Origin of the sequence: Virgisporangium ochraceum, assembly GCF_016863655.1 — a bacterium.
Taxonomy (GTDB): domain Bacteria; phylum Actinomycetota; class Actinomycetes; order Mycobacteriales; family Micromonosporaceae; genus Virgisporangium; species Virgisporangium ochraceum.
On record NZ_BOPH01000102.1, the window covers coordinates 1 to 55,250 of the forward strand.

The following is a 55,250-nucleotide window of genomic DNA, read 5'->3' on the forward strand; positions in this document are numbered from 1 at the left end:
TGGGTCGGCGGCGGGTACGAACGCCGCTGGAACTCCACCGTCGCCCAGGCCCGGCGCACCGCCGCCCTCGGGGGCACGTTCGTGCTCCTCAACCACGACCTGTGGGGTGCCGACGGCGCGTCGATCAGCCGGTTCCCGGGCGACAACGGCAACTGGACCGACTACGACAACTACCTGACGCGGCTGTTCTCCGACGTCCGGGCGGCCGGGCTGACCGTCGAGTGGGACATCTGGAACGAGCCCAACATCACCCTGTTCTGGAACCGGCCGCAGTCGCAGTACTTCGAGCTGTGGCGGCGTACCTACCAGCGGATCCGGGCCGAGTTCCCCAACCAGCTCATCGTGGGTCCGAGCTGCGCGTGCGTTCCGTCGACCGGCTACGCGTGGTGGAACCAGTACCTGGACTACGTCAAGGCCAACAACGTCGTGCCGGACATCGTGAGCTGGCACTCGCTGCCGGGTGACCCGGTCGCCAACGTCGCGGCGGCCAACAGCACGCTCGACGCGAGGGGCATCGCGCACCCGCGCCCGTACCAGATCAACGAGTACGGGTCGACGAGTGAGCAGAACCCGGGCGACGGGTCCTGGTACATCGCCCGCCTGGAGCGGGCCGGCGCCGACGGGCTGCGCGCCAACTGGGCCGGCGGCCAGAACCTCCACAACGACCTCGCCAACCTGCTGACCCGCAACCCGGCCGGGCAGTACCTGCCGAAGGGCGAGTGGTGGGTGTACCGGTTCTACGCCTCACAGACCGGCGAGCGGACGGCCGTCACGCCGAGCACCTCCTACGACGCCCACGCCACGAAGACCACCGGCTCCGCCAGGGTTCTCGTGGCCGGCGGCGGGACCACCGGCAACGTCGCGGTCGCCCTTCAGCGGCTGGACACCACCTCCGGGATCGTGCAGAACAACCAGGTCCGGGTCGTCGTGCAGCGCATCCCGTACAACAACGGGGGAGCGGTACAGGGACCGGTGACCGTGCGGAACTCGGTGGTCACCCTGTCCGGAAACGCCACCACGGTGAACGTGCCGCACACGACCGCCGACGACGCCTACACGATCACCCTGCTCCCCCCGTCGGACGGCGGGTTCCAGTCCGTCGCGGTCGCCCAGCACTCCCAGCTGTGCCTGGACAACACCAACCTCGGCACCAACGACGGCAACCGGCAGCAGCAGTTGCGCTGTGAGGGCGGCGACCAGCAGCTGTGGAACTTCCGCCCGGTCGCCGGCGTGGCCGACGCGTACACGGTGGTGAACCAGCAGAGCGGCAAGTGCCTCGACGTCAACGCGGCGTCCACCGCCGACGGTGCCGCCGTGCAGCAGTGGACGTGCAACGGTCAGCAGAACCAGCAGTTCGTCCTGCGGAGGGTGACGTACTCGGGCAACGACTCCCACGACCACCAGCTCGTCGCCCGGCACAGCGGCAAGTGCGTCGACGTGTCCACGGTGTCGACCGCGCAGGGGGCTCCGATCCACCAGTGGACGTGCAACCCGGTCGGCCAGGGCAGCCCGCTCAACCAGACCTGGCGGCTCCTGGGTCGCTGAGCCGCCGTGGACCCCGCGTACGCCGGCGCGGGTGTCGGGGCCGGTCGACCGACCGGCCCCGACGCGGCCCGTTCCGCCGGCGGGGCCTCAGCGTGACGACGCGGGTACCGGACCGGTGGTGGCCCGCAGGGACACCGGCGGGGCGTGCAGCACGTGCCGCGCCGGGGCGGTCGGGGTGGCCAGCCGCTCCAGCAGCAGCTCGACCGCCGCCGCGCCCATGTCGTGCGTCGGCACGTCCGCGGCCGTCATCGGCGGCCGGAAGTCCTCCGCCCAGTGGCGGGCCGCGACCCCGGTGACGGAGAAGTCGCGCGGCACGACGACGCCGGCGCGCTCCAGGGCGCGCTGGACTCCGGGCAGGGCCGCCTCGTTCACCGTGACCAGGGCGGTGATCCCCGGGTGCCGCTCCCGCAGCCGCTCCATGCACTCCTCGCCGGCCGGGGCGTTGTCGGCGCAGCACACGTCGGTCCCGTGGAGCCCGCGCCGGTCGACGGCTTCGGCGAAGCCCCGCAGCGCCCGGTGTCCCGGGCCGTACCCGGCCGCGACCAGCTCGGCGGACCGGTTCATCAGCGCGATCCTCCGGTGCCCGAGGTCGGCGAGATGATCGACGCAGCGGGCCACCAGCTCGGTGTAGGCGACGTCCACCCACCACGTGTCCTCCGGGTGGCGGGTCCGGCCGATCGTGACGAACGGAACGCCGACCTGCTGGAGCCGGGTGACCCGGTGGTCCTCCATCAGGATCTCCATCAGGATCACGCCGTCGGCCCGGCGCCCGGTGGCGATCCGCTCGAACGAGCGGTCGTGGTCGCCGCCGGACGGCGAGAGCAGGACGTCGTAGTCGGCCCGCGCCGCCGCCTCGACCACACTGGCGACGAACCCGAGCTGCATGTCCGTCAGCCGCTGGCTGGCCGGGGGGATGACCAGGCCGATCGTGCGGGTCCGGCCCTCCTTCAACGCCTGGGCGCTGGCGTTGGGCCGGTACCCGAGCTCGTCGATGACCGACTGGATCCGCCGTCGGGTCTGCTCGGAGACCGGTCGCCGGCCGGAGATCACGTACGACACGGTGCTGCGGGACACGCCCGCCCGACGGGCGATCTCTCCGATGTTCAACCGAGCTCCTCCGTCGTCCGGGCCGCGCGGCGGTCGTGGCGACGGTACCGCAGATGGTCGACATCGGCGTCGAACCGATTCGTCGTCCAGGTGCCGGTCGTCGACCGTACGGCCGGCGCGGCGCTTGACCGGGTGGGCCAACCGCTCTACGGTTCGGTGTCGAATCGATTCGCGACCGCCGGGCGGTGGCCGGCGCACGCCTCCAGTGCCCCGGAAAGTGAGAGCCACAGGATGACCGCGCCCTCCCGCCTGACGTTCTCCGTGCAGGACATCCCGTTCAGCCGGGCGGGCTCGTGGTTCGGGATCTCCCCGGTCGTGGCCGAGAAGACATACGCGGACGACCTGCACCTGGTGTCGCACCAGACGGGTCTGCACCCGGTCCTGCGCCTGGTGCCGCGGGACGGCGCCGGCACCGCCGCGACCACGGTGACCGCCACGCCGGCGGCGCTCTCGTGGACCGGCGCCGACGGGTGCGCCGAGGTGGCGTACGAGACGACCGACACCGTCCGGCTGCGCGGGCGCGGCCTCGGCATGGCCGTCTCGGCGGCCGCGTCGACGCTGACCCCCTTCGACGGCACGTACCTGTACCGCGACCCGGTCGACGGCGCCTACGTGTTCACCCACTACGGCACCGGCCGCCGCTACCGCGTGACGGTCCTGTCCGGCGAGGTCGACGCCACCGGCCTCGAGGCGCTGGGCACCGCCGAACGGGTGGTCGTCGTCGCCGGCACCCGACCGTGGGAGCTGGCCGTCGAGGAGTACGACGGTGCCCGCCCGCCCTACCGCGCCGACCTCCCGTTCGACCGGGTCGTCCAGGCCGTCGCCGACGAGTTCGACGCGTTCGTCGACGCTGTCGCACCCTGGCGGACGGCCGGCACCAGCGCGGCCGGGCTCGCCGCGTACGTGCTGTGGTCGGCCACCGTCGCGCCGGCCGGCTTCCTGCGCCGGCCGGCCGTGCTGATGTCGAAGCACTGGATGGACAAGGTGTGGAGCTGGGACCACTGCTTCAACGCGCTGGCCCTCGCCGACGGCCGGCCCGACCTGGCGTGGCACCAGTTCCGGCTCGTCTTCGACCACCAGGACCCGGCCGGCGCGGTCCCGGACTCCATCACCCACTCGGAGGTGCTCTACAACTTCGTCAAGCCGCCCGTTCACGGCTGGGCACTGCGCCGGCTGCGCCGGCAGCTGCCCGCCGTCGACACCGACGAGCTGCGGACGACCTACACCTCCCTGGCCCGGTGGACCGGGTTCTGGCTGTCCCACCGTCGGGCCCCCGGCGAGGTCCTGCCGCACTACACCCACGGCAACGACAGCGGCTGGGACAACGCGACGACGTTCGACGCGCACCGCGTCGTGCAGTCCGCCGACCTCGCCGCGTTCCTCGTCCTCCAGCTGCGCGAACTGGCCGACCTCGCCACGGCACTGGGCCTCGCCGACGAGGCGTCGCACTGGACGGTGACGGCCGACCGGGTACGGGCGGCGATGCTGGAGACGCTGTGGACCGGTGACCGCTTCGCCGCCCGCCGACCGGGCACCACGACGACCTGGACGGGGGAGAGCCTCCTGGACTGCATGGCGATCGCGCTCGGCGACGAGCTGCCGCCGGCGGTCAGCGACGCGCTGGCCGCACGGATCCGGACCCACCTCACCGCCTTCGGCCCGGCGACCCAGCACCCCGACTCCCCGCGGTACGAGCCTGACGGCTACTGGCGCGGGCCCATCTGGGCCCCGTCGACCCTCCTCGTCGAGGACGGCCTGCGCCGGGCCGGTCACGTCCGGCTCGCCGACGACATCAGCGACCGTTTCCGGGCCTTGTGCGAACGGTCCGGGTTCGCCGAGAACTTCGACGCCCTCACCGGTGCCGGCCTCCGCGACCGGGCGTACACGTGGACCGCGAGCGTCTACCTGGTCCTGGCCGCCGATCACGTCCGGCGCTCGGCTACCGACGTCCCCTGACGATGGACCAGCCGGCGCAGGCGCAGCCGATCAGGACGGGATAGACCGCGCAGCGCTCGACCAGGCCGATCAGGCCGGCCGACGTGCCGGCGACGGACAGGAAGCCGACCAGCGACACGAGGCCGAAGACGCCGAGCACCACCATGGCCCGGCCGGTGGTCGCGGCGATCGCGGCCTGCCGGTGTGCGCGCCCGAGAACGACGACCAGCACGTTGCCGCCGACGATGGACGCCAGGGCGCCGATGGAGTGCAGGTCGACGGCGCCGCTGTCGGGCGTCTCGCCGGACCCGGGGTGCAGCGCCAGCAGGACCCCGCCGACGGCCACCACGAACCCCAGCGCGCGCACGGCCCAGCCGCGCGGGCCGCGCAGGTTGGCGAGCAGCGCGGTGCCGGCGAACAGGGTGATCCCGAACAGGAGGAACCCGGTGTTCATGACCCAGGCCAGCGGCGAGTACATGACCTGCCCGAACCCCTCCGTGGGCCCGTGTACCCCGAGGTTGCTGATGTAGTGGTACGTGTAGCTGTAGGGCGGATCCGTCCAGGCCGCCGCGGCGATGAACTCGGCGACGACGAAGACCAGCCCGCCGAGGATGAGCGCGATGCCGGCCGTGGCGCGTTGCCCGCGCCGGGAGTCCACCTGGACGAGCGTCTCGGTCATGGGTCCTTCTCTCCCGGCGTCGCCGCCGTGTTGACAACTGGTGTCGCATCAATACTGTACCGACACCAGTTTTAGAGTCAATACATGTAGAGAGCCGGTCCAGTAGGCTGTGCTCATGGGTGAGGCGCAGGTGACCGGACGGCGGGAGCGCAAGAAGGCGGCGACCCGGGCGGCGATCGTGCGGGCCGCCCACGAGCTGTTCCTCGAGCGGGGGTTCGACGCGGTGAGCGTCCGCGAGATCGCCGACCGCGCCGACGTGTCGCCGACCACCGTCTTCACGCACTTCCCGCACAAGGAGGCGCTCGCGTTCGGCGACGAGGACGTGCGGCACGAGCGGCTCGTCGCGGCGGTGACCGACCGGCCGCCGGGCACCTCGATCTCGGCCGCGCTGAAGGCGCACTACCTCGCGGAGCTCGCCGCGCTCGGGTCCGAGCCCGAACGGTCGCTCCTCGCCCTGATGGAACAGACACCTGCCCTCGCCGAGTACGCCGAACGCATGTGGTTCCGCCACGAGGATGCCCTGATCTCGGCGATCACCGCGGAGTTCGGGCTCACCGGGCCGAGCGACGAGATCCGCTTCTACGTCCGCTTCGCCCTGCAGATCCAGCTCGGCGCGGCCCGCAGCGCCGACCCGGAGCCGACGATCGACGCCGGGTTCCGGCTCCTCGACGACGGCTGGCTGCGCTACCAGCGCCGGTTCGGCTAGGCCTTGTCCCGCCCGTCGGCCGGGACGCGGTCCCTCAGCTGGCGGCGTGAGGTGATCCCGAGCTTGCGGAAGATGTTGCGCAGGTGCGCGTCGACGGTGCGCGGACTGATGAACAGGCGGGTGGCGACCTCGGCGGAGGTCGCACCGGTGGCGACGAGCCGGGCGATCGACAGCTCCTGCATGGTCAGCCGGTCGAAGGCCCGCACGGCGTGGACGTGGACCTGTTCGCCCGCCGCGCGCAGTTCGGTGGCGGCGCGCTCCGCGAAGGCCTCCAGCCCGGCGTCGGCCAACAGGTCGTGGGCGGTGCGCAGGTGCCGTCGGCAGTCGCGCTCGGCCCGGTGCGTTCGGCCAGGTGCGTGAGTACCCGCCCGGCCGTGCGCCGGTCGCGGCAGCGCACCGCGGCCTCGACGAGCTCGGGCAGCGCCATCCCGGACAGGAACAGGTCGTCGAGGTCGACCGCGGCACGGGCCGCGGCCAGCGCCGCCGGTAGTCGGCGACGCTGTTGTGGAACACGGCCGCCGCCCAGTGGACGTTGGTGACCAGCTGTCCCGCGCCGCGGGCCGTGGCTACGGCGGTGGCGGTGGCGAACAGGCCGACCGCCTCGTCGCGCCGCCCCCGGACCGCGGCCAGGTGCAGCCGCGGGTACAGCATCGGCGGCCACCCCACCGCGTCGGCGATGGCCACCTCCTCGGCGATCGCGGCCATCGCGCGCGGGACGTCACCGACGACCGCCGCGTGCGAGGCGGACTGCGCGAGACCGAGGCGCAGCAGCATCGGCGATCCCGACTCGCGGCCGGCCGTCAGCAGCCAGCCGACGATCGCGGCGTGGGCGTGGATGTCCCACAGCTCCGAGGCGATCATCACCGCGAGGGCCGGCCGATGTGTCCACAGTGGACTTCCGGTGCCGTCCAGGGCCCGGCGCAGCAGCGGGGCCGCGGCGCGGTGCCCGTCGGTGGTGAGCGCCGCCAGCGCGTCCAGCACGTCGTGGTCACGGTCCTGTGTGGACGGTGTGAGCTCCGCCGAGCGCGCGGCGTCGAGCACCCGGTCCATCACCCCGGTCGACCGGCCGACGGCGAGGCTCATCTCCAACGCGTCGAGCAGGCACTCCCGCGACGCGCGCGGATCGGTCGCCGCCAGCCGCCGCGCGGCCCGCAGCATGTGCGCCGGACCGTCGCCGTCGTGGTGGCGCACGAACGCGATCCGGCCCCGGAGCTGGTCGACGCGGGGGTCCACTGTGGACCCGCCGACCGTCGTCAGCAGCGCCTCGGCCTCGTCGGTGTGCCCGGACTCGATGTGGGCGCCGACGGCGGCCAGGGTGCGCCGGGCACGCTGACGCGGGTCCCTGGTCAGCGCCGCCGCGCGTTCGACGAACGCCGCCGCGGCGACCACGCCAGCGCGGGCCCGGGCGCGGGACGCCATCCGCTCCAGCTCGTCGGCGAGGGCGTCGTCGGGTGCGGTGGCGGCCTGCGCGCGGTGCCAGGCCCGCCGGTCGGGATCGGCGACGGGATCGGTGACCTCGGCCAGCGCGCGGTGGGCCCGTCGGCGCTCCTCCCCGGACGCGGCGCGGTAGACGGCCGACCGGGCGAGCGGGTGGCAGAAGCGGATGCGGGTGCCGGTCGTGACGAGCCCGGCGGTCTCCGCGGTCTCCACAGCGTCGACGGGGACGCCCAGCGTCCGCGCTGCCGGCCACAGCAGCCCGGGATCGCCGGTGGGATCGGCGCTCGCGATCGTGAGCAGCAGGCGGGTACCGGGCGCGAGCGTCGACAGCCGGTCCCGGTACTCGCGCTCGATGCGGCCCGGCACCGACCCGGTGGCCGGTGCGGCGAACCCGCCGGCCGCGGGCAGTTCCCGCAGTGCCAACGGGTTGCCGCGCGCCTCGGCGACGAGCCGGTCCCGCACCTGCCCGTCGAGGGTCGCCCGGCCGCGCGCGGTGAGCAGGGCGCTCGCCGTCGAGCTGCCCGAACGCGACCCGCAGCGCGGTGCGGTACCCGTCGGGGATCCCGTCGAGGTGGTGCAGCACCGGCGCGCAGAGGTGGTGCAGCGCGGCGAACGGCGCCCGGGTCTCGAACTGCGACCCGGAGGCGTCGACCACCGCGAACCCGTGTGCGCTGCGCGGGCGTGGGCGAGCAGCGAGCTCTTGCCGATGCCCGCCTCCCCGCGCAGGACCAGGATGCCACCACGCCCGGCGGCCAGCAGGTCCGAGATCCGTCCGATCTCGGCCCGCCGACCGATGAGGTCCCCGGACGTGGCAGCGACGGTCCGCATACCGCCGAAGGGTACGCGGAGCCGGGCGTCACCCGGCCGTGGCCGGGCGCTAGATGATCGGGAGCTCCGCCATACCGATACGTCGATGATCGTGAGCGGGTGGGAGGCTATGAACATCAACAAGCGTTTGTGATGTTCGTAGCCTCCCACCCATCGGCATCGGTTGATGGCCGATGGTCCCGTGCGGGTCGCGGAACAGCCATCAAACAGGCAAAACGCCCAGTCATCCCGTGCCAGGCCTTGGAATCAATCATCTAGGTGTACCAGCCGCGGCAGAGCACGTAGGCGACGGCGGTCGCGACCACGACGGTGCCGTCGATGATGACGTGCTGTACCGCGGTGGGCTTGTCGATGACCGCGAGCGCGAACACCGTGATCGCGATCTTGTGGACGAACAGCATCTCCCACATGCCGCGCTGCTGCCGCGGTGCCCAGGCGAGCATGCCCCACAGGCCGGCGAACACGAGGTAGGCGAAGGTCCGCCAGGCCTGCGTGATCAGGTCGTCGTCGGACGCGTCGGCGATCAGCTGGATGCCCTGCGCGAACGCGCCCAGGGTGGCGATCGCGCAGACGGCCAGCAGCGTGCGTCCGATCCGGTCGGCGGTGGGGGAGACGTCGACGTGAGGTGACACGGGCGTCCTTTCTCCGTTGTCCGTGACGAGGTCGGCTCGACCATCGCCGGCCACGGAGGTCGGCCGCATCGGCGAAAACTACGTAGATCGCCCGGCTCCGTCAGCCGAGGCGGTCCAGCTTCCGGCGGGCACCGGTGCCGGGCCGGGGCGTCAGGACCACGACGCGGAGGTCGGTGTTCAGCGTGGTCAGGACATCGGCGTCCAGCGGGATGTCGCCCACCCGCGGATGCACGGCGGTCTTGTGGGCGCTGTCGTGCTCGGCCACCGCGCGCAGCGCCCAGAGGCGGCGGAACCGGTCGTTCCCGGCCAGGCGGGAGACCAGCGCCGCCACGTCGGGGTCGTGGGGATAGCGGACGCTGGTGGCGCGCAGGTCGGCCACGAGGGACTGCTCGAAGTACGCGCGCTCGGCGTCGGTCTGGCGGACGCGGGGGTTGCGGGACTCGAACTGGACGAGCAGGGCGTTGCGGTCGTCGGCGGGCACGCCGTCGGGGTCGCCGAAGACGGCCGCGAACAGCCCGTTCCAGTGCAGCAGCCGCCACAGGGCGTCGTAGACGGCCACCGGGTTGGCGCCGAGGTGGTCGACGACGCGTCGCAGGCTTCCGGGGACCAGGCGGGGGATCCGGTCCGGCCCCGTGGCGAAGCCGGCAAGGCGCATCAGGTGCGCCTCCTCGTCGTCGGACAGCCGCAACGCGCGGGCCAGGGAGGCGCAGACCTGCGCCGACGGCGTCGCGGCGCGACCTTGTTCGAGGCGCGCCACGTACTCGGTGGAGATGCCGGCGAGCATCGCGAGCTCGCCCCGGCGCAGCCCGGCGACGCGACGGGGGGACGCGTCCGCGAGGCCGACGGCGGCCGGGTCCACCCGGTCGCGCCACGTGCGCAGCGTCGCTCCGAGCTCGTTCACTACCACAGAATCCGCCTCCGGTCGGTCGTGCAGGGTGGTACCCGTTGTACGCGGAAGATCCGTGCCTTCCACGGCGTCGTCACGCCGTCCATGATGGCGATCATGAGCAGAGTGACCAGGATGAATCACATCGGGGTGCCGGTCAGCGATCTGGCGCGGTCGGTGGCGTGGTACGCGGACGTCCTGGGCATCGTGCCCAACGGCGTGACGATCTCGGCCACGAACCCGGCGATCGGCGCGGTCGTGGAGCTCGAGAACCCGTCGATGCGGGCCTCGTTCGCGCTGGCCGGTGACAACGTTCTCCTGGAGCTCATCCAGTACGACAACCCGCGGCCGGAGCCCTTCGCCGGTCGCAACTGCGACGTCGGGGTCATGCACCTGTGTTTCGAGGTCGACGACCTCGACGCGGCACACCGTGAGCTGGTGCGGCGGGGGGTGCACGTCAACGCGGACCCGGTCGTGCTGCGCGACGGCGAGGGTGTCGAGGCCGGTGCGCTGGCCGGAACGAAGATCCTGTACCTGCGCGACCCCGACGGGATCCAGCTGGAGCTGTTCGAGCTTCCCGACCGGCCGGCCTGATCGGCGGCGCCCCGGTCGTTCTCCAGGTTTCGGTCGTCCTCGAGATGTCAGTCGTCCTCGAGGTCGAGATGGCGCAGGTCGTCGGCGGTCAGGGACAGGTCGACGGCGGCGACCGCGTCGTCCAGCTCGCCGAGCGTGAGCGGACCGGTCAGGGCGAAGACGTGCGCCGGCTGGCTGAGGACGTAGGCGAGGGAGATCTGCGCCATGGGTACGCCCCGCCGCGTCGCCATCGCCCGGACCCGCTCCAGCCGACGGATGTTGCCGGCGTTGAACCAGACCCGCGCCGGGTCGGTGTCCGGGGGCACGGCGCCGTCGGCGGGTGAGTGCCGGCCGGTGAAGAAGCCGCTGGCCTGGCTGGACCAGGCGAACAACGCGAGACCGCTGGTCGCGTACCAGCGGCGGGTGGGCGGGTCGGTGGCGGTCAGGCAGCCGGGCCAGGGCGGTTCGTTCCAGTGCCCGAGGGAGAACTGCGGGCTGCCGGCCGCGAACCCGACCAGGCCGTGCCGCTCGGCGTAGGCGTTCGCCTCGGCGAGGCGGCGCGGTGACCAGTTCGAGCCGCCGAAGGCCCGCACCTGCCCGGCGCGCAGGTGCTCGTTGAGCCGCTCGACGAACCGCCCGACGGGGACGTCCGGGTTGTCGCGGTGCATCAGGTAGAGGTCGACGTGGTCGGTTCCCAGGCGCCGCAGGGACCCGTCCAGCTCCGTGCTGACGAGGTCCGGCGTGCACTCGGTGGTGCACGCTCCCTTGCCGATGAGGACGATGTCGTCCCGGTTGCCCCGCTCGGCCATCCACGCGCCGACCGTGCGTTCGGCGGCGCCGTTCCCGTAGATGGCGGCGGTGTCCACGCAGTTGCCGCCCGCGTCGCGGTAGCGGTCGAGGAGCGGGAACCAGTGCGCCGACCGGTCGGGACCGAACGCCATCGAACCGAGGACCAGCCGCGAGACCGGCGTGTCCAACCCTGCGACGGGCGCGTACCTCACGACACCTCCGGGCTGCGCCGCTCGATGAGGACGACGTCGCGCCAGCGCCCGTGGTGGCGGCCCACCCGTTCGCGGGTGCCGACGACGCGGAACCCGGCCTTCCGGTGCAGCGCGAGGCTGATCGTGTTCTCGGGGAAGATGCCGGACTGGATGGTCCAGATGCCGGCCGCCTCGGTGGAGGCGACCAACGCGTCCAGCAGCCGCCGGGCGAGGCCGCGGCCGCGTGCCCCCGGATCGACGTAGACGGAGTGCTCGACCACCCCGGCGTACACCGGGCGGGTGGAGACCGACGACACGGCGACCCACCCCACCACCGCGCCGCTGTCGTCGACGGCCACGTGGCGGTGGCCGGGGCGCCGCGCCGCGTCGAACGCCGGCCAGCCGGGTGCGGTGGTCTCGAAGCTGGCGTGGCCGGTGTCAAGGCCGGCCTGGTAGATCCGCAGCACCGCCCCGGCGTCGCCGGCCTCCATCGGTCGGATCAGCATCCGCGGTTCACCAGGTCGCCCATCGAGCCCCTTCGTCGTCGATCACCGATCGGCGTCGACAACGTACCCCACCCCGGCGTTCGAGCGGTCCGGTCAGCGGTCGGTCAGCGGTGCGCGTCCGTCGGGAGCCGGGTGTCGCGCACGACGGCGACCGGGCACCGCGACGTGTGGATGAGGGCCTGGCTGGTGGAGCCGAGCAGCAGTCCGGCCACCGGACCCCGTCCGCGGGAGCCGACGACCGCGAGCGCCGCGCCGGACGTCTCGGCGGCCACCAGCACGTCCGGCGGGCCCTGCAGCAGCCGCTCCTCCACCGCGACGTCGGGGAAGACCGCACGCCACGGCGCGATCGTGTCGGTCACCGAGCGCCAAGCCGCCAGGGCGACGTCCCGCGCGGCGACGTCGACGGTGGGCACCGCCGCCGACCGCGGGCCGGCGCCGGTGGCGACCAGCGGGATCTGCCACGCGTGCACGGCGACGAGGGCGCAGCCGCGCCGGGAGGCCTCGAGGAACGCGAACCGCAGGGCCGGTTCGCAGCCGTCGGAGTCGTCGACGGCCACGACCACGGGCCCGGCCGGCGCCGCGTCCCCGCGGACCACCACCACCGGGCTGTGCGCCGCGGCGACGACCCGCGCGGCGACCGAGTCGAACAGCGTGACCCACCGGTTGCGGTCGTTGGATCCGACGACGACCAGAGCGGCGTCCGACGACGCGTCGACGAGCGCCGCCACCGGCGTGTCCGACGCGGTGCGCACGGAGACCGCACACCGCGGCGCGACCCGGGCCGCCTCGGCGCGCGCGGCCGCGAGCAGCCGGTCCCCGGACGGGCGCGGCCGGTGCAGGCCGACGGTGGCCACCCCGAACGGCCCCGGGATCACCGTGGTCATCGAGCCCGCGGTGTCCGCGACCGTCGTGGCGTGGACGAGCCGCACCGGGAAGCCGGCCGCGTCCGCGTACCGGGCGGCCCAGCGGACCGCGTCCAGCGCGCCCGGGGAGTCGTCGACGCCGACGACGACGGGCCGGCCCACCACGTCGGCGTTCATCGCTGCCCGCCATGGTTCTCGTCCGCTCTGCGCATGCGTTCACGGTCGCCGCGCAGTGTGACGGTTCCTGCCGGCGTCATATGACACCCTCATGACGATCGGACCGGCACGCGGCCGGACCGTTCGGCGCGGGGCCGCCGGTGCGGGCATGATGCGAAGGGTGGCAGGCGTACTGGTGATCGAGGACGACGACCGGATCCGGTTGTCGTTGGTGCTGGCCCTGGAGGACGAGGGCTACGCGGCACGCGGCGCGGAGAGCGCCGAGGAGGGCCTGACGGCACAACGGTCCGAGCCCGCCGACGTGGTGCTGGTCGACCTGATGCTCCCGGGGATGGACGGGTTCGAGTGCATCCGGGAGCTGCGGCGCGACGCCGACCTGCCGATCGTGGTCGTCAGCGCCCGCGACGACACCCACGACATCGTGGCGGCGCTGGAGGCGGGTGCCGACGACTACCTGGTCAAGCCGGTCGCGGTGAAGGAGCTGACGGCGCGGCTGCGGGCGCTGCGACGGCGGGCGAGAACCTCGGCGCGGTCGGGTACGGCGTCCGGCCCGACGTCGGTGGTCTTCGGGGACCTGGAGATCGTGCCCGCCGGTGGCGAGGTGCGGCTGCGCGGGGAGCCGGTGGCGTTGACGCACACCGAGTTCCGGTTGCTGTGCGAGCTGGCGAACCATCCGGGTCAGGTGATGTCGCGGCAGCAGCTGCTGCAACGGGTGTGGGAGTACGACTTCGGCGACGAGCGGCTCGTCGACGTCCACGTCGGACGGTTGCGGCAGAAGATCGAGGACGACTCGCGGGCGCCGCGTCACCTGGTGACCGTCCGCGGCATGGGCTACAAGCTCCAGCGGTGACTCACGCCGGTGCGAGCAGGTCCGCGTAGGTGAGCGCCGCCATCGGCTGCGCCGACAGCGAGCCGTCCGGGCGCGGAACCTCCAGCGGCTGGTCTCCGCGGACGAACGCGACCCCGCTGACGTCGGTGCGGGCGGTCAACGTGCAGACGATCTGCCCGAACGCGAGGATCTCGTCGGTGCGGCCGGTGGCGGGAGGGTCGTCGCCGAGGTCGACGAGGGCGATCGCGCCGGAGCGGCGCACGCCGCGGACGGTCGCCGTTCCCGTCAGCGCGCTGGTGAGGTCGGCGGCCGCCTCCGACGACGTCGGGCCGGCGAGCAGCGTCCGGGTCAACGCGTCCAGCGGCGTCGCGGGCCCGATCCAGCGGACGACGGGCACCAGCCGGCCGCGCCGGACGAAGTAGAACGGCTGCGCGACCGACCCGGCCGGCGACGGCGACACCTCGACCACCGGTCCCGTCCCGGGGACGGTGCCGGACGCCGGTAGCGGCCGCGCCTCGTCCTCGGCCGGGACGCCGCACCCCGCGACCAGCGTGAGGAGAAGGGCGGCGACGACCGCGGACCGCGCGGTCACGCCGGCTCCGCGGGAAGGTCGACGCGGAACCGCGCGCCGCCGCCGGGCCGGTCGTCGACGCTGACCCGGCCGCCGTGCGCGGCGGCGTGCTGCGCCACGATCGCCAGGCCCAGCCCGGTTCCGTCGGTGCGCCGGCGGGAGTTGGCGTGCCGGCCCCGGAAGAACCGGTCGAACACCGTGGTGCGGTCGGCCGGGTGGACGCCGGGTCCCTCGTCGTCGACCTCGACCACGCACACGTGCCGGTCTCCGCCGACGCGCACGGCGGTGGGACCGCCGGCGTACTGGACGGCGTTGTCGAGGAGGTTGTCGAGGATCTGGACGAACCGCCGCCGGTCGAGGCTCCACGTCCTGGGTGTGCCGTCGGCGACGGTGACGAGCGCGTCGGACAGGCCGCGGGCGGCGCACACCTGGCGCGCCAGCGCGACGACGTCGACCGGTGCGCGGTCGGCGGGCTGGTCGCTGCGGGCGAGCTCGAGGAGGTCGTCGACGAGGGCCTGGAACCGGTCGACCTCCTCGGCGACGAGCTGCGCGGCGACGGCGGTGCGTTCGTCGAGATGTTCGCGCCGGCGGTTCAGCACGCTCGCGGCCGCGCTGAGGGTCTGCAGCGGTGAGCGCAGCTCGTGACTGACGTCGGCGGCGAAGCGCCGGTCGCGTTCGAGCCGGGCCGACAGCTCGTCGACCATGTGGTTGAACGAGGTGGTCAGCCGCCCGAGGTCGGGCTCGGTGGTCGGGTCGAGCCGGGTGCTGTAGCCGCCGGCGGCCACCCGTTCGGCCGCGTCGGCGACGTAGCCGAGCGGTCGGAGCACGCGCCGGGCGCTGTACCACCCCAGTCCCGCCCCGCCGGCCGCTACCATCACGGCCACCGCCGTGAGACTGAGGGCCAGCACGTCGAGCGTGCGTTCCAGCTCGCTCAACGAACCGATCTCGTAGAACACCGCCGACGACGACAGCGGTACGGCGACCACGACCGTCGGGTGCCCGTTCTGGCGGAACCGTTGGACACCCGGTCTACCGTCGGCGACCAGGCGCTGCAACGACCGGGGGATCGCCTCGGCGATGGTGGCGTCGGCGTTGCGCGCGTACCAGACGCCGTCGCGGTGCACCACCACCCGGCGGTAGTCGCCGGTGTCGAGCGTGCCCAGCACGTCGGCGACCTCGGCGTCGGCGTCGCGCAGCCCGTCGCCGACGACCGCGGCGTCGGCCATCGCGGCCCGCACGACCGTCCGTTCCCGCTCCTCCAGCAGCCGGTCGCGCGTCAGCTGGTAGGACACCAGCGCCATGACGGCCGACAGCATCAACGCGCCGGCGGCGAACCCGGCCGTCACGCGGGTGCGCAACCCCGCGCGCCCGACCGCTGTGACCCTCATGCGTGCATCATCGCGCGGTCACCCGTACGGGTGTCCAGGATTGCCGGCCCCCGCGACCGGTTGTCACACAACCGTCAAACAAGCGCGCCACCACCGCCATGTACCCCCTGGACGCTGTGGATATGACGGGACAGACCGCCCACCCGGGGCACGACACCGCCGTCGCGACGTCGCCGATCCCCCGGCTGGAGCTGATCATCTGTGAGGCGTCGAGCCGGTCCGCGTCGGTGCGCCTCGCCGAACGTGTCGACGAGGCGGTCACGCTCCGGCCGGAGCACGTGATCGTCGACCTCACGGCCTGCGACAGCCTCAGCGCCGCCGCGATCGGTGTCCTGACGGACGCCCACCGGCGCGTCCGGCGCTACGGCGGCCGGTTGTCGCTGCGCGGTGCGGGTCCGCGCGTGCGGCGGCTGCTGGACCTGTCCGGCGTCGGCCACGTGTTCGACCTGCTCCCCGCGGGCGGCCCGCCGTGAACGGCGACTCCGCTGTCGTGACGGCGCCGGTGACGCGCGTCGACGACCTCCGTCATGGAACCGTCACATCGTCGTGGGTCGCCCGCCATACGGCCCGGCCATCCTGGTACCCGCGTCGGTCCGCAATGCCGCACCCGCCGGGTGGAACGCGACCGCGACGCGCCCGTCCTCGACGGAGGCCGGCACACCCGTCGCGCGCGGACGTCAGCGCCGAATGACCGTCCGCCACCCGGGCCGCCCCGCCCGCGCCGATCCCCCCGAACCGGCGCGGGCGGGGCCGGTGCGCGCGGGGGAGGTGGCCGTCCGGTCCGGACGGTTGGCGGTCCCGGCCGTGGGGTAAGTCCACCGGACCGGCGTCGTGCCGACTCGGCCGCGCCGAACGATAGAGGTGATTCCGATGGCGTCGTCGTCGTTTGTGAACCGCGTCCTGGCCTTCTTCCGGAGCCCGCAGGGTCGTCGGCTGGTCGACCAGGGGCGTCGGCAGCTGTCCCAGCCGGGCAACCGCAGCAAGCTCCAGGCGCTTCTCGCCAAGCTGCGCGGCCGCCGCTGACAACGTCCGGGCCTAAGCTGGGTCGATGGGGCGAACCGCGGGGTTCCAGCAGGCGGCCGGTGCCGACGACTGGCGCGTCCTCGACGCCGGCGTGGGCGCCTGGTTCGAGGCGCCGTCGATGACCGCGGGCGCGGCGCTCGTGCGGCGTATCGCCGACCTGTCCGCCGCCACCGGCCCGCCGGACGTGGACCTGCGGCCCGGCGGGGTGCGCGTGCGGATCGCCCCGACCGGTGATCCCACCCCGGCCGACGCGGAGTTCGCGCGCGGACTCGGCCGCGGCCCGGGACCTGGGACTGGCCGCGGACCCGGCCGTCCTCCAGACGGTGCGGCTCGTGATCGAGACCGCGGACGGGCCGTTGCTCCTGCCGTTCTGGCGCACCGTGCTCGCCTACGAGCCGGTCGGCGCCGACGGGCTCCGGGACCCGTCGCGCCGCGATCCCGGGCTGTCGTTCCGGCCGAGCCCGCACCGGCCGCTGCGTGACCGGATCCACGTCGACGTGGTCCGCGCGCCCGACGCGGTCGAGGCGGCGCGTGCCGCCGTCGAACAGAAGCCGTTCGGCCCGTACGGGGTCGCGCTCGCCGACGCCGACGGGAACGAGGTCGACGTGGTCCCCGGCGACCGGCTCTCCCCGCGGCCGGAGACCGCCGACTGGCAGGTGCTGTTCGCCGCGATGGCGTTCTACCCCGTCGACCGGCCCGCGCGGGCGGCCGACCTCGCGTCGGCGGTCGCCGGTCTGGCCGACGACGCCGGGCTGCCGCTGATGGTCGACCTGCGCCCCGACGGCGTCACGATCGACGGTGGGAAGGACCAGTGGGAGGACGGCGAGGGCTCCGCCACGCCGCGGTTCGTGGACCTGGCCGGCCGGATCCAGACCGCGGCGCGCGACCTGGGGCTGTCCGCCGACCCGACGCGCCCGCGGTTCGTCCAGCTCGGCCTCGACGCGGTCGACCTTCCCGCGGTGCGCGCGTTCTGGGCGGCCGTCCTCGGCTACAGCGAGGACCAGCGGCCGTTCCTGACCGACATCTACGACCCCCGCCGGCTGAATCCGGTCCTGTTCTTCCAGCCCATGGACGCGTCGGACGCGGAGCGGCGGCGGCAGCGCAACCGCGTCCACCTCGAGCTGTTCGTCGCCGACGACCACGCGCAGACCCGCGTCGACGCGGCGGTGGCCGCGGGGGGACGGGTCCTCGCCGGGTCGACCGCCGAGCGCCGGACCCTCGTCGACCCGGAGGGCAACGAGGTGGCCCTCGTGTCGTTGCGGCGGCAGTAGCCCGCCGCCCGCTACGGCTTCACGATCTGCAGCAGCCACTCCAGGCCGCGACCCTGATGGACGACGGCGAAGATCACCGCGACGAGCAGCGCGGTCCACGCGAGTCCGAAGATCACGCGGTGGGCCCTCTCCACGCCGTCGGCCACCTGGGCGACCAGAAGGCCGACCCGTCCGGGCGCCGGCGGGCGGAGAACCTCGTGCGGCTGGCCGTCGGGGTCGAACGGGGCGACGAGGGCGGCCAGCTCCCCGTACCGCCCGTGACGTCTCGGCCCGACCATGACGGTGGTCGCGAGTCTCAACGTGTTCCGCAGCTCCTCCGGGAGCCGGTCCGTGAGCGACGCCCGGCTCGCCAGGTACAGCCCCACCTTCCGCTCCGTGGCGCGGAGCAGGGTCGCCAGGGGATGGCTGACGCCGACGGTGCCGGTCGGGTGCTCCAGCCTGCGCGCCACGGCGATCAGGCACCTGCCGGCGTCGACCAGGTCCGGGCGGTGGACGAGCGGATCAGCCGGCAGGCGCGGGTCGTACGCGCGTAAGGCTCCGGCCGGCTCCCGCGCCAGACAACGACCGATGGCGCGGTGCGCCCGCGTCACCGGGAAGTACGAGGCGACGACCCGGACGCCGATGGCCGTCGTACAGACCACGAGGGTCCACCCGGCGACGGCCCCGACAAGCGCGGAGACCTTGACCGCCGCCGCGGCGTCGCCGGCGGCGACCTGCAGGGCCCGGACGGCCGAGGCGAGCACGGCGTACAGCCCCGAGAACACCGTGCACACGTGCAGGTACCGGTACCAGAACAGGTTCAGGGCGGCCTTCGTCCGCACCCTGGTGTGGAAGTCCGCGGCCGGCAGGTCCAGCGGCGGCAGACCCAGGCGCGGGGCCCAGGCCCCCAACCGGAACGTCGCGGCGTAGACCAGCGAGCCCGCCACGACGGCCGCGGACGCGGCGAGACACACGACGGCCAGCGGGACCGCGAGCAGCGACGCGCCGGCCGCGGCCAGCGGCACCCACAGGGCGATCACGTACGTCAGGCAGAGCACCACCGCGAGCGGCGCGACCTGCATGGCCAGCCAGCCGAGCCGGTCCCGCGGCACCGACCGCCACCCGGCCGGGCCGACGAACGCGGTCAGCGATCCGGAGCGGCGCAGCCGGAAGAACATCGGTGTCGGCGACTCGGCGTGCAGCACCCGGACCACGAGGGCCATGGACGACATGCCGCTGACGACGATGAACACCCCGACGGGGAACAGCATCTCCGTCGCCATCACGCCCCAGGTCACGGCACTCCCATCGACGGACCCGGCGTCGGAGGCGGTGCGCGGGTCGTGCGGTAACGCGCAGCTTATGCCGCCGCGGGAATTCGGCCGCCGGGTGATCGCGTCCGGGGGACGATGTCGGGGTGAGATGGCTCAGGCGGGGTGGTCGACCCGACCCGCGCGTGGAGGTCGACGGGCGGTCGCTGCTGGGGGCCGTCGAGGCGGCCGCCGGGTCCGCCGACAGGGGCTGGCAGGGGCTGGACGTCCTGGTGCGCGCGCTGGTCGACGTCGACGCGGCCGGCGACGACGGGCTGGCCCGTGCGGCGCTGCGGGTGCTCGGGCAGCGGCCGGCCCTGGTCACCCGGATCGACGAGCACGCCCGGCGGGTGCTGTGGTCGGCGACCGGCGCGACCCCGTTTCTCGACGGGCCGGTGGCCCGCCTCCACGAGGCGACACCCGGCCCGGTTGCGGTCGCCGTGGCCAGCACCCACCGCGACGGGCGGATCCGGGAACGGGCGGTGGCCGCGATGCTCGACCGGCCGTTGCCGGAGCTGATGCCGTTTCTGGCGCTGCGAACCGGGGACTGGGTCGGGCCCGTCCGTGACCGGGCGCGCGCCGGCCTGGCGCTGCTGCTCGCCGACGACGACGGCGACGGGGACGGCGGCGGGGACGGCGGCGGGGACGGCGGCGGGGACGGCGGCGGGGACGGCGGCGGCGGGTACCTGGCCGCGGTGCTGCCGACGACGGTGCTGATGCGGCCCCGGCTCCGGGGCGGGTTCGTGCACGGTCAGGCGCTGGCCGCGCTGATCACCGCACCGGAGCCGGTTCGTCGGGCGTTGGCCGGTACCGGCGACCGGCGGTTGCGGCGGTTCGTCTTCGACGTGGCCCTGGCGCAGGGCGGGATGCGCGTGGACGACCTCGTCGCCGTGGCCGAGTCCGACGACGACGTCCGGATCCGGGTGCGGGCCGCCGAAGCGGCCTGCCGGGAGGCGGTGTGGACCCGGCGGGTGCGGGTCCTGCGGCGCCTGGCCGGCCACCGCCGCGCCGAGGTGCGGGTGGTCGCGCTCACCGGACTGGCCCGCATCGGCGAGACCGCCACCGTCGCCGCGTCTCTCGACGACGGGGCCCCGCTGGTCCGGGCGCTGGCCCGCGCCGCCGCGGCCGGTCTCGGCACCGACGTGCCCGGGCACTACCGGGTCGCGGTCACCGCGCCGGTTCCGGCCGTGGGTGCCGTCATGGGACTGGCGGAGGCCGGCTCGGTCGCGGATGCCGCACTGCTACGGCCGTTGCTGACGCACGCCGACCGGACCGTCCGCGCCGCCGCCGTGCGGGCGCTGCGCCAGCTGGACGCCGTTGACGTCGAGGGGACACTGCCGCTGCTGCACGACCCCTCGCCGGCCGTCGTCCGGGAGGCGACAGCGGCGCTGCGACCGTTTCCGCGGCGGGTACCGGAGGAGGTCGCCTGGCAGCTGCTGGCCCATCCACGCATGGAGCTCCGTCGAGCCGGCTACCGGCTGCTGCGCGACCGGTCCACCGCGGTCCATCTGCGCGCGGCCCTCACCCTCGCCGTCGACCCGCATCCCGACCTGGCCCGCCGCGGCCTGGCCGACGTCACCCGCCTCGCCCGCGACGCGGCCCTGCCGTCGCGGCGCCGCGGTACGCCACCCGACCTGACGGCCACGGCCGACGGGCACGACCGGCTTGCCGCGCTGGTCCAGCGGGCCGCGCCCGCGCTCGGCCCCGGTACCACCGGCCAGCTGATGGCCTGGCTCGCCGCCACCGCGCCCACCCACCGCGACGGCGCACACCCGTGACCCCCGCGTCGCGTCGCCGGACCCGCGGAAACGTGTGGTGCCCGGCCGCGTCCCGCGCCTACCGTGACGGGGCATGGTGCGGCGGTTCGGGGGATGGTGAGGCGGGTGGCGCGACGGGATCCGCAGGAGAAGAAGGCGCTGAGCTACGCGCGCGACCGGCGTAACGCCTACGGCGAGAACGACAAGAGCTCACGCAGGAACATCCGCCGCAACAAGCGGATACCGAACCGTGTCGACCGGCATCGCGACCATCAGGTGCTGACGACGGCGGTCGGGCGCGTCGTTCCGGAGCTCGCCGAGTCGGCCGAGGTCACGCTGCTCGCGACGACGTCCCGGTGGATCTCGTGGGGGTGGCGCAAAAGCGGCGACGCGCCGTTGGCCGACGTCGTGGAGTACAAGCTGCGCCGCCGGGTCCGCCTCGGAATGGCCGACGAGGCCGCGACGCAGGCCCGCATCGAGCGCATCCGGCGCCGTACCCGGTAGCGGGCCGCGTACTCAGAGGCCCGCGAGGACGCGGCCGAGGGCCGCCCGGCCCGCGGGTCCCCAGGCCGGCTTGCCGCCGGGCAGGCCGCGGTCGCCGTTGCGGCCCATCAGCATCAGGAACAGGCTCTTCATCGCGGCCAGCCCGCGTGCCCGCCGGACGGTCGCCCCGTCGGCCCGGGCGTAGCGGTCGAAGAAGCGCGCGGCGCCCCCCGCGGGGAGCAGCAGCCAGGCCGCCGCCAGGTCCCACGCGGGGTCGCCGGCGAAGAGCGCGCCGAAGTCGACGACGCCGGCCAGCGTTCCGTCGGCGACGACGACGTTCGCGGGGTGGAGGTCACCGTGCACCCACACCCGCGGTCCCCGCCACCCGGCGGTCGCCACCGCGTCGGCCCAGACGGCCCGGACGTCGTCCGCGGCGACGTCGCCGAGGTCGACCGACCGCAGGAAGTGCTCGAACCCGCCCGTGCACTCGCTCGGGTGGGCCCCGAAGTCCGAGGCGGCCGGGGCGTCGGCGGGCGCCTCCACGTGCAGCGCCGCGAGAGACGCCGCCAGCGTGTCGGCGGCGTGGTCGCCGCGGGTGATCGGGGCGAGGTCGAGGGGCGTGCCGTCGACCCACGTCATGACGGTCCAGATCTTCGGGAAACGCTCCGACGGCGTGCCGCTGCGCACCGGGGTCGGTACCGGAAGCGGCAGGCGCGGGGCCAGCACCGGCAGCCAGCGCCGCTCCTTGAGCTGCGGCCCGGGGCCGGTGTCCATCCGCTGCATGCGGACGACCAGGTCGTCGCCGAGGCGCCACATCTGGTTGCCCCAGCCACCGTCGACCTCACGGACGGGAAGGCCGGCCAGATCCGGGTGCTGCTCCCGCAGCAGGCCGCGGACCAGATCCGCGCTGACCCCGGTCTCGGCTTCAGTCATCGGCGCCACGGTACCCGACGGCGGCGGCCACACCGGTTCGGCGTCCACTGTGGACAGACCGGCGGGGGCCGGTTCAGTCCCACCAGAACGACCAGATCGGCGCGTCGACGAGCTGGCCGGCGTAGCCGGCGAGGTCGGTCGCGGCGCCCTGCCAGACGTTGTCGGGACAGAACGCGAAGTGCTCCGCGGCGACGTGGAGCGCGGCGGCCGCGTCGGTCGGTGGCGCCGCGACGCTCAGGTACAGCTCGGCGTACCCCACGCCGATGACGCGCGCGGCGAAGCGGTCCTCCCAGGAGCGCAGGACGGCCGACAGCTTCGCCGTGTCGTTCTCGACATTCGCCGGGCCCTGCCATCCGGCGGTGGTGACCGAGTCGGCGCCGCGGGTGGCGGCGACCAGGCCGAGCCGCAGCTTCGGGTTGTCGGCGAGCATGAAGGCCACGCACTCGTCGGCGTGCAGGTCGGGATCGTCACCGACCGGCAGCGGCGCGGCCGGGCCCGGCCAGCGCTGCCCGTAGGGCGCGGTGACCGCGAGGCGTTCCGGCTGCGACAGGCGGTCGGCGTCGTCGGTGCGGGTGTGGTCGGCCCACCAGCCGGCCAGCAGGGTCGCCGCGTCCCACCCGCCGGGGTCGGACATGTCGGCCGGCCACAGTTCGCCGTCGTCCCAGGGGCGGGCGGTGTCGCCGCCGAGGTGGTCGAGCAGCAGCGGCCACAGGCCGGAGGTCGCGTGCGTCGCGCGCAACGCGGTCCACAACGGCGCGGTGGCGGGTCCGTCGCTGACCCAGAGGGCCGGCTGCCCGTCGTCGCCGTGCACGACGCGGCCCTCGGGGAGTGCGAGCGCGTCGGGAAGCGCGGCCACGAGACGGGACAGGTCGGGGGAGACGGACATGGCACGGAGCATAGGCGGCGGCCCACCCACGACCGCCGGCCGACCGGCCCGGCGCCGGGGCGCGCCGAGCGGAGTCAGTGCCAGTCCAGGGTGGCGCCGAGCGAGGCGGTGAGGCGGGTGACCGTCCGGCGGCTCGTCTGGTCGCCGGCGTGCCCGGGCAGCCAGGCACAGGCGATGTACGCGGCGACGACGGTGGCGGTGGCGCAGGCGGCGGCCAGGCAGTCCTCGATCCGGGCGAGGGAGGGACCGGGCCCGGAGGGGAAGCGGGCGCCGGGCAGTTCGGCGCCGTCGATGACGTCGATGTCGAGATGGAGGTGGACGGGGACGTCGCCGAGCCGGCCGAGGGCGTCGGTGACCGCGGCGGGATCGGCGGGCACGCGGTGGACGCGACTGGTGGCGAGGGCGTCGTGCTCGGCCGGGTCGAGGTCCCGGGCGTCGGCGAGAACGACGCTGGTCTCGGGGACCGGGCGCAGCCCGATCGCGTCGTCTAACAGGCCGGGTGTGCGACCGGTCAGCATGGCCAGCGCCATGCCGCCGAGGTAGCCGCTCGTCGAGATCGCGGGGGTGTTGAAGTCGCCGTGCGCGTCCAGCCACAGGACGGCCAGGTCGCTGTGACGGCGCTGCACCCCGGCCACCGCCGCCCGCGTGGTGGGGCAGTCGCCGGACAGCACCAGGGGCCTGGCCGCCCGCGTCACCGCGTCGACGGTGGCCCGGTGCAGCAGGTTCATCCGGGCGGGGACGGGACCGGCGGGGAGAGCCGGGCGGACGACCTCGGTCGCGCCGACGGGCACCGGAAAGTCCGGGAGGTGCTCGTCGAGGTGCCACGGCGTGACGATGAGATCCCATCCGCCGCCGGTGCTGTGGTCAGCCACGAGGGTCCTTCCGGCGCTGGTCGAGGAGGTCGAGTAGGCGTCGCAGCTCGGCGGCGCCGGCCCGCAGGTGCGTGGTGAGCTCGGCCCTGGCCCGCTCCGGGGTGCCGCGCAGCGCTTCCAGGAGCTGACGGTGGTCGTCCGTGGTGCGGCCGAGCTCGCGGCGGGACCGTTCGGACAGTGCCAGGGCGAGGCGCTGTTCCTGCTGGAGCTGTTCGTGGTAGCGGCGCAGCCGGGCGCTGCCGGTGGCCGCGACCAGGGTCGCGTGGAACCGCCGGTCACCGTCGAGTACGGCCGCGGTGTCGCCGCGGTCGAAGGCGTGCTCGATCCGCTCGACCAGGCCGGCGAGGGCCGCGTAGACCGCCGGGTCCCGGTGCCCGGTGAGGGCGTCAGCCGCGGCCAGCTCCACGGCGGCGCGGGCGGCGTAGATGTCGGTCACGTCCGCGGCGGTGATCTCGGCGACCACGATGCCGCGGTTCATCCGGTAGTGCACCAGGCCCTCGCTCTCGAGGGTCCGCGCGGCCTCCCGGAGGGTGCTCCGGGAGATGCCGAGCTCGCTGGCCAGGGCGGCTTCGCGCAGCGGCGTGCCCGGCAGCAGCCGCCCGGACAGGATGGCCTGCCGGACGGCGTCGGCGGCCTGCTCGGTGGTGCTCCGCCGCCGGATGGCAGCACCCAGCCCGGCGATCGGGCTCGTCACGTCGCCATCCATAACCGCAACCTTGCCAGATTGCCGGACAATCTGGCAACCGGGGCACCCGGACGGGAGGAATGTTCGACGGTGCTGTCGGATCGGAGCGGCCGCGTTCGTCGCGCGAATGGACCCGACGCCCCCGGACAAGGAGCCGCACCATGGCCACGATCGCCCGTCGCATGTTCGAGCTGCTGGAGCCGATCTGCCTCGTCACCTACTTCGCGGACGAGTGCAACGAGGAGCTGGCCGCGCTCGGCCACCGCACCTACTGGGACGGCTACTTCGCCAGCCGCGCCGCGCCGCTGGGTCGGGTGCCGGCGCAGGTCGTGCACGCGGCCTTCTACAGCTTCGCCGAGGGGGAGGCCGCGCGGCACATCCCGAGCGCCTGGGAGACGATCCCGCCCGAGGCGTCGATCGCCGCCCGGGAGCGGGGCAGTGCCGCCTCCCTGCGGCGGATCCTCGGGGAGGAGATGGCGGGCTCAGCGGGTCTCGTCCGCGCCGCCGACCTGACCACGAGGGCCGCGACCGGCGCGCCCACGGCGGGCCGGGTGATGTACGCCGGGATGCGGACCCTCGCGGTGCCGGGCGACCCGGTCGCCCGGCTGTGGCACTCGGCGACGATGCTGCGGGAACACCGGGGGGACGGGCATGTCGCGGCCCTGGTCGGCGAGCGCATCGGCGGCACGGAGGCCCACGTGCTGTCCGCGCTCGGGATGGGCATCTACCCGGCGGAGTCGTTCGGGCGCATCCACCACCTGCCGAAGGACCGGCTGGCCGCGGTGATGGACGGCCTGCGCGACCGCGGGCTCGTCGACGCCGACGGCCGGCTCACCGACGCCGGCCGCGAGACCAGGGGCCGTATCGAGGCCCGGACCGACGACCTCGCCGCCGCGCCGTACGACGCGCTCCCGCCGGCCGAGCTCGCCGAGCTGGTCCGCGAGCTGGAACCCATCACCGCGACGCTGGTGGCCGCCGGGTCACGCTGACCCCGGCCGCGGGACCGTCGTCGCGCCGACGATCTCCTGCAGCGCGGCGACGTGACCCCGGTAGGCGGCGAGACCCTGGCGGGTCATCGACAACCACACGCGGCGGGTGTCGGTGCCCAGGCGCTCCTGCCGGACGTATCCGGCGTCGACGAGGGCGGCGACCTGCTTGCTCAGCGCCGACGGGCTCAGGTCGAGGCTGTCCTTGACGACCGACAGTTCCAGCGTGGTGCCCGCGGCGAGCATCGCGCAGATCCGCAGGCGGTGCGTCGGGTGGATGACGGGGTCGAGTCCCGCGGTCACCGGGGCCGTCCCGTCGACGCGCGGTGCGCCACGCTGCCGGCGAGGTAGGTGACGGCGGCGGCGACCGCGAGGGCGGCGACCGGCCAGGCGTGCGCGGTGAGGTCGGCGACGACGATGGCGGCGACGACGAGCAGCGCCGACACCGCGACGGCGGACAGGAACGCGCGGCTGGTCGGCAGGACCCACGGCGTACCCATCCGGTACCCCGCCGCCATGTTGACGACGACGGTCGTGAGGGCGACGGCCAGCAGCGCGGTGGTGCGGTGGTCACCGAGGAGCGGGGTCGCCGCCATGCCACCCACCAGGGCGGCGTTGACCGGGTAGAGCCACGTCGGCCAGGGCGTGTTCCGCAGGGTCCGCTGCGCGTCCTCGATGCTCGCCAGCGCCTCGCGGGCCTCGGCGGGATCGGGCACTCGTCCGATGCTTTCCATGACGGAAACTATAGGCGATGGTTTCCGTCACGGCAAATATTGAAGGGGTGGAAACAATCCGTCGGGACGGTGTCAGGTCGCCGGCGGGGGAACGCACTGCCAGACCACATCGGGTGGCCGCACGCGGGCGGAGCGAGGTGCGCCCCTGCCGTCGGTCAGACCGAGCCGGCCGACCAGCACGCCCTCGCCGTCGTGCGCGGCACGCAGCACCCCGGTCGGCACGTCGCCGAAGATCAGCTTGATCCGCTTGAACATCGCGAAGCCGGTGCCGTCGACGGCGCCCCAGCTCAGGTACAGGAACCGGGCGCCGGGCCGGCCGTGGACGTAGGGCCCGCCGACGTCCAGCAGCCCGTCGACCTCGCGGCTGTCGACGTCGAACTCCCACGTCGCCGACCCGGCGTCGGCCGGAAACAGGTCGACGACCTCGGCCCTGCGCTGGACGCCCACGTGGACGTTGTTCCATCGCAACGCGTCGGCGCCGGCCGCGCCGCGACGGCCCGGCAGGTCGGTGCCCTCGATCCGGATGCGCATCCGGCCACTCTATGCAGCGTGCCCGCGCGACCACCGTCGATCGTCGACGGTAGGGTGCGGCCGACGACCGATGGCCGACGGTGACACCGAAAGGGCATGCGTGGTGACCGACTCCCCGAAGATCGACTCGACAGTTCCCCAGACCGCCCGGGTGTGGAACTACTGGCTCGGCGGCAAGGACAACTACGCGGTCGACCGGGCCCTCGGCGACGAGATCGCCGCGGCGTTCCCGATCATCGTCGAGATCGCCCGCGCCGACCGGGCCGTGCTCAACCGGGCCGTGCGCTACCTGGCCGGCGAGGCCGGCGTGCGCCAGTTCCTCGACATCGGTACCGGCCTGCCCACCGCGAACAACACCCACGAGGTGGCCCAGGCGGTCGCGCCCGACTCGCGCATCGTCTACGTCGACTACGACCCGCTCGTGCTGGTCCACGCCCGGGCGCTGCTCACCAGCGGTCCCGAGGGCGCCACCGACTACATCGACGCCGACATCCGCGACGTCGACCGGATCCTCACCGGCGCCGCCCGCACGATCGACCTCGCCAGGCCGGTCGCGGTGATCCTCTCGGGCATCCTGGCGCACCTTCCGTCGGCGGAGGAGGCGCGCGAGGTCGCGCAGCGGGTGATGGCGGGCCTGGCGCCGGGGAGCTACCTGGTGGTCTGCGACGGTACGAACACCAACCCCGAGCTCAACGAGGTCATGAAGATCTGGAACGAGTCGGCCAACCCGAAGTACGCGATGCGCACGCCGGAGGAGATCCGTGCGTACTTCGACGGACTGGAGTTCGTCGAGCCCGGCCTCATCGACGTCACCCGCTGGCGCCCCGACCCCGACGCCGGCGAGGTGCCGATGCTGCACAACCTGGTCGGGGTCGCGCGCAAGCCGTGACGGCGGATCACCCGGGAAGCTCTGCCAGCAGGCGGTCGGCGCGCGTCGCGAAGAGGTGGGCGCCGCGTCGCCGCGACAGGGTGAGCGCCCGGCGGGCCGCGCGCACCGCCGACGCGGGGTCGCCGCCGGCGTGGAGCGCCTCGGCGTGGAGGGTCTCGGCGCGGATGACCAGAACCAGGCCCTCGGCGTACCGCTCGCCGTAGGTGTCGATGAACGCGTCGGCCCTGTCCAGCGCCTTCGTGGCCGCGCAGAGCCCGCCGGCACGGAGCTGGATCTCGGCGAGCAGCGCGTACCAGGTGGCGAGGTTCGACCGGGGCGGGTCGACCAGGGTGGACTCGATGACCCGCTCCGCCTCGATCGCCGACGCGGCCGGGTCGTCGCCCGACATGGCCCGCGCCCAGTGCCGCGCCAGCCGCGGGTAGGCGCCGGAGAACGTGAACGAGAACGTCGGGTCGGCCCTGATCGCGGTGTCGGCCGCCCGCAGGGCCCACGCGACGTCGCCGGCGGCGGCCGCCGCGGTGACCGCGAACGAACCCCAGACGCTGATGGCGTAGGGGTCGCCGGCGGCGTCGGACTCGACCGCGTCGAAGAGCCCGCGCGCGGCGTCCAGGTCGCCGTGCAACGCGGTGTTCAGCGCGAGCATGACGGGCGTCATCAGCTGCAGCCGGTGCCGCAGCGGCTCGGCGTCCTGGTGGGCGCGGACGAGCGCGTCGGACCGGCTCAGGTTCCGGTACGCCGCACCGATGTTGCCCGAGCTCCACTGGTGCACGCCCCAGGCGTGATGGCCGGAGGCCCGGACGACGGGGTCGGGTGAGCGCCGGCCGTGGTCCAGCAGGCGGCGCGCGAGGCGCCCGGCCGCGTCGAGCCGGATGCCCTGGGCGTGCGCCAGGAACCGGGTCAGGAGGAAGCCGGTGGCCTCCCGTTCCTGGCCGAGCGACCGGGCGACCTCCTCGGCGCGGTCGAGGTGGTCCAGGGTGGCTCCGACGAATCCGGTGTGGATACCGGAGACCGCGGTCAGCTCGGTGAGCGCGGTCAGCTCGAGGTCGAGGAGCCCGGCGTCGCGCGCCAGCCGGGCCGCGGTGTCCAGGTGCCGGTCCGCGGTGTCGTAGGCGGACCGGCGCGCCGCGATGCGGCCCGCGACGACGAGCGCCTCCACCACCCGCTTCGGCTCGGCGAGCGGGCCGGCCGAGCACAGGTGGTGGGCGAGGGCCTCGGCGTGGCGCTCGACCGGTTCCGGTTCGCGCGCGAGCACGTCCGCGATGCGCAGGTGGAACCGGCTCGTGTCCGACCGGGTCGTCGAGAGGACGACCGACTCGCGGACGAGGTCGTGCGCGAACCGCCACTGGTCCAGCGGGCCGCTGACGACCTCCACCAGGCCGTGCGACTCGAGGGACTCCAGGTGGGCCAGGCACCGCGACACGTCGAGGTCGGCCGCGCCCGCCACCAGGCGGACGTCGATGTCGCGGCCCATCAGCGCCGCGATCTCGATCAGCCGACGGTCCCCGTCGTCGAGCGCGCCCGTGCGGTCGCGGACGATGTCGCGCACCGTCGAGGGGACCGCGGGACGCGCCGCCGCCCCGTCGGCGGTGAGCAGCCGCGCGAGCTCCCGCACGAAGAACGCGTTGCCGCCGGTGCGGGCGTGGATCCGCCGCGCCACGACCGGGTCCGGGGCCCGGCCGGTCTCCCGACGGATCAGCTCGGTCACCTCGGACGAGGCGAGCGGGCCGAGCCGGATCCGGCGGTGGAACGGGTGCCGGCCGACCGTGGCGAGCATCCGCGTCAGCGCCGGCCCCGGCGGTGGTGCGGTGGAGCGCAGCGCCCCGAACATCGCGGTTCCGGCCGGCAACCGGGTCGCGAGGTGACCGAAGAGTCCCAGCGATGCGGCGTCGACCCACTGGAGATCGTCGACCAGGAGCACCACCGGTCGCCGCGCCGACAGCTGACCGACCAGTGAGACGGCCCGTTCGAACAGGCGGAACTGGCTGTCACCGTCGGGCCGGTCAGGGGCGGAGGAGGACGGTGCCAGGAGGCGCCCGAGTTCGCCGGTGTGCCACGGCTGCCGCGCGGCCGGCGGCAGGGCGTCGAGGAGCGCGCCGACCGCCTGGACCCAGGGCCACATCGACGGCGCGACGTCCCGTTCGAGGCAGCGCCCCCAGACGACGAACGCGCCGTCGCGCGCGGCCCCGGCGGCGACCTCCTCCAGGAGACTGGTCTTGCCCACGCCCGGCTCGCCCTCCACGAGGCCGAGCCCCACGCCCCCGGCCAGTGCCGATCCCGCGGTCCGCCGCAGCACCGAGAGCTCGTCGATGCGACCGATGAGGCGGCCGGCCGGCGGCGCCGTCGCGGCGGCGGGACCCGGTCGTCCACCGCGCGGCTCCGGGACCGGGTTCGCGTCCAGAACCCGCCGGAACGCGGCGGTGAGCGCCGGGCCCGGATCGACGCCGAGCTCCTCGGCGAGCCGGTCGCGGACCGCCCGCAGCAGGGCCAGAGCCTGCGCCTGCTGCCCGGCCGCGGCGAGGGCCAGGGCGAGACCCGCGTGCACCGCCTCGTTCAGGGGCGCCATGCGGGCGGCGAGGTACAGCGGCTGGAGCACGCGCCCGGGCTGCCCCCGCGTCACCGCGAGGTCGGCCGCGGCGAGGCACGCGTCGAGGAACTCGGCGTCCAGCGCGGCGAAGACCGGCATCCCGGCGGGCCCGTGTGCCAGGCCGTCGCCGGCCGGGCCGTGCCACAGCCCGAGCGCCCGCAGGTACGCGTCGAGGGCCGCGTCGGGCCGCCGTTCGGCGGCGGCGGCCTCCGCCGCGCCGATCAGCTCCCTGAACTCCGCGACGTCCAGCGTGTCGGCGCCGGCCGCGAACAGGTACCCGCTGCCGTGGCGCCGGAGGAACGCCCCGGTGGCCCGCGCCGGCACTGTCGGCTCGAGCAACCGGCGGAGCGCGCCGACGTACTTCTGCAGGATGTTCGTCGCCGAGGCCGGTGCCCGGTCGGCCCACACCAGGTCGACCAGCTCGTTGATGCTGGCCGGCTTCCCCGCCCGGGCGAGGAGCACCGCCAGCAGGTAGGCCTGCTGTCGAGGTCCCGGATCCAGCTCTTCCCCGTTACGCCAGATCCGCAGTGGACCGAGGATCTGCAGGCGTAGATTGCCGCCGGTCATGTGGCCCGACGGTAGGCGGCCGACGGCGGGTCAGGTTACGTCGGATGACGTAATCACGTGGGCCAGTTCGGTGCGCGAGCTGACGTGGATCTTCGGGTAGATCCGGTACAGGTGGGTGCTGACGGTCCGCGGTGAGAGGAAGAGCCGCTCGCCGATCTCCCGGTTGCTCAGTCCTTCCGCGGCGAGCCGGGCGATCTGCTGTTCCTGCGGGGTGAGCGCGGCCATCGCGTCGATCGGCTTGCGGCGGGTCTCCCCGGTCGCCCGCAGCTCGGCGCGGGCCCGGTCGGCCCACGGCGTGGCGCCGACCGCGTCGAACGCGGCCGCGGCGGCCCGCAGCGGCGGCCGGCTGTCGGTGATCCGGTGTGACCGGCGCAGCCACGCGCCGTACGTCAGCCGCAACCGGGCCCGGTCGAAGGGCCACTCGGCCAGGTCGTCGGCCAGCGCGGCCCCGTAGTCGCCGGTGAGCGCCGCCCGGGCGTACGCGAGCCCCACCAGCAGCGCGGGCGACCGGCTCTGCGCGGCCACCGGCTCCAGGTCCGCCACCAGCGAACGCAGCTCGTCGAGGAAGCCTCCGCGCACGGCGGACTCGGCGAGGTCGCCGAACATGAGCAGCCGGTAGTCCGGGAACCAGGCCCGGTCCGCCGGGTCGAAGACCCGCGACAACTGGTGGAACGCGTCCTCCGCCTGGCCGTCGGCGAGCGCCGCGACCCCGCGCACCCGCTGTACCAGGGCGAGCATCGGGAACCGTCGGGCGGCCACGATCGCCCGCTCGGCGTCGTCGGCGCGCCGGCGGGCGGCGGCGACGTCACCGCGCCGGGCCTCGGCCAGGCCGGCGACCAGGCTGCCACCGAGGACCCACATCGGCTGCCGGGTCTCCTCGGCGAGCGCCATGCACTCCGCGGCGAGCGGCAACGCGGCCAGGGTGTCGCCCAACGCGGCCGCGGCCGAGGCGGCCGTCGCGAGCGTCTGGGTCAGGGTGCCGATCCGGCCCTGCGCGCGCAGGTCGGCCGCCGAGGACAGGGCGAACAGCCGGGCGAGGTCGAACGCGCCGACAGCGAACGCCGCGAAACCCAGGTTCACCCGTTGGACCGGCGCCAGGTCCATCCGGGGTGCGAACCGCCGCAGCCGGTCCAGCCCGACCGCGCCGTGCTCGACCGGCGCGACCTGCGAGAGGATCACCGTCCGGGCCGGGTCGTCGGCGTCGAGGTCCAATGCGAGCGTGACCTCGACGAACCGGTCGCGGACCGCCCGGGGCGGGCTGGCGTAGTAGACGCCCATGCAGACCTCGGTCATCGCCTTGACGGCGAGGTCACGCTGGCCCTCGCGGCGCATCGTGTCGATGTGGTCGGCGTAGGTCAGCAGCCGGTCCGGACCGGTCCGGGCGCCACCGGCCAGCCCGTCCCGGATCCACGTCAGCCGGGCCCGGTCGGCCGGGTGCAACGCGGTCTCGTCGATCTCACCGATCAGACGGCGCAGCGTCAGCGCGTCGCCCTGCTCGAACGCGAGGTCGCAGGCCCAGAGCTGCCGGCGGCCGCGTTCGGCGCGGTCTCCGCTGAGCTGTGCGGCGCGGCCGACGGCGGCCAGCGCGGTCGCGACGGCCTGGCGTTGCGCGGCCCGCACGGCGACCTCCGTCAGCTCGGCGGCCAGCGACTCGTTCGGGCCCGGCTCGGCGGATGCCCGGTGCCACAACCGGCGTTGCCGGTCGTGGGCCAGCACGTCGGCCAGAGCCGCGTGGACCCGGCGCCGGTCGCCGGCGGCGGCCTGCTGGCGCATCGCCGAACGCAGCAGCGGGTGCCGGAACCGCACCTCGTACCGTTCGTCGACGAGCACCAGGCGGGCCGTCACCGCGGGCTGGATCGCGTCGGGCGGCACTTCGGCGCCGGTGACCAGCGCGGCGGCGGCGAGGATCTCGTCCAGGTCGCCGCCGTCGTCCAGCGCCGCGATCAGCATCACCGTGCGGGTCAGCGGCGGCAGGTCGGCGACCAGGCCGCCGAACGTCCGCTCGACGCGCGTGCTCAACGGGAGCGACGACGGCAGGAGCGCGGACCCGCCGGACCGGACGGCCGCGGCGCCCAGTTCGACGATGCCGAGCGGATTGCCGGCCGCCTCGTCGAGGACCCGGGCCCGTAGCGCCCGGGTCAGCCGGGGCACGGTCCGGTCGAGCAGCGTCTCGGCGTCGTCGGGACCGAGCGGCTCCAGCCGGAGCTCGGGCAGCCCGGCCGCCGCGAGCCGCCGGTCGATGTCCTCGCCGTCGCGCACCGCGATGACCAGCGCGACCCGGTCGGCCTCGACCCGTCGGCACAGGAACGCCAGCGTCTCCCAGCTCGCGGCGTCGAGCCAGTGCGCGTCCTCGATCGCGAGCAGCACCGGCGCCTCGGACTCGCCGAGGATCCCCAGGACCTCGATGGCCAGCCGGTACGGCGACCCGGTGTCGGACGGGGCCGGTCGCAGGGGACGGAGCAGGTGGTCGAGCCCGGCGTACGGGATCTGGACCTCGGCCTGCACGCCGGTGACGGTCAGCAGCCGCATGGCGCGGTCGCGGCCGGCCCGGACGGCGTGGTCCAGCAGCGTCGACTTGCCGATGCCGGCCTCGCCACGGACGACGAGGGCCGCGCCGCGCCCGGCGCACGCGTCGTCGAGGAGTGCTTCGACCACGCCGATCTGGTCGTCCCGCCCGACGATCACCGACATGCCCTTCATCGTGCCCGAGGCGACGCCGTCGATCATCGGGTGGCGGCGCATCTCACGGCGGTTCAGTGGTCGTCAAGTGCGCGCTCCTACGCTCGGCCGCAACCGTCACGAACGCAGGGAGACAGTCATGCCGCGACCCACCATCGTCCTCGTCCACGGGGCGTGGGCGGACACCTCGAGCTGGAACCCCGTCGCCTCGTCACTGCAGGGGCGGGGGTACGACGTGCTCGGCCCACCCAACCCGCTGCGCGGCCTGGCCACGGACGCCCCGTACCTCGCGTCGTTCCTCGCGCAGCGGACCAGCGGTCCCGTGGTGCTCGTCGGCCACTCCTACGGCGGCTTCGTCGTCACGAACGCCGCCGCCGGCGACGTCCGCGCGCTGGTGTACGTCGACGCGTTCATCCCCGACGAGGGCGAGACCGTCTTCCAGATCCTCGGCGGGTCCGGGTCCGCCCTCGCCGTGGCCGATCCGACGACCGTGCTCGACATCGTCGGCTACCCGGGCGCGCCCGACGGCGACGCGGAGGCGTTCCTGAAACCGGCGACCGTGCACGACGCGTTCGCGCCGGACCTGCTGGAGGACGACCGGCGGCTGATCGCCTTCAGCCAGCGCCCGATCACCTTGAGCGCCAACGCGACCCCGTCCGGTCCGCCGGCGTGGAGGACGCTGCCCAGCTGGTCGGTCATCGGCACCGAGGACCGGGTGATCCCGGCCGACACCAAGCGCCGGATGAGCTCGCGCGCCGGTGCCACCGTCACGGAGGTGGCCGGTTCCCACGTGTCGATGCTCTCGCGCCCGGAGGCCACCCTCGACGCGATCCTGGCCGCGGTCGGGGCGGTGGGCTGAGTACTACGGTTCGAGCCAGGCGTCGAGGACGGGGAGCACCGCCCGCAGGTCCGTTCCGTCGACCGCCACGTGGGCGGCCGCGCGGGCCGCCGCGGTCGCGTTGAACGCGATGGCCCGCCCGACCGCGCCGAACAGCGGCACGTCCGAGCGCCCGTCACCGACCGCCGCGCACCGCGCGGGTGCGACGCCGAGTTCGGCGGCCACGCCGACCGCGAAGTCGCGCTTGTCGACCTCGTCGAACCGTTTCGGCGACGGCTCCGGTGTAACGGTCGCCGGCCAGTTCGAGTCGCGGTCCGCACGCGCGGTCGAAACCGAAGCGCTCGCACAGGTAGGCGCCGACGGGGTGCCAGGCCAGCGTGGCCAGGACCGGTACCAGGTCGTGCCGGTGGCACCAGCGGACCGTCTCGGCGATGCCGTCCACCAGTGGCACCGACTCCAGGTGGCGGCGCACCTGCGCGGGGGTCCACGTCGCCCAGCACCGGGCCTCCAGGACGGCGGCCCGGTGACTGTCGAGCAGGCCCGCCCCGTAGCCGGCCTGTATCTCCCGGACGACCCCGGCGGAGCCGAGAGCCCCGGCGAGGTGCTGCCCGGTGCTGCCCGGCGCCAGGGTCCCGTCGACGTCGAAGAACACGGCTCCGCGGACCATCACCGGACGGTACCGGTGGCCGGAGCCGGCGTGCGGGCTGGTAGTAACTCCGGGGTGGGACGCTACTTCTATCCGCATCTGTTCGACGCCGACGTGTTCGCCGAGGAGGTCGACGCCGCCACCGTCGCGGTGCTCGAACGGTGGGCGTCCGACGGTGTCGAATGCGCCGGGCTGACCGGGGCGCAGCGTGAGGTGGTGGACGACGTGGTCGCGGCCCTCGGCATGGCCTCGGCGACGCTCGACGACGGCGCGTTGCGCGCCCTCGACGAGGAGTTCGACATCAGCTCCCGACGGTTCCTCGCGGAGGGCGTGCCGTTCCGGCGGTCCCACTGCCCGGACCTGGCGGGCCACGTCCAGGAAGGGGTGTGGGCCTCCGGCGACGGCCCGGCCGTCGACGAGCTGTGCGCACTGCTCGACCACATCAACGGCATCGACGGTGGACGGTTCGGTGACCTGGCCGAGCCGTTCGTGGGGTACCTGCTGCCCGGGGAGGTCCAGCGCGCCGGCGCCCTGCTGGAGGGCCACCGTTTCACCGATCCGGCCCAGGAGGACGACCGGCGGCTGCTGCTGGAGATCTTCTCGATCGGCGGGCGCAACGGGCACGGGCTGTACTGGACGTGGCTCTGACCAGACCGCGGTGTCACGCGCGTCCGCTGTTCCGCGGGTCGGTGGGCGGGGGGTACTCGTCGATGAGGACGCGGACGTCGTCGATCGGCTCGTCGACGGCGGCCCACTTGGCGCGGATCCGGTCCAGGTACGAGCGCACGGTCGGGATGGCGATGCCGATCCGCCGGGCGGTGGCGGCCAGCGTGCTCCCGGTCCCGTAGAGGTAGAGCACCTGGAGCTCCTTGGCGGACAGGTCGGGCGGGTCGTCGTTGATGAGCGTCATGAGCTCGGTCGTCAGCGCCTTGCGTCCCGCGTGGACGGTGCGGATGGCCTCGGCGAGCTTGGCCGCGTCGTCGTCCTTGATGAGGTATCCGCTCGCGCCCGCGCGCATCGTCGCGCGGACGTGCCGCCGTTCGCCGTGCACCGAGATGACCAGGACGCGGGCGCCGGCGGCGCACAGGGCAGCGACGTTGGCCGCCGGTCCGGTGCCGTCCTCGAGCTGCAGGTCGAGCAGGACGACGTCGGCGACGACCCGGCCCGACAGGTACTCCTCGACGCCGGTGGCGGAGCCGGTGACGGCGATGTCGGGCGTCTCGGCCAGCAGCGCGCGCAGGCCCGCCGGCACCAGCCGGTCGTTGTCGATGACGGCGACCCGGATCACGCCGGCCACCGCAGGTCGACGCGCGTGCCCTGACCGGGATGACTGTCCACTGTGGCCTCTCCGCCGACCTCGCGCATCCGGGCCAGGATCGAGTGCCGGATGCCGTAGCCCGGCGGCATGCCGTCCGGGTCGAACCCCTTGCCCTGGTCCACGACCGCGACCGAGACGGCCGGCTGTCCGGTGTCGCCGGTGCCCCGCGCGGTCAGGTGGGCACGGTCGGTGCCCGCGTGTGCCGCGGCGTTGCTCAACGCCTCCGCGCCGGCCGACTGCAGCGCGCCGACCACCTCGCCGGGCAGGTCCTCGGGAAGGTTGGCGAAGTGGTAGGTGACGCGCAGCCCCAGGGTGGCGCTGGCGTTGCCCGCCTCGATCAGCGCCAGCGACAGGTCGGTGACCGTTCCGCCGGTGCCGTCGGGCGCCGCGCCGCGCAGGATGTTGACGCTGACCGAGCACTGCCGGCGGATGACCGGGTCGGGGTGGCCGGCGGGGCCGGGCCCGGCGATCGCGGTGAGGATCCGTAGTGGACCGTCGTGCAGTGCGCGGTAGCGGCGGACCTGCTCGTGGAAGTGGCGCTCCTTCAGCTCGGCGTGCGCCCGGCCCGCCGCGACCCGTTCCCGGGCCGCCACGACGTCGCTGGTCGCGGCGTCGACGAGGTCGACCAGACCGCCGAGCCGGCTGATGAGCACGTAGCAGCAGCAGGCGGTGGCCACCTGCCAGCCCACCACGTTGAGGTCGGACAGCACGTCGGAGGGGCCGCGCGCGATGGGTCCCCAGCCCACCAGGTTCCCGACCGCGAGCGCCGCGCAGGAGGCGACCGTACGCCGGGCGCTGCCACTGATCAGCGCCACCGCCGCGGCCACCGCCACGGCGACGGGCTCCAGCCCCGAGTTGGCGACGTGGTCCTGGAACGCGGGGGTGCGTGCCGCCAGCGGCAGGACGGCCAGGCAGACGGCGGTGACCAGCACGTCGACGGTCAGCACCCAGCCGGGCACCGGGTCGCGGCGCAGCAGCGCGCGCAGGAACATGACGCTCCAGACAGCCAGCACCACGTACACAGCCGCGGCGAGGGGCGGCGACGTGTAGGCGTCGGTGTGGACGAGCGCCACCACGCTCAGCGCCACCATCCCCAGGGTGGCCAGCCGGGACACCACGGACACGGCCACCGCCAGAACCCGGATGCGGTGTCGCAGGTCGATGCCGCTCAGGAGCGTCGGAGCCCGTTCGACCTCAGTCGTCACTCGTTCGAGCATGTCACCGGCCCACCGGGCTGTCCATGCCGCACCTGTGCGGCATGGACACGTCCCCGCGCGGGCGGGAAGCATCGACGGGAACGCATGATCGATGGAGGTCCAGATGTTCCCGCAGCAGCCGGCCGCGCACCCGGAGCACCAGCCGGCGACGCACGCCGAGCCGCACCCGGCCACGCACCCGGAGCTGTACCAGGCGCCGCAGCCGCCCACGGACGGTGGTCCGCATCCGGAGCTGTACCAGGCGCCGCAACCGGACACGCACGCGCCGCAGCCGGAACCGGCCCAGCCGCAGCCCGCGCCGACCGCCGGGGGCATCGCCGGACCCGACGCGCCGGCGTCGGGCCCTCCGGTCAGCGCTCCTCCGGGGTACGAGGCGCCGGTCTCCGGCCCCTCGGCCGCCGGGTTCCCGCCGTCTACACCTGCGTCCCCCCAGCCGTTCCCGCCGCCGTCCCCCCAGCCGTCCCCCCAGCCGCCTCCGCCGGGACGCACGGCGTTCCGGCTCCTGGTGGCCGCCGCGGTCGTGCTCGCCGCGGCGATCGCGGTGACCGCGACCCTCGGCTGGTCGGCCGTGTCGGATCTGCGGCGGGGGGTGTCGGACCGCGAGGCCGAACAGACCAGGGTCGCCCAGCAGGAGGAGGCCGCCGCCCGCAAGGTGCCCGAGGACTTCCGCAGCGCCGGCCTGGAGTCGAAGCTGCAGCGCGTCAAGGACCTCGACAAGGCGGCGGACGTGGCCTTCCGCGCCTGGCGGGACGGCGGGATCCGCCTCGGCCTGCTCGATGAGGCGATGGACGCCTGCAACGACGCCGTCATCGCCTACGACGTCGCCGCCGGCCCGTTCCCCGACCGGCTGTTCACGTCGCTGCCCAAGCGGATCGACCTGAAGAACCCGGAAACCGACTGCGGCCGCGCATTCACGGCGAACATCTGAGCGAGAGGCTGTCGACACCGTGTACCCCGAACACCCGCAGCCCGGACCGAACGCGGTCCCGCCGGCACCGCCCGCCGAGCCGCCGGCTTCCCCCTGGTCGCAGGCACCGTCGCAGGTCCCGCCGGCGCAGCCGCCGGCGTCCGGCTGGTCGCAGGCACCGCCGGCGGACGCGCCGACGTCCGGCTGGCCGGCCACGCCCCACGCGACGGCCTCGTGGCAGGAGCCCGGAACCCCGCCGTGGCAGGCGCCGGGAACGCCGGCGGCCCCGACCGGCGGCCCGCGGCCGAAGCGGGTGACCGTTGCCGCCGTGGTGGCCGCCGCGCTGCTGCTCGTCCTCGTCGTCAACGGCGTCGTCGTGCTGGCGGTCCGCGGTCAGCTGCGCGGCGAGACGACCCGGCTCGACCGGGAGCTGGCGGCACACCAGCAGGCACAGAAGCAGGCCCGCGAGGCGCTGCAGGCCCAGTTCCGGGAGGCCGACCTGCCCGGCAAGCTGCAGACGGTCCGCACCCGCGACAAGGCCGCGACGGCGGCCCTGATCGCCTGGGGCAGCTCCGGCCAGCCGTACAGCGGCCTCAAGACCATCCGCCAGGCCCGGAACGACTGCGAAGACGCGGTGATCGACTACAACGCGACGGCCGCCCGCTTCCCGTACGACATGATGGGCGGGCTCCCGCTGCGCATCAACCCGTCCGACGACACCACCGACTGCGACCGTTGACACCCGTTCCCGAGCGGCGAGGGCAGGTCGTGCGGCGCCGCCGCCTCTAGAATCCGGCCGTGGTCGATGGCTTCGGGGCGCTGCAGGGTTCGTACGGCAGCGTGCACAGGATCCCCGCCGGCGTCGCGCTCGGGACGATGGGCGGGGCGGCGCTCGTCGGGCTGATCCTGGCCCTCGCCCACGTGTACGCCTACGCGCTCGCCCTCCCGGTGGTCGTGCTCGTCGTGCTCGCGGTCGTGCGGTTCCGGGTGGACCCGGCGGAGCGGCGCCGCTGGCTCCTGGTGTACGAACGCGGCCTGGTCGAGCGGGTTCCCGGTCCCGGTGGACCGACCGTGCGGTACCTCCCGTTCGCCGACGTCACCGGCGTCGTGCCCGACCGGGGCTTTCCGGGACGGCCCGCGCTGGCCGTGGCGTCCGAGCCGCCCTCGGCCGTGCGGCTCGGTGACCTCAGCCCGGCCTCCGGGCTCCACGCCACCCTCGACCGGCACCTGCCCGGTGTGGTCCCGCGTCCCGGTACGACCCCGGTGCTGGTGGTCACGGCCGCGCTCGCGGTCCTCGCGCTCGTGCCCTTCGCCGTGCCGGTCGTCCGTGCGCTGGACCCGGATCCGGCGGCCGGCACCGCCGGGACGGCCGGCCCGGCGTCGAGCGTCTCGCCCGTCCCGTACAGCCCGCCGTTCCCGCCCCCGCCCGCGGCGCCGCCGAGCGGCCCGCACGCGATCGACATGCCGACGGGCGTCGCCGGCTTCTGGTCGGTGTGCGACGGCAACTTCGTGCCGAGCGCCCCCGCGTACACGGGACCGCCACCGCACCCCATGTGGGACCGGGTGCCGACCTACGCCGAGCACGAGTGGCGGTCGAGCACGCCGACCGCCGTCCAGCTCGTCGCCTGCCATTCGGCGACCACGGGCGCGAAGGTGCGCACCTGCCGGTACACCCTCGACGGCAAGCCCTTCGTCCAGACCCTCCACAAGGTGACCTGGACGACCGTGATCCGCGAGGCGAAGACCGGCCGCGTGGTCGCGAACACCACGTTCGTCGCCGCCGACGAGCGCTGCAAGCCGATCCCCGAGATCACGTACAGCAGCAACGGCACCGCGAGCTTCGGCGACGACCAGTCCGCCGAACCGACCGACGAGCAGGCGTACGCCAACCTCGGCCGGTACGTCCTCGGCTGACCGACGGCGGGTCACCTGGCGTGAGCCGCCCGGTTCCGGTGGGCCGGCTAGGCTGGCCGCCATGTGGCTCGCCGGCTGGAGGGCGTGGGCGTGAACCTCCCGTCCGGCGACCTGTCGCGTACCGGGCGCTTCCCGGGGCCGGGCCTGCCGGGCCGGCCGCGGGTCCGGCTGAGGATGCCGGGGGAGAGGCCGTCCGTACCGACGGTGGTCGGCGGTACCGCGTTCTTCGGCGACGCCGAGGGCGGCGTCCACGCCGTCGACCTCGCCGACGGCGACGCGCTCTGGCGGTCCCGGCACGATCTTCGCTATGCCGACGGGTCGGCGGCGCTGTCGTCAGTGGCGGCGCTGCCGGCGGTCTCCGACGACCTGGTGTTCGTGGAGGCGGGCGGGCAGGTGTTCGCGCACGACCGCCGCACCGGGGAGCCGCGGTGGTGGGTTCCGGAGATCAGCAGCCATCACCCCGTCGTCGTCGGCGGGCTGCTGGTCGTGGTCCACGATCTGCACGCCGCGGCGGCGTACGACGGCGGCACCGGCGACAAGCGGTGGGTCACGGAGTCCGACGACCTCGGGTTCGGCCTGCTGGCGGCGTTTGCGGCGGTCGCCGGCGGCCGGATGTTCCTCACCGAAGGGGTCGAGGGCAACCACACGCACGGCGGCCTGCACGCCTTCGACCTGGCGACCGGTGCGCTGGATTGGGGCCACCACGAGGAGTTCGTCGCGTGCGACCGGCCCCGCTGCGAGGGCGACGACCTGATGATCGCGCCGAACCACGCGGTGCACGCCCGCGGACTGGTGTGGGCGGTGCGCAGCCGCTACTGCGACGGCATCGGGGAAGCAACGATGGAGCTGGTCGGCTTCGACCCCGACGACGGCACCGGGCGGGTCGTGCTGACCGAGCCGGCCGGCGCGGAGACCACCGACGCCTTCCTCGGCGTCCCGGTGTTCGGCGCCGACCTGGTGTACTGCACCTCGGGGGTCCGGCTGCACGCCCTCGATCCGGAGTCCGGGCGGCTGGTGTGGAGCCGCCGGTTCGACGCGCCGGTCGTCGGGACGCCGCTGCTCGCCGGTCCCATCCTGCACCTGGCGGCCGGTGACGGACGCCTCCACGCGATCGACGCGCGGACCGGCGAGCCGCGGTGGGAGTTCGCGCCCGACGAGCCCACGAGCTGGTCGGCGGAGGTCGACAGCGAGTACGCGGAGGCGGAGTCGCCGCTGACCCTCGCCGACGGCACGCTGTTCGTCGCGACCGACCCGGCGGTCCTCGCCCTGAGCTGACGGGACCGCGCGGTCGTCAGCCCTTCAGCTTGGTCAGCCCTTCAGCTTGGTCAGCGCGGCGGTTCCCAGCGTGGTGAGCGCGGTGAACACCTTGTCCTCGTCGGCCTTGGTCCAGGTGGAGCCCGAGCCGGCGCTGCCCAGCACCTTCGCGGAGAACGTCAGGTTGCCGTCGAGGATCCACAGCTGGAACGTCGCGGTCGTCTCGCTGGAGGAGTCCCACCGGAACCCGAACGCCTTCTCGCCGGCACCGGGGATCTCGCGGATCCCGTTCTTCGCCGCGAACGTGTTCTTCGCGCTGGTGACCTGGTACTCGTAGTCGCGCCGCGCGTCGGAGTCGGAGCCCACGAAGTAGCCGCTCACGGTGGAGATGGCGGATTTGCTCCCCTGCCGCATCACCACGCCGCACGAGACCGTGATCGTGTCGTACTGGGACCGCGACGTGCTCGGCGTGCCCTGCGTGGCGCCGAACACGGCCGTGAGCGGGGCGAAGTCCAGCTTGTCGCAGAGCTCCTGCGGCGCCTGGTACTTGCCCCCGCCGCCGGCCGGCGGGGCGGCGGACGCGGTGGGTGTGGCTCCCGGGGTCGCCGGTGGCGTCGTGGCACCGGCCGGGTCCTCCGCTACCGTGCCCGGACGGTCGTCATCGCTGCGTACCACGGTGACCACCGTGATCAGCCCGGCCATGAGCAGGATCGCCAGCACGCCGGCCGCACCGAGGATGACCACGAGCGTGTTGCGGTTGGAGCGCTGCGGCGGCGGCCCGCCGGGGTACATCTGCTGGCCCGGGCCGGGGTAGCCGCCCCCGGCCGGGTAACCCTGCTGCGGCGGGTACCCGCCCGGTGGCTGCGCGTAACCCCAGTTGGCGGTCTGTCCGTACGGCGGCGCACTGGCGGTGCCGTCGTGCGGGTATCCGTACGGCGGCGCACTGGCGGTGCTGTCGTGCGGATGTGCGTACGGCGATTCCGTCATGGCCAACCCCCCGTGTGGACCGTGCGACCGACCCGACAATAGCGATCGATACCCACAGCACAAAGTCGCTGGCCTCCGTCGATGTCCAGGGTCGCCGGACCCGTCCGTGGTTTCCGTACGCCGACGATAGGGTCCGGTTCGTAGCATCGGTGCATGCGTGTGCTGGTCGTCGAGGACGAGCCCTACCTGGCCGAAGCCATCCGTGACGGCCTGCGCCTGGAGGCGATCGCGGCCGACATCGCCGGTGACGGCGAAGCCGCCCTCGAACTACTGGGCGTGAACGCCTACGACATCGCCGTGCTCGACCGGGACATTCCCGGGCCCTCCGGTGACGAGGTCGCCCGGCGGATCGTCGCCTCCGGCAGCGGCCTGCCGATCCTCATGCTCACCGCCGCCGACCGGCTCGACGACAAGGCGTCCGGGTTCGGGCTCGGCGCCGACGACTACCTCACCAAGCCGTTCGAGTTCCGCGAGCTCGTGCTGCGCCTGAGGGCCCTCGACCGCCGGCGCGCGCACCACCGGCCACCCGTCCGCGAGCTGGCGGGCCTGCGGCTGGACCCGTTCCGGCGCGAGGTCTACCGCGACGGCCGCTACGTCGCGCTCACCCGCAAGCAGTTCGCCGTGCTCGAGATCCTCGTCGCCGCCGAGGGCGGCGTCGTCAGCGCCGAGGAGCTGCTGGAGCGGGCATGGGACGAGAACGCCGACCCGTTCACCAACGCGGTGCGCATCACGATGTCGGCGCTGCGCAAGCGCCTCGGCGAACCGGCGATCATCGCCACCGTGGCCGGTGTCGGCTACCGCATCGACGCCGGCGGGACGACCGGTGGATAGGCGGCCGGGGCCCAGCGTCCGCCTCAAGCTGACCCTCAGCTACGCCGGGTTCCTCATGGTCGCCGGGGCGCTGCTGCTCGCCACCGTGTGGGTGTTCCTGCTGCGCTACGTCCCCGATCCGCCCCACACCGACGTCGGACCGAACCTGGTTCCGCCCGGACCCACCCGCGACGAACTGCAGCGGGCGTTCGCGCCCCGGGCGGTGCAGGCGCTGCTGTTCCTGCTGGTGTTCGGCCTGCTGGGCGGGTGGGTTCTCGCCGGCCGGATCCTGGCACCGCTCACCCGGCTCACCGAGGCCACCCGCCGGGCCGCGACCGGGTCCCTCGCGCACCGCATCCGGCTTCCCGGGCGCCGGGACGAGTTCCGCGAGCTGGCCGACGCGTTCGACACGATGCTGGCGCGGCTGGAGGCGCACGTCGCCGAGCAGCGCAGGTTCGCGGCCAACGCGTCCCACGAACTGCGGACCCCGCTGGCGGTCACGAAGACCCTCCTCGACGTGGCCCGCAGCGACCGCGACCGCGACACCGACGAGCTCGTCGACCGGCTGCAGGCCGTCAACGCCCGGGCCACCGAGCTCACCGGGGCGCTGCTGGTGCTCAGCCGCGCCGACCAGCGGGCCTTCACCCGGGAGGACGTCGACCTGTCCCTCCTCGCCGAGGAGGCCATGGAGACGCTGCTCCCGCTGGCCGAGAAGCACGGCGTCACCCTGGAGACGTCCGGCGACATCACACCGACGGTCGGCTCGCACGCGCTGCTGCTGCAGCTGACCACGAACCTCGTGCACAACGCGATCGTCCACAACCTGCCGGAGCGGGGCCGGGTGTGGGTCTCGACCGGCGTCCACGGCCGCACCGTCGCGCTCATCGTCGAGAACACCGGTGGGACGCTCGCACCGGACCTGGTGCCCACGCTCGTCGAGCCGTTCCAGCGCGGTACCGGACGCGTCCGCGGCGACGGGGTCGGGCTCGGCCTGGCGATCGTGCGCAGCATCGCCGAGGCGCACGACGGGATGCTCGTCCTCCGGCCCCGTCCCGGTGGCGGGCTCCGGGTCACGGTGACCCTGCCGGCCGGCTGACCCGTGCTCATACCGTCCGCAACGCCGTGGTCGGTGACATCCGGGACGCGCGCAGGGCCGGCAGCAGGCCGGCGAACGCGCCGATGAGGACCGCCGACACGATGCCGCCGGTCCACGCCTGGACGGGCACGACGACGTCCCAGCCCTTCGCGCCGGCGAAGACGGCCGTCGCCGCCGCACCGGCCAGGACCCCGACGGCGCCGCCGGCGACGGCGAGCAGGATCGACTCCGCCAGGAACTGGGTGCGGATCTGGCCCCGCGTGGCGCCGAGGGCGCGACGCAGGCCGATCTCCGAGCGGCGTTCCAGCACCGATATGATCATGATGTTGGCGACGCCGACGGCACCGACGACCAGGGCCACCACGCCCAGCCCGAGGAACAGGCTGTCGAACGCACCCGCCGCCGCGGCCCGCGCGGTGAGCACGTCGGAGGGCCGGCTGACCGCCACCTCGTACGGCGACTCCGGGTTGGCCGTCCGGGCGAGCAGCGACCGCACCGACGGGACATGGTCGATGTCGGCGCGCACGTAGATCGACGTCGGCCACCCGGTGCCGTAGCCGAGGTACCGCTGCGCGGCCGGATACCCGACGAGGGCGCTGTTGGCGACCGCCGGCTCCAGCGGCGACGGCTCGAGGATGCCGGCAACCGTGAACCACTGGCCGCCGAGCCAGACCCGCAGATCGGGGTGGACGCGGTCGATGCCCAGGTGCGCCGCGGCCGACGCGCCGAGCACCACGACCGGCTCCCGGGCGGTGCCCTCGTTCAGCCAGACGCCGCGCGCGACGCCGGTCCGGAGCACCGCGGGCAGGTCGAGGCTGGCGGCCCGGACCTGCAGTCCGCCGGTGTTCGCCGCCGGGATCAACGGGTTCCGGTAGACGCCGTCGTCCTTCAGCAGGGCGGTGTGCGCCACCGACTCGACGTGGTCGAGGTGGGTGATCCGCGCCGGCGCCTCGACGGGCAGGTGCACGTCGCCGCCGGCGAGGCTCGTCCCGGGCTCGACGGTGAGCAGGTTCGGGCCGAGCCGGGCGATCTCGGCGAGCAGCCCGGCCTGCGACGACGAGGACAGCCCGAGGACGGCCACGATCGCCGCCGTCCCGATCGCGATCCCGAGCGCCGACAGCGTGGCGCGCAGCGGACGGGCGCGCAGGCCGACGCTGGCCACGCGGAGCCCGTCGCGGAACCCGAGCCTCATGGCGTGACCCCCGTGTCGGAGACGACCCGGCCGTCGAGCACCCGGATCCGTCGGGGCAGCTGGCCGGCCAGCCCGGCGTCGTGCGTGATCATGATGATCGTCGAACCGTCCGCGTTGAGCTCGTGGATGAGGGCCATGATCGACGCGCCGGTGGCGCTGTCGAGGTTCCCGGTCGGCTCGTCGGCGAGCACGATCGACGGGCTCCCGACGAGGGCCCGGGCGATCGCCACCCGCTGCCGCTGCCCGCCGGAGATCCGGTTGGGGGTGAACGTCGCCCGGTCGGCGAGCCCGACCCGTTCGAGCGCCTCGTCGGCGAGCCGGTACCGCTCGGCGGCCCGCACCCCCGCGTACAGCAGCCCGTCGGCGACGTTCTCCCGCACCGTGGCGTGTTCGGCGAGGAAGAACTGCTGGAAGACGAACCCGATCTCGCGGGCCCGCAGCAGCGACAGCGCCCGGTCGTCGAGCCGCGCCACGTCGGACCCGCCGACGCGGACCACGCCGCCGCTGGGCCGCTCCAGCGTCCCCATCACGTGCAGCAGCGTGGACTTGCCCGACCCGGAGGGGCCGACGATCGCCACCAGCTCGCCCCGCCGGACGGAGAAGGAGACGCCGCGCAGGGCCGCCACGTCGCCGTAGTCCTTGGTGACGCCGTCGAGTTCGAGGACGGTCACGGCACGACCACCCGGTCACCCTCGCGCAGCGCGCCCTCCTCGACCTGGACCCGGCCGCCCGCGGCGTCGAACAGGCCCAGCCCCACCGCGACCAGCTCGCGCCGCCCGTCGGGGCGCACGACCTCGACCGCGTACCCGCCGCCGGCCGCGCCGACCAGCGCGGTCACCGGGACGCTGAGGGCGTTGTCCACCTCGGTGGTCGTGATCCTCACCAGCACCGGGGCCCGGTCGAGGCCGCGCGCCGCCGTCGGGTCGTCGAGGCTGACGTAGGCGGGGACGGTGGCCGCGGTCTGTCCGGTGGCCACCTGGGCGACCCGGCCCAACCGGTCGACCTTCCCCGGCACGGATCTGTTGCCCGGCAGGGTGACCCGCGCGGCGTCGCCCGGATTCACCTCGCCCTGCTGCGACGGGTCCAGGGCCACCTGCACCTCGATGGTGTTCGACGTGGCCTGCGCGACCGGCGCACCCGGCTGGGCGGGCCCGCCGAGCGCGCCGGTCACCGCGGCGATCCGCACCGATCCGGGCAGGAACACGACATCGCCGAACGCCAGCCTCCCGGTCAGCTGCAGGCCCTTGGCGTGCTGGAGCACCCGCAGCGCCTGCTGGGTCCGCCACGTGAAGGCGTTGTCGTCGGGGTTGATCGCGACCCCGGCGGCCGTGTCGTGGCCGAGCGCGTGCAGGCTCGCGTTGAGCTGGCGCACGTCGTGGCCGGTGAGGCCGCTACGCAGCTCGCGGTATGCCGGGACGGTGCCGCACAACGCCAGCACGGGCCGGTCGTCGACGCGGTAGAGCACGTCGCCGCAGGCGACCTCGGCGCCGTCGGTGGGCAGCGCGGTGTACGTTCCGCCGGCCTGGTTGACCACCGGGTACGGCGAGCCGTTCGGTTGGGCCCGGTAGGTCAGCGTCCCGCTCTGGGAGATCTCCGCCGTGAGCGTTCCGCGTTGTACCGGCGCGGTGTTCGTCGGAGTGTCGCGCGCCGTCGCCGGTTCCTTGTCACGGGACCCGATGAGCACGGCGCCGGCCACGACGGCGGCGACCGTCGTCGTGGCCAGCACCCATGTCCTGCGCTTCACCGCGGCTAGCTCCCGTCGCCCGAGACGCCGGCGGCCCTGGCGTACTCGCCGCACTTCTTCCCGGCGGCGTTCAGGGCGTTCATCCCGTCGGCCGTGTTGGCCGACGGGATCCGGTTCGTGTCGATCAGGGGACTGTCCGGCGCGGGGTCGGGGAAGTCCCTGATGCCGTTGTCGCGCATGCACCGGGCGAACTGCAGCGCCGCCTTCTGCTCCTCGGCGTTGCGCTGGTGGCCGGTGAACCCGGCCGGCTGGAGGTCCCTGCACGCCTCGATGGCCTTCTTCCAGGTGGCGGTGTTCGGGTCCAGCGACGTGCCGTTCAGGACCCCGTCGACGGTCAGCTCACCCGACGGGTCCGGGTCGGGGAAGTCCGTCACGCCGTTGTCGCGCATGCACTGCGAGAACTTCATGGCCTTGTCGCGGGTGGAGTCGGCGGTGTCGGTTGCCTCGGGGGTGCCCGAGCAGCCCGCGCCGAGCGCGGTGACGAGGGCGAGGGCGGCCACCATGGTCCGGCGCATCAGCCACCGCCTCCGGTGCCCGGGTCCGCTCCGGTGACCGCCTTCATCTCCTGCAGGATCATGTCGACCAGCGACGCGTTGCGGTCGTGGTTGCCGAGGATGACGCCGACCCAGCCGGTGTCCGGGTAGATGCTCCAGGTGGCGCCGACACCGGGGTTGCCACCGGAGCGCTGCCAGACCCACTGGCCGGCGGCGATCTCGACCACGGGTCCGTAGGAGGAGAAGCTGGCCGGACCGTGCGGCAGTTTGGCCGAGGTCAGCACGTCGGCCCAGGGCCGGCTCAGCAGGGTCCCGTCGGCGAGCGCGAGCGCGAACCGGACGAGGTCGGGCGCGGTGGCGAAGCCGCCGTCGCCGATGGCGTCGATGAAGCCGCGGCCGGGGTTGCGCCCGAGGACGTACTCGTTCGGGCTGCCCAGGTCGAGGTGGTGGAGGGCGTCGACGACGCTGCCGTCGGCCACCTCCATGTACGGGTGGGCGATGCGCCGGTCGGTGAGCCACTGCGGCCTGGTGTAGAACGCCGAGCCGGTCATGCCGGCGCGCCGGAAGATGTTCCGCTCGACGTAGTCCCAGTACGTCATGCCGCTGACCGCCTCGACGATCAGGGCGGGGATGACGGTCTCGCCGCCGGCGTGGGTCTCGGTGGGCAGGCCGGGGATGCCGGTCAGCCGCACCTGCCGGGCCCACCGCTCCTGGTACGCGTGCTGCTCCTCGCGGCTCTGGAAGATGCGCTCCTTGTCCTCGGTGGGCGTGTCCACGCCCGAGGTGCCGGAGAGCAGGTGGTGGATGGTCACCTTCTCGGCGAGGTCGGCGGGGAAGCCGGTCAGGTACGTGCCCACCGGGTCGGACAGCTTCAGCCGGCCCTGCTGGGCCAGCTGCAGGATGGCCACGGCCCTGAACGGCTTGCCGGCCGAGCTGAGGGTGAAGGCGGTGCTCTCGTGGTTGCGGATGCCCCGCTGCGCGTCGGCCATCCCGTAGGCGCGCGAGAGCACCGTGCGGCCCCGGTGCGCCAGCAGCACCACGCCGGAGAACCGGCCCTCGGCGGCCAGTCGGGCCACGTACCGGTCGTAGGCGCCGCCCGGCAGCGCGTCCGGCGGTATCCGGTCCCGCCCGGCCGGGTCTGCGTGTGCCACCCCGGCGGTCGCGAGCGGCACACCGGCACCGATGGCACCGGCGGCGGCCAGTCCGGTCCAGCCGATCAGCCGCCGCCGGCCGGGGCCGCGGGCGGGATCCGGGTCGTAGGTCATACGGTCCATGCCGCTACTCAAGACGAGGCGCCGTTGCGTGGGCGTTCGCGATTTTCGATATGCCCGCGATAGCCGCGGGTCCGTCCCGTCGGGGCGGTCGCGGCCGGACCCAGCGGAGTCCCAGCGGACGCACAGAGAGTGCGCAGGTTGACGCGTTACCGTGAGGGCCCGTGCCGCTTTCCAGCCTGCCCGGGCCGCCACCGCATCCGCACGGACCGCATGCCGCCACCGAGGACGTCCACGACTCCGCCTTCCTGATGCGGGTGCTCACCGAGTCGGCGGGGGAGGCGGCCGTGTCGGCTCTCCGGGCGCGCGTCGACCCGGCGGCTCTTCCGGTCACGTGGGTCACCGACCGGCTGCGGGTCGCCTGGGAGTGCGCCCCCTCCGGCGGCCGCCGCGACGCGCTGCTCGCCTGCGCGGAACGGGCCGTCGCGGCCGGCGTCGACGTCGGTGCGGTGGCGTCGCGGGGTGACGGGGACCGGCTGCCGCACGTGGAGGCGGTCGCGGGTCTGGTGCAGGGTGTGCTGCTGGCGCACGTCCGCGACGACCTGGCCACGACGCCGGCAGCCCGGGACCGGCTTGCCGACCGGGTTCCCCGGGGCACCCTGCTGCCCGCGGCACCGTGGTGCCCGCCGGTCAACGCGGCCGGCCGTTTCGCCGCGGCCACGGTCGACGACTTCGACCAGCCCGAGGACGCCAAGATGCTGGTGTGCCTGCGGCTGCTGGTCGCCTGCACGGCCCGACTGGGGGCAGTGGACGACGGCGTCAGTGGATAGGATCCCGCCATTCACATGGGGGACCGTCAATGACCCGCGAATCGATCATCGAGTCCGCACCCGCGACGTGGCCCGGGGGTCGGCGTGCCGCGCTCGCCGTGGTGGTCGTCCTGGCGTGCGCCGCCGCGGCGGGTGCCGTCGCCTGGCGGGCCCGGACAGCGCCCGAGTCGACGATGTCGCGCCTGCCGCGGGCCTCGGAGCTGTACGCGTCCGACGGCACGACGCTGATCGCGCGGTTCGACAGCGACGACCCCCGCGAGAGCTGCCTGCGGGTACCCGTCAACGACTGGGGCTACTACTGCGACCACGTCGTCGCCTGGTGGCGTACGCAGGCCGCGTTCGGGGCCGACGAGGGGCAGCGCCTCGACCGGCTGCGGCACGGCGGGTACCGCCTCGGTGGCTCGCTCGACCCGCGCCTGCAGGCCGGCGCCAAGCAGCGGGTCGACGCGCTGCTGCCGGTCACCGACCCGACGCTGTTCACCGTCGCCACGATCGAACCCGGCACCGGCCTGGTCAGGACGATGGCCGCGAACCGCACGTTCCGCCGGCCCCAGGGTCCGCCCTCGGCCTCGCCCCCGGCCGACCCGGGCCAGCCGACGGGGCGACCCACCGGGCCGGATGTGGTCGACCCGCTCGTCGCGGGCGGCCCGACCACCCCCGGCGACGCGGCGGGCGCGCCGTTCATGATGTTCACGCTGGCGGCGGCGCTCGACAGCGGTCTCAGGTTGGACCACGCCATCGACACCGGGCGCGTGTACCGGACGGCGTACCGCATCGACCCGCAGAGCCCCGTGGCCTGCGGCGGCGGGTACTGGTGCCCGGCCAACACCGGCGACCCGGCCTACCTGTCGGGTCGGCGCACGATGTGGGACGCGTTCACCCACACGGTGGTCACGTACTTCGTGGCGTTGCAGGAGCGGCTCGGCGCCGACCGGGTGATCGAGATCGCCGCGCGCCTGGGCATCACGTTCCGCGGCGACATCGACCCGCAGCTGGCCAAGCCCCCGAACGGCGCCTCGTGGGGCGCGTTCACCCTCGGCGTCTCGGCGACCACCGCCCTCGACCTGGCCAACGCGTACGCGACCCTGGCCGCCGACGGCACGCACTGCCGGCCGCTGCCGGTCGCCGAGGTCTCCGACGCCGTCGGACGTCCGGTCGCCGGCGTCGGGCCGCGCTGCGAGCAGGTGCTGCGCCCCGGGGTCGCCCGCGCCGCGATCGACGCCGGTCGCTGTCCGCTCGGCGACCGATCCGCGTTCGGCGACCGCTGCGGCGCGGGCGCCGTGCCGGGCACGGCCGTGCGTGGCGTCGTGGGACGTCCCGTGTCCGGCCAGACCGGGCTGACCGACAACCGCCGCACCCACTCGGTGGTGGTCGCCGCACCCCAGCTGGTCACCGCGGCCATGGTCGCGGCCGCGCCGGGCCGGAACGGGGGCCGGGGACAGCTGGCGTCCGGTGTACCGGAGGGCGCGATCGACGCGGTCGCCCGGATCGAACACGACGGTCTGGCCCCGCTGCCGTCCCGCGATTTCGCCGCCCCGCCGCGCGGGCTGGCGACCGCCGCCTGACGGTCAGCCGGCGACCGTCGCTCCCGGCCGCGACGCCCGCGATCCGCCGTCCGTCGCCCCGCGGACGGCCGTGACCGCGGCCCGGCCGAGCAGGAGGAGCAGGAGAACCGCCTCGACCGGCACGGTGATCACGAGCCACCCGGGGACACGGCGGCCGAACCCGACGGTCGGCGAGACGGGTCCGTCGCGCTCCACCGCGCGGCCGTCGAGGGCGACCACGTCGAGGAAGCGCGGGGTGGACCCGTCCACGTGCAGGGAGATCGACGCCGTGTGGTGCCTGCGGTCGACCACGTAGCGGACCGTGCACACGCTCCTGTCGCTGCCGGCGTGGGTGACGCAGTCGTGCTTCGTGTCGACGGTGACCGGGTGGCCGTACCGCCTGACGTAGTCCGCGCCGGACCCCGCGACGAACCCGATCGACGCGAGCGCCGCGACGGGGAACAGCGCCGTGGCCGCGACCGCGACCCGGATGCCGGCCGCGGGCACCGGCGGCCGCTCGATGGCGGATCCGGCCAGCGTCCAGCCGCCGAGAACGGCGGCGGGCGCGACCGCGAGCAGGAGGAGACCGGCGACGAGCGTCGCCTCGAACGCGACCATCACCAGCGCCGCCGACCCGGCCGCGAGCCCGAGCGACGCGACCCCGACGCCGATCCGCCGGCGACCGGCCGCTCCGGGCCGGACCGGTCGACGCGCGAGCCGCACCAGCAGGGCGGCGCCGGCACCGGCCGTCGCCGCCGCGGCCCCGAACAGCGCCATCACACCACCATCGACCACCGCGGGACCCTACCGCGCGACGCGCGGTGACGGGTTCCCGAACCGACCGTTCGGCGTACCGGTCAGCGGTCCTTCGACGTCCGGGCCGACTCGGCCAGGTCGACCATCCCGAGCGCCACCTCCAGCGCCGCGGCCGCCCGCTCGTCCTCGGTGTGCGTGTCGTTGTCGTCGTCGAAGAGGAACAGGCCGATGTGCATCGACATGATCGACAGGGCGCTCTGGATCTTCACCGGCAGCGGGTCGTCGGGTTCGACGAGAACGGCGAAGACGCTCATCATCGCCTCCTTGAGCCCCTCGCCGCGGGTCTGGTCGCGCAGCGCGGTCCGGTTCCGTTCGGCGAACCGCATGATGTTCGAGTGCTTCGCGTCCCGCAGCTGGGCGGCGTAGCGCCGGACGACCTCGCGCCGGACCTCCGGTGTGCGGGGCTGGGCGTGTGCCCAGTCGACCAGTTCGCGCAGCAGCGCCAGCCGGTCGTCGATCAGGCTGCCGATGATCTCTTCCTTGGTCTTGAAGTGGTAGTAGAGCGCCGCTTTGGTGACGCCGAGCCGCTCGGAGATCTCACGCAGCGACGTCGCCTCGTATCCCTGCTCGGTGAACAGTTCGAGGGCGACCTCCTGGATCCGCCGACGCGTGCCTGACCGCTCCCTCATCTGCCTCGCCCTCGAACTTACTTGACGGCCGGCTAGTAAGCCGCCTACCGTCTCCACTGGGTCTCATACTAGCCGGCCGGCAAGTAAGCCGGTTCGTCCATCGGGGGTCACCATGTCCGAACCCACGCCCGCGCCGGGTCGCCGCCGGGAGGTCATGGCGGTGCTGCCGGGCCTCATGCTGGCGATGCTGCTGGCCATGCTCGACAATATGATCGTCAGTACCGCGATGCCGCGCATCGTGGGCGACCTGCACGGTCTGTCCCACCTCTCCTGGGTGGTCACCGCCTACGTTCTCGGTACGACGGTCTCCACCCCGATCTGGGGGAAGATCGGCGACCTCTACGGCCGCAAGAACATCTTCCTCACCTCGATCGTGATCTTCCTGATCGGGTCGGCCCTGTCCGGCGCCGCGCAGACGATGGGTGAGCTGATCGGCTTCCGCGCCCTCCAGGGCCTGGGCGCCGGCGGCCTGATCGTCGGGGTCATGGCGATCATCGGTGACCTGGTGCCGCCGCGCGAGCGGGGGCAGTACCAGGGGTTCATGGCGGCCACCATGGCGGCCGCGACCGTCGCCGGTCCCCTCGTCGGCGGCTACATCACCGACCACCTGAGCTGGCGGTGGGCGTTCTACATCAACCTGCCGCTGGGCGGCCTGGCCCTGGCGCTGCTCGCGGTGCGGCTGAAGCTGCCCACCCGGCGCACCGAACACCGGATCGACTGGCTCGGGTCGGGCCTGCTCGCCGGCGGGATCACCGCGCTGGTGCTGATCACCACCTGGGGCGGCACCGAGTACGGCTGGGGTTCGTGGCAGATCCTCGGCCTGGTGGCGCTGGCCGTCGTGCTGCTCGCGGCGTTCGCTGTCGTCGAGCGGCGGGCCGCCGAGCCGGTGCTGTCACTGGGGCTGTTCCGCAACGTCAACTTCACGCTGTCGACGGTCATCGTCTTCCTGCTCGGCTTCACGATGTTCGGCGCGATCAACTTCCTGCCGCTGTACCAGCAGACCGTGCAGGGCGCGTCGGCGACGAACTCGGGGCTCCTGCTGCTGCCGATGATGACCGGCATGCTCGTCACGTCGCTCGTGGCGGGCCAGCTCATCACGCGCACCGGGCGCTACAAGGCGTTCCCGGTCATCGGTGGCGTCCTGGTGGTCGTCGGAATGGGGCTGCTGGCGACGGTCGACATCGACACGTCGCGGCTGCGCTCGTCGGCGTTCATGGTGGCGCTCGGCGCCGGTCTCGGCCTGCTCATGCAGACCACGATGCTGATCGCGCAGAACAGCGTCGACCAGCGCAACATGGGCGTGGCGAGCAGCACCACCACGTTCTTCCGCTCCATCGGCGGTTCGTTCGGTGTATCGCTGTTCGGCGCCGTCTTCAACCACACGCTGGAGAACGACCTCACCACGCGGCTGGGTCCTGGCGCGGCCGAGGTGGCCTCGGGCGAGGGCGTCGCCGGCCTCACCCCGGAGAAGCTCGCCACCATGCCGGGCGAGGTGGTGTCCGCACTGCTGCACGGCATCGCGGACTCGACCGCGGCCGTGTTCCTCTGCGCCACGGTCATCGCCGTCGTGGTACCGGTGGCGGCGGCGTTCCTCCGGCACGAACCGCTGCGCGGAGCCGAGCCCGCGGCGGCGGAGGCGGCGCCTTCCCCGGCCGTCGACGCGACAGCCGGGAAGGAGACCGGACGGTCGTCGCCGGCGTGACGGCGCTCGCCCCGGTGGTCCGTCAGGCGGGAACGGGGCCGCAGGCGGTGCAGCCCGGCCGACGGATCCGTCCGCCGTCGACGGCGCCCAACGCGTGGAGGGCACGGGCGAACCCGTCGTCGTGGATGCAGGAGGTCACGACCGTCGCGGCGGCGAGGACGTCCGGGTGGGCGCCGGCCACCGCCACGGCGACGCCGCACAGCGCGAACATCGGAAGGTCGTTGGGCATGTCGCCGACGGCGACGGCGTCGGCGGGTGCGACGCCGAGGACCGCCAGCGCCCGGCGGACA

At 74.3% G+C, this 55,250-nt stretch carries 57 protein-coding genes and 1 pseudogene (1 of these 58 running past the window's edge); 25 read left to right on the plus strand and 33 right to left on the minus strand.

Going from position 1 to position 55,250, the window contains the following annotated elements:
• Positions 1 to 1,545, plus strand: a 1,545-nt coding sequence (locus Voc01_RS36945) for an RICIN domain-containing protein (RefSeq protein ID WP_203932323.1), incomplete at its 5' end; no start/stop codon positions are given.
• An 87-nt stretch (positions 1,546 to 1,632) separates the two neighbouring features.
• Here the strand turns inward: Voc01_RS36945 and Voc01_RS36950 are convergent.
• Positions 1,633 to 2,652: a LacI family DNA-binding transcriptional regulator gene (locus Voc01_RS36950; protein ID WP_203932324.1), complete on the minus strand. Its 1,020-nt coding sequence runs from the start codon at positions 2,650 to 2,652 to the stop codon at positions 1,633 to 1,635.
• A gap of 231 nt (positions 2,653 to 2,883) precedes the next feature.
• On the opposite strand from Voc01_RS36950, the gene Voc01_RS36955 reads away from it, so the two are divergent.
• Positions 2,884 to 4,608: an amylo-alpha-1,6-glucosidase gene (locus Voc01_RS36955; protein WP_203932325.1), complete on the plus strand. Its 1,725-nt coding sequence runs from the start codon at positions 2,884 to 2,886 to the stop codon at positions 4,606 to 4,608.
• On the opposite strand, the gene Voc01_RS36960 is transcribed toward Voc01_RS36955, so the two are convergent.
• A complete protein-coding gene (locus Voc01_RS36960) occupies positions 4,592 to 5,266 on the minus strand; it encodes a DUF998 domain-containing protein (protein ID WP_203932326.1) in 675 nt (224 codons plus the stop codon). The genes Voc01_RS36955 and Voc01_RS36960 overlap by 17 nt on opposite strands.
• A gap of 115 nt (positions 5,267 to 5,381) precedes the next feature.
• Here Voc01_RS36960 and Voc01_RS36965 point away from each other — a divergent pair, with 115 nt between their 5' ends.
• Positions 5,382 to 5,972, plus strand: a complete 591-nt coding sequence (locus tag Voc01_RS36965; RefSeq protein ID WP_203932327.1) for a TetR/AcrR family transcriptional regulator — start codon at positions 5,382 to 5,384, stop codon at positions 5,970 to 5,972.
• On the opposite strand, the gene Voc01_RS36970 is transcribed toward Voc01_RS36965, so the two are convergent.
• Positions 5,969 to 6,262 (minus strand): helix-turn-helix domain-containing protein, encoded by a 294-nt coding sequence (locus tag Voc01_RS36970; RefSeq protein ID WP_203932328.1) that lies wholly within the window; start codon positions 6,260 to 6,262, stop codon positions 5,969 to 5,971. The genes Voc01_RS36965 and Voc01_RS36970 overlap by 4 nt on opposite strands.
• 62 nt (positions 6,263 to 6,324) lie before the next feature.
• On the opposite strand from Voc01_RS36970, the gene Voc01_RS36975 reads away from it, so the two are divergent.
• Both Voc01_RS36975 and Voc01_RS36980 read left to right on the plus strand, forming a co-directional pair.
• Positions 6,325 to 6,462 carry a hypothetical protein gene (locus tag Voc01_RS36975; protein ID WP_203932329.1) on the plus strand — a complete coding sequence of 46 codons (138 nt, stop codon included), beginning with the start codon at positions 6,325 to 6,327 and terminating at the stop codon, positions 6,460 to 6,462.
• 90 nt (positions 6,463 to 6,552) lie between these two features.
• Positions 6,553 to 7,305 (plus strand): hypothetical protein, encoded by a 753-nt coding sequence (locus Voc01_RS36980; RefSeq protein WP_203932330.1) that lies wholly within the window; start codon positions 6,553 to 6,555, stop codon positions 7,303 to 7,305.
• 1,186 nt (positions 7,306 to 8,491) lie between these two features.
• Here the strand turns inward: Voc01_RS36980 and Voc01_RS36985 are convergent.
• On the minus strand, positions 8,492 to 8,869 hold the full coding sequence (locus tag Voc01_RS36985; RefSeq protein WP_203932331.1) for a hypothetical protein: 378 nt from the start codon (positions 8,867 to 8,869) through the stop codon (positions 8,492 to 8,494).
• Positions 8,870 to 8,969: 100 nt separating this feature from the next.
• Positions 8,970 to 9,770 (minus strand): helix-turn-helix transcriptional regulator, encoded by an 801-nt coding sequence (locus Voc01_RS36990; protein ID WP_239160756.1) that lies wholly within the window; start codon positions 9,768 to 9,770, stop codon positions 8,970 to 8,972.
• 120 nt (positions 9,771 to 9,890) lie between these two features.
• Between Voc01_RS36990 and Voc01_RS36995 the strand changes: the two genes are divergently transcribed.
• Positions 9,891 to 10,349: a VOC family protein gene (locus tag Voc01_RS36995; protein WP_239160785.1), complete on the plus strand. Its 459-nt coding sequence runs from the start codon at positions 9,891 to 9,893 to the stop codon at positions 10,347 to 10,349.
• Positions 10,350 to 10,396: 47 nt separating this feature from the next.
• Here the strand turns inward: Voc01_RS36995 and Voc01_RS37000 are convergent, their stop codons facing one another.
• From Voc01_RS37000 to Voc01_RS37010, 3 genes are all read right to left on the minus strand, one after another.
• A complete protein-coding gene (locus tag Voc01_RS37000) occupies positions 10,397 to 11,329 on the minus strand; it encodes an aldo/keto reductase (protein ID WP_203932334.1) in 933 nt (310 codons plus the stop codon).
• A complete protein-coding gene (locus tag Voc01_RS37005) occupies positions 11,326 to 11,814 on the minus strand; it encodes a GNAT family N-acetyltransferase (RefSeq protein ID WP_203932335.1) in 489 nt (162 codons plus the stop codon). Before Voc01_RS37005 ends, Voc01_RS37000 begins: the two co-directional genes overlap by 4 nt.
• Positions 11,815 to 11,918: 104 nt before the next feature.
• Positions 11,919 to 12,854, minus strand: a complete 936-nt coding sequence (locus tag Voc01_RS37010; protein WP_203932336.1) for a universal stress protein — start codon at positions 12,852 to 12,854, stop codon at positions 11,919 to 11,921.
• Between the two features lie 160 nt (positions 12,855 to 13,014).
• On the opposite strand from Voc01_RS37010, the gene Voc01_RS37015 reads away from it, so the two are divergent.
• On the plus strand, positions 13,015 to 13,704 hold the full coding sequence (locus Voc01_RS37015) for a response regulator transcription factor (RefSeq protein WP_203932337.1): 690 nt from the start codon (positions 13,015 to 13,017) through the stop codon (positions 13,702 to 13,704).
• A 1-nt stretch (position 13,705) separates the two neighbouring features.
• Here the strand turns inward: Voc01_RS37015 and Voc01_RS37020 are convergent, their stop codons facing one another.
• Both Voc01_RS37020 and Voc01_RS37025 read right to left on the minus strand, forming a co-directional pair.
• Complete coding sequence (locus Voc01_RS37020) at positions 13,706 to 14,275, minus strand: GerMN domain-containing protein (RefSeq protein ID WP_203932338.1); 570 nt, start codon at positions 14,273 to 14,275, stop codon at positions 13,706 to 13,708.
• On the minus strand, positions 14,272 to 15,642 hold the full coding sequence (locus tag Voc01_RS37025; protein ID WP_203932339.1) for a sensor histidine kinase: 1,371 nt from the start codon (positions 15,640 to 15,642) through the stop codon (positions 14,272 to 14,274). The genes Voc01_RS37020 and Voc01_RS37025 overlap by 4 nt, the downstream gene beginning before the upstream one ends.
• Positions 15,643 to 15,764: 122 nt before the next feature.
• On the opposite strand from Voc01_RS37025, the gene Voc01_RS37030 reads away from it, so the two are divergent.
• The 3 genes from Voc01_RS37030 (at position 15,765) to Voc01_RS37040 (ending at position 17,936) form a co-directional block, all read left to right on the plus strand.
• Positions 15,765 to 16,115, plus strand: a complete 351-nt coding sequence (locus tag Voc01_RS37030) for an STAS domain-containing protein (RefSeq protein WP_203932340.1) — start codon at positions 15,765 to 15,767, stop codon at positions 16,113 to 16,115.
• 397 nt (positions 16,116 to 16,512) lie between these two features.
• Positions 16,513 to 16,665, plus strand: a complete 153-nt coding sequence (locus Voc01_RS37035; protein ID WP_203932341.1) for a hypothetical protein — start codon at positions 16,513 to 16,515, stop codon at positions 16,663 to 16,665.
• Positions 16,666 to 16,997: 332 nt separating this feature from the next.
• Complete coding sequence (locus Voc01_RS37040; protein ID WP_203932342.1) at positions 16,998 to 17,936, plus strand: VOC family protein; 939 nt, start codon at positions 16,998 to 17,000, stop codon at positions 17,934 to 17,936.
• 11 nt (positions 17,937 to 17,947) lie between these two features.
• On the opposite strand, the gene Voc01_RS37045 is transcribed toward Voc01_RS37040, so the two are convergent.
• The gene (locus tag Voc01_RS37045; RefSeq protein WP_203932343.1) at positions 17,948 to 19,213 is read right to left on the minus strand and encodes a hypothetical protein; all 1,266 of its coding nucleotides are present in this window, start codon (positions 19,211 to 19,213) and stop codon (positions 17,948 to 17,950) included.
• A gap of 119 nt (positions 19,214 to 19,332) precedes the next feature.
• On the opposite strand from Voc01_RS37045, the gene Voc01_RS37050 reads away from it, so the two are divergent.
• Positions 19,333 to 21,003, plus strand: coding sequence for an amino acid adenylation domain-containing protein (locus Voc01_RS37050; protein WP_239160757.1), 1,671 nt, complete (start codon positions 19,333 to 19,335; stop codon positions 21,001 to 21,003).
• A 105-nt stretch (positions 21,004 to 21,108) separates the two neighbouring features.
• Positions 21,109 to 21,486, plus strand: coding sequence for a hypothetical protein (locus Voc01_RS37055; RefSeq protein ID WP_203932344.1), 378 nt, complete (start codon positions 21,109 to 21,111; stop codon positions 21,484 to 21,486).
• Between the two features lie 12 nt (positions 21,487 to 21,498).
• Here the strand turns inward: Voc01_RS37055 and Voc01_RS37060 are convergent, their stop codons facing one another.
• The 4 genes from Voc01_RS37060 to Voc01_RS37075 form a co-directional block, all read right to left on the minus strand.
• Positions 21,499 to 22,398: a phosphotransferase gene (locus tag Voc01_RS37060; protein ID WP_203932345.1), complete on the minus strand. Its 900-nt coding sequence runs from the start codon at positions 22,396 to 22,398 to the stop codon at positions 21,499 to 21,501.
• Positions 22,399 to 22,471: 73 nt separating this feature from the next.
• Positions 22,472 to 23,284 (minus strand): DUF4253 domain-containing protein, encoded by an 813-nt coding sequence (locus Voc01_RS37065; protein ID WP_203932346.1) that lies wholly within the window; start codon positions 23,282 to 23,284, stop codon positions 22,472 to 22,474.
• Between the two features lie 74 nt (positions 23,285 to 23,358).
• Positions 23,359 to 24,156: an arginase family protein gene (locus tag Voc01_RS37070; RefSeq protein WP_203932347.1), complete on the minus strand. Its 798-nt coding sequence runs from the start codon at positions 24,154 to 24,156 to the stop codon at positions 23,359 to 23,361.
• Entirely contained in the window at positions 24,149 to 24,862 is a 714-nt protein-coding gene (locus Voc01_RS37075) for a GntR family transcriptional regulator (RefSeq protein ID WP_203932348.1), read from the minus strand. The genes Voc01_RS37070 and Voc01_RS37075 overlap by 8 nt, the downstream gene beginning before the upstream one ends.
• 140 nt (positions 24,863 to 25,002) lie before the next feature.
• On the opposite strand from Voc01_RS37075, the gene Voc01_RS37080 reads away from it, so the two are divergent.
• A complete protein-coding gene (locus Voc01_RS37080; protein ID WP_239160758.1) occupies positions 25,003 to 25,830 on the plus strand; it encodes an SCO6745 family protein in 828 nt (275 codons plus the stop codon).
• On the opposite strand, the gene Voc01_RS37085 is transcribed toward Voc01_RS37080, so the two are convergent.
• The 3 genes from Voc01_RS37085 to Voc01_RS37095 all read right to left on the minus strand — a co-directional run bounded on the left by Voc01_RS37085 (position 25,822) and on the right by Voc01_RS37095 (position 27,092).
• Positions 25,822 to 26,130 (minus strand): transcriptional regulator, encoded by a 309-nt coding sequence (locus Voc01_RS37085; RefSeq protein ID WP_203932349.1) that lies wholly within the window; start codon positions 26,128 to 26,130, stop codon positions 25,822 to 25,824. The genes Voc01_RS37080 and Voc01_RS37085 overlap by 9 nt on opposite strands.
• Positions 26,127 to 26,561 (minus strand): hypothetical protein, encoded by a 435-nt coding sequence (locus tag Voc01_RS37090; RefSeq protein ID WP_203932350.1) that lies wholly within the window; start codon positions 26,559 to 26,561, stop codon positions 26,127 to 26,129. Before Voc01_RS37090 ends, Voc01_RS37085 begins: the two co-directional genes overlap by 4 nt.
• A 72-nt stretch (positions 26,562 to 26,633) precedes the next feature.
• On the minus strand, positions 26,634 to 27,092 hold the full coding sequence (locus tag Voc01_RS37095) for a DUF5990 family protein (RefSeq protein ID WP_203932351.1): 459 nt from the start codon (positions 27,090 to 27,092) through the stop codon (positions 26,634 to 26,636).
• Positions 27,093 to 27,195: 103 nt separating this feature from the next.
• On the opposite strand from Voc01_RS37095, the gene Voc01_RS37100 reads away from it, so the two are divergent.
• Entirely contained in the window at positions 27,196 to 27,981 is a 786-nt protein-coding gene (locus tag Voc01_RS37100) for an SAM-dependent methyltransferase (RefSeq protein WP_239160759.1), read from the plus strand.
• Between the two features lie 7 nt (positions 27,982 to 27,988).
• Here Voc01_RS37100 and Voc01_RS37105 read toward each other — a convergent pair whose 3' ends face one another.
• Both Voc01_RS37105 and Voc01_RS37110 read right to left on the minus strand, forming a co-directional pair.
• Positions 27,989 to 31,132 carry a BTAD domain-containing putative transcriptional regulator gene (locus tag Voc01_RS37105; protein WP_203932353.1) on the minus strand — a complete coding sequence of 1,048 codons (3,144 nt, stop codon included), beginning with the start codon at positions 31,130 to 31,132 and terminating at the stop codon, positions 27,989 to 27,991.
• Positions 31,133 to 31,162: 30 nt separating this feature from the next.
• Positions 31,163 to 33,874: a helix-turn-helix transcriptional regulator gene (locus Voc01_RS37110; protein ID WP_203932354.1), complete on the minus strand. Its 2,712-nt coding sequence runs from the start codon at positions 33,872 to 33,874 to the stop codon at positions 31,163 to 31,165.
• A gap of 76 nt (positions 33,875 to 33,950) precedes the next feature.
• On the opposite strand from Voc01_RS37110, the gene Voc01_RS37115 reads away from it, so the two are divergent.
• The gene (locus Voc01_RS37115; protein ID WP_203932355.1) at positions 33,951 to 34,670 is read left to right on the plus strand and encodes an alpha/beta fold hydrolase; all 720 of its coding nucleotides are present in this window, start codon (positions 33,951 to 33,953) and stop codon (positions 34,668 to 34,670) included.
• Between the two features lie 3 nt (positions 34,671 to 34,673).
• Here Voc01_RS37115 and Voc01_RS37120 read toward each other — a convergent pair whose 3' ends face one another.
• Together Voc01_RS37120 and Voc01_RS37125 are read right to left on the minus strand one after the other, a co-directional pair.
• Positions 34,674 to 34,874, minus strand: coding sequence for an HAD hydrolase family protein (locus Voc01_RS37120; protein WP_203932356.1), 201 nt, complete (start codon positions 34,872 to 34,874; stop codon positions 34,674 to 34,676).
• Complete coding sequence (locus Voc01_RS37125; protein WP_203932357.1) at positions 34,825 to 35,316, minus strand: HAD family hydrolase; 492 nt, start codon at positions 35,314 to 35,316, stop codon at positions 34,825 to 34,827. The genes Voc01_RS37120 and Voc01_RS37125 overlap by 50 nt, the downstream gene beginning before the upstream one ends.
• Positions 35,317 to 35,346: 30 nt before the next feature.
• Here Voc01_RS37125 and Voc01_RS37130 point away from each other — a divergent pair, with 30 nt between their 5' ends.
• Positions 35,347 to 35,943 carry a hypothetical protein gene (locus Voc01_RS37130; RefSeq protein ID WP_203932358.1) on the plus strand — a complete coding sequence of 199 codons (597 nt, stop codon included), beginning with the start codon at positions 35,347 to 35,349 and terminating at the stop codon, positions 35,941 to 35,943.
• A 13-nt stretch (positions 35,944 to 35,956) separates the two neighbouring features.
• Here the strand turns inward: Voc01_RS37130 and Voc01_RS37135 are convergent, their stop codons facing one another.
• Positions 35,957 to 36,583 (minus strand): response regulator transcription factor, encoded by a 627-nt coding sequence (locus Voc01_RS37135; protein WP_203932359.1) that lies wholly within the window; start codon positions 36,581 to 36,583, stop codon positions 35,957 to 35,959.
• On the minus strand, positions 36,580 to 37,818 hold the full coding sequence (locus tag Voc01_RS37140) for a sensor histidine kinase (protein WP_203932360.1): 1,239 nt from the start codon (positions 37,816 to 37,818) through the stop codon (positions 36,580 to 36,582). The genes Voc01_RS37135 and Voc01_RS37140 overlap by 4 nt, the downstream gene beginning before the upstream one ends.
• A 103-nt stretch (positions 37,819 to 37,921) precedes the next feature.
• Here Voc01_RS37140 and Voc01_RS37145 point away from each other — a divergent pair, with 103 nt between their 5' ends.
• The 4 genes from Voc01_RS37145 to Voc01_RS37160 all read left to right on the plus strand — a co-directional run bounded on the left by Voc01_RS37145 (position 37,922) and on the right by Voc01_RS37160 (position 41,926).
• Positions 37,922 to 38,758, plus strand: a complete 837-nt coding sequence (locus Voc01_RS37145; RefSeq protein WP_203932361.1) for a hypothetical protein — start codon at positions 37,922 to 37,924, stop codon at positions 38,756 to 38,758.
• 19 nt (positions 38,759 to 38,777) lie between these two features.
• Positions 38,778 to 39,476 (plus strand): hypothetical protein, encoded by a 699-nt coding sequence (locus tag Voc01_RS37150; RefSeq protein ID WP_203932362.1) that lies wholly within the window; start codon positions 38,778 to 38,780, stop codon positions 39,474 to 39,476.
• A gap of 59 nt (positions 39,477 to 39,535) precedes the next feature.
• On the plus strand, positions 39,536 to 40,651 hold the full coding sequence (locus tag Voc01_RS37155) for a hypothetical protein (protein WP_203932363.1): 1,116 nt from the start codon (positions 39,536 to 39,538) through the stop codon (positions 40,649 to 40,651).
• 63 nt (positions 40,652 to 40,714) lie between these two features.
• Positions 40,715 to 41,926, plus strand: coding sequence for an outer membrane protein assembly factor BamB family protein (locus tag Voc01_RS37160; RefSeq protein ID WP_203932364.1), 1,212 nt, complete (start codon positions 40,715 to 40,717; stop codon positions 41,924 to 41,926).
• A 33-nt stretch (positions 41,927 to 41,959) separates the two neighbouring features.
• Here the strand turns inward: Voc01_RS37160 and Voc01_RS37165 are convergent, their stop codons facing one another.
• On the minus strand, positions 41,960 to 42,892 hold the full coding sequence (locus Voc01_RS37165; RefSeq protein ID WP_203932365.1) for a hypothetical protein: 933 nt from the start codon (positions 42,890 to 42,892) through the stop codon (positions 41,960 to 41,962).
• A gap of 153 nt (positions 42,893 to 43,045) precedes the next feature.
• On the opposite strand from Voc01_RS37165, the gene Voc01_RS37170 reads away from it, so the two are divergent.
• A complete protein-coding gene (locus Voc01_RS37170) occupies positions 43,046 to 43,723 on the plus strand; it encodes a response regulator transcription factor (protein WP_203932366.1) in 678 nt (225 codons plus the stop codon).
• Positions 43,716 to 44,798 (plus strand): sensor histidine kinase, encoded by a 1,083-nt coding sequence (locus Voc01_RS37175; protein ID WP_203932367.1) that lies wholly within the window; start codon positions 43,716 to 43,718, stop codon positions 44,796 to 44,798. The genes Voc01_RS37170 and Voc01_RS37175 overlap by 8 nt, the downstream gene beginning before the upstream one ends.
• A gap of 7 nt (positions 44,799 to 44,805) precedes the next feature.
• Here the strand turns inward: Voc01_RS37175 and Voc01_RS37180 are convergent, their stop codons facing one another.
• From Voc01_RS37180 to Voc01_RS37200, 5 genes are read right to left on the minus strand one after another with little or no spacing between them, the layout of a single operon-like run.
• Positions 44,806 to 45,990 (minus strand): ABC transporter permease, encoded by a 1,185-nt coding sequence (locus Voc01_RS37180; RefSeq protein ID WP_203932368.1) that lies wholly within the window; start codon positions 45,988 to 45,990, stop codon positions 44,806 to 44,808.
• A complete protein-coding gene (locus tag Voc01_RS37185; protein ID WP_203932369.1) occupies positions 45,987 to 46,661 on the minus strand; it encodes an ABC transporter ATP-binding protein in 675 nt (224 codons plus the stop codon). The genes Voc01_RS37180 and Voc01_RS37185 overlap by 4 nt, the downstream gene beginning before the upstream one ends.
• On the minus strand, positions 46,658 to 47,734 hold the full coding sequence (locus Voc01_RS37190) for an efflux RND transporter periplasmic adaptor subunit (RefSeq protein ID WP_203932370.1): 1,077 nt from the start codon (positions 47,732 to 47,734) through the stop codon (positions 46,658 to 46,660). The genes Voc01_RS37185 and Voc01_RS37190 overlap by 4 nt, the downstream gene beginning before the upstream one ends.
• 5 nt (positions 47,735 to 47,739) lie before the next feature.
• Positions 47,740 to 48,249 (minus strand): hypothetical protein, encoded by a 510-nt coding sequence (locus Voc01_RS37195; RefSeq protein WP_203932371.1) that lies wholly within the window; start codon positions 48,247 to 48,249, stop codon positions 47,740 to 47,742.
• On the minus strand, positions 48,249 to 49,502 hold the full coding sequence (locus tag Voc01_RS37200; RefSeq protein ID WP_239160761.1) for a serine hydrolase domain-containing protein: 1,254 nt from the start codon (positions 49,500 to 49,502) through the stop codon (positions 48,249 to 48,251). Before Voc01_RS37200 ends, Voc01_RS37195 begins: the two co-directional genes overlap by 1 nt.
• A gap of 161 nt (positions 49,503 to 49,663) precedes the next feature.
• Between Voc01_RS37200 and Voc01_RS37205 the strand changes: the two genes are divergently transcribed.
• Both Voc01_RS37205 and Voc01_RS37210 read left to right on the plus strand, forming a co-directional pair.
• Entirely contained in the window at positions 49,664 to 50,269 is a 606-nt protein-coding gene (locus Voc01_RS37205) for a hypothetical protein (RefSeq protein WP_203932372.1), read from the plus strand.
• Between the two features lie 29 nt (positions 50,270 to 50,298).
• A complete protein-coding gene (locus tag Voc01_RS37210; RefSeq protein WP_203932373.1) occupies positions 50,299 to 51,834 on the plus strand; it encodes a penicillin-binding transpeptidase domain-containing protein in 1,536 nt (511 codons plus the stop codon).
• Positions 51,835 to 51,837: 3 nt separating this feature from the next.
• On the opposite strand, the gene Voc01_RS37215 is transcribed toward Voc01_RS37210, so the two are convergent.
• Both Voc01_RS37215 and Voc01_RS37220 read right to left on the minus strand, forming a co-directional pair.
• On the minus strand, positions 51,838 to 52,590 hold the full coding sequence (locus Voc01_RS37215) for a hypothetical protein (RefSeq protein WP_203932374.1): 753 nt from the start codon (positions 52,588 to 52,590) through the stop codon (positions 51,838 to 51,840).
• A gap of 80 nt (positions 52,591 to 52,670) precedes the next feature.
• Entirely contained in the window at positions 52,671 to 53,258 is a 588-nt protein-coding gene (locus Voc01_RS37220; protein ID WP_203932375.1) for a TetR/AcrR family transcriptional regulator, read from the minus strand.
• A gap of 76 nt (positions 53,259 to 53,334) precedes the next feature.
• Between Voc01_RS37220 and Voc01_RS37225 the strand changes: the two are divergent.
• Positions 53,335 to 54,960 (plus strand): annotated as a pseudogene (locus tag Voc01_RS37225) (MDR family MFS transporter); the annotation flags it as partial.
• A 22-nt stretch (positions 54,961 to 54,982) separates the two neighbouring features.
• On the opposite strand, the gene Voc01_RS37230 reads toward Voc01_RS37225, so the two are convergent.
• A protein-coding gene (locus Voc01_RS37230; RefSeq protein WP_203932377.1) for an HAD family hydrolase crosses the window boundary here: on the minus strand, positions 54,983 to 55,250 show its final stretch. 596 nt of this gene lie beyond the right edge of the window; only the last 268 of its 864 coding nucleotides appear in the window; its start codon lies off the right edge, out of view — the gene reads right to left on this strand; the stop codon is at positions 54,983 to 54,985.

Excerpts from the sequence above, each read along its gene's own strand:
- Voc01_RS37025 (WP_203932339.1), bottom strand. The coding sequence starts at position 15,642 with ATGAGGGTCACAGCGGTCGGGCGCGCGGGGTTGCGCACCCGCGTGACG.
- Voc01_RS37030 (WP_203932340.1), top strand. The coding sequence starts at position 15,765 with ATGACGGGACAGACCGCCCACCCGGGGCACGACACCGCCGTCGCGACG.
- Voc01_RS37095 (WP_203932351.1), bottom strand. The coding sequence starts at position 27,092 with ATGCGCATCCGGATCGAGGGCACCGACCTGCCGGGCCGTCGCGGCGCG.
- Voc01_RS36995 (WP_239160785.1), top strand. The coding sequence starts at position 9,891 with ATGAATCACATCGGGGTGCCGGTCAGCGATCTGGCGCGGTCGGTGGCG.
- Voc01_RS37145 (WP_203932361.1), top strand. The coding sequence starts at position 37,922 with ATGGAGGTCCAGATGTTCCCGCAGCAGCCGGCCGCGCACCCGGAGCAC.
- Voc01_RS37035 (WP_203932341.1), top strand. The coding sequence starts at position 16,513 with ATGGCGTCGTCGTCGTTTGTGAACCGCGTCCTGGCCTTCTTCCGGAGC.
- Voc01_RS37065 (WP_203932346.1), bottom strand. The coding sequence starts at position 23,284 with ATGTCCGTCTCCCCCGACCTGTCCCGTCTCGTGGCCGCGCTTCCCGAC.
- Voc01_RS37195 (WP_203932371.1), bottom strand. The coding sequence starts at position 48,249 with ATGCGCCGGACCATGGTGGCCGCCCTCGCCCTCGTCACCGCGCTCGGC.
- Voc01_RS37125 (WP_203932357.1), bottom strand. The coding sequence starts at position 35,316 with ATGGTCCGCGGAGCCGTGTTCTTCGACGTCGACGGGACCCTGGCGCCG.
- Voc01_RS37105 (WP_203932353.1), bottom strand. The coding sequence starts at position 31,132 with ATGACCGGCGGCAATCTACGCCTGCAGATCCTCGGTCCACTGCGGATC.
- Voc01_RS37210 (WP_203932373.1), top strand. The coding sequence starts at position 50,299 with ATGACCCGCGAATCGATCATCGAGTCCGCACCCGCGACGTGGCCCGGG.
- Voc01_RS37075 (WP_203932348.1), bottom strand. The coding sequence starts at position 24,862 with ATGGATGGCGACGTGACGAGCCCGATCGCCGGGCTGGGTGCTGCCATC.
- Voc01_RS37180 (WP_203932368.1), bottom strand. The coding sequence starts at position 45,990 with ATGAGGCTCGGGTTCCGCGACGGGCTCCGCGTGGCCAGCGTCGGCCTG.
- Voc01_RS37200 (WP_239160761.1), bottom strand. The coding sequence starts at position 49,502 with ATGGACCGTATGACCTACGACCCGGATCCCGCCCGCGGCCCCGGCCGG.
- Voc01_RS37090 (WP_203932350.1), bottom strand. The coding sequence starts at position 26,561 with ATGGAAAGCATCGGACGAGTGCCCGATCCCGCCGAGGCCCGCGAGGCG.
- Voc01_RS37110 (WP_203932354.1), bottom strand. The coding sequence starts at position 33,874 with ATGCGCCGCCACCCGATGATCGACGGCGTCGCCTCGGGCACGATGAAG.
- Voc01_RS36955 (WP_203932325.1), top strand. The coding sequence starts at position 2,884 with ATGACCGCGCCCTCCCGCCTGACGTTCTCCGTGCAGGACATCCCGTTC.
- Voc01_RS37005 (WP_203932335.1), bottom strand. The coding sequence starts at position 11,814 with ATGCTGATCCGACCGATGGAGGCCGGCGACGCCGGGGCGGTGCTGCGG.
- Voc01_RS36960 (WP_203932326.1), bottom strand. The coding sequence starts at position 5,266 with ATGACCGAGACGCTCGTCCAGGTGGACTCCCGGCGCGGGCAACGCGCC.
- Voc01_RS37220 (WP_203932375.1), bottom strand. The coding sequence starts at position 53,258 with ATGAGGGAGCGGTCAGGCACGCGTCGGCGGATCCAGGAGGTCGCCCTC.
- Voc01_RS37010 (WP_203932336.1), bottom strand. The coding sequence starts at position 12,854 with ATGAACGCCGACGTGGTGGGCCGGCCCGTCGTCGTCGGCGTCGACGAC.
- Voc01_RS37080 (WP_239160758.1), top strand. The coding sequence starts at position 25,003 with ATGGCCACGATCGCCCGTCGCATGTTCGAGCTGCTGGAGCCGATCTGC.
- Voc01_RS36965 (WP_203932327.1), top strand. The coding sequence starts at position 5,382 with ATGGGTGAGGCGCAGGTGACCGGACGGCGGGAGCGCAAGAAGGCGGCG.
- Voc01_RS37170 (WP_203932366.1), top strand. The coding sequence starts at position 43,046 with ATGCGTGTGCTGGTCGTCGAGGACGAGCCCTACCTGGCCGAAGCCATC.
- Voc01_RS37060 (WP_203932345.1), bottom strand. The coding sequence starts at position 22,398 with ATGACTGAAGCCGAGACCGGGGTCAGCGCGGATCTGGTCCGCGGCCTG.
- Voc01_RS37165 (WP_203932365.1), bottom strand. The coding sequence starts at position 42,892 with ATGACGGAATCGCCGTACGCACATCCGCACGACAGCACCGCCAGTGCG.
- Voc01_RS37115 (WP_203932355.1), top strand. The coding sequence starts at position 33,951 with ATGCCGCGACCCACCATCGTCCTCGTCCACGGGGCGTGGGCGGACACC.
- Voc01_RS37215 (WP_203932374.1), bottom strand. The coding sequence starts at position 52,590 with ATGGCGCTGTTCGGGGCCGCGGCGGCGACGGCCGGTGCCGGCGCCGCC.